Origin of the sequence: Klebsiella sp. CD33 (genome assembly GCF_051992865.1) — a bacterium.
In the GTDB taxonomy this organism is placed as follows: Bacteria; Pseudomonadota; Gammaproteobacteria; order Enterobacterales; family Enterobacteriaceae; genus Klebsiella; species Klebsiella pneumoniae.
This window is the reverse complement of record NZ_CP197023.1, coordinates 1,992,550-2,049,422: the sequence shown is the minus strand read 5'-3', so window position 1 is coordinate 2,049,422 and position 56,873 is coordinate 1,992,550. Positions and strand designations below refer to the sequence as shown.

Annotated in this window: 55 protein-coding genes and 1 pseudogene (2 of these 56 only partly in view); 15 read left to right on the top strand and 41 right to left on the bottom strand. The window is 57.1% G+C overall.

Features of this window, described 5'->3' with window-relative positions:
* The 4 genes from ACR809_RS10170 to nasR form a co-directional block, all read right to left on the bottom strand.
* Window positions 1-460, bottom strand: partial view of an ABC transporter ATP-binding protein gene (locus ACR809_RS10170; protein ID WP_004145418.1) — the 5' portion only. It extends 329 nt beyond the left edge of the window; 460 of the gene's 789 nt are visible here — the first part of the coding sequence; its start codon is at window positions 458-460; the stop codon falls past the left edge of the window.
* A 9-nt stretch (window positions 461-469) separates the two neighbouring features.
* Window positions 470-1,354 carry a nitrate ABC transporter permease gene (gene ntrB, locus ACR809_RS10165; protein WP_004148772.1) on the bottom strand — a complete coding sequence of 295 codons (885 nt, stop codon included), beginning with the start codon at window positions 1,352-1,354 and terminating at the stop codon, window positions 470-472.
* Between the two features lies 1 nt (window position 1,355).
* Window positions 1,356-2,612: a CmpA/NrtA family ABC transporter substrate-binding protein gene (locus ACR809_RS10160; protein WP_085838198.1), complete on the bottom strand. Its 1,257-nt coding sequence runs from the start codon at window positions 2,610-2,612 to the stop codon at window positions 1,356-1,358.
* A gap of 242 nt (window positions 2,613-2,854) precedes the next feature.
* Window positions 2,855-4,036, bottom strand: coding sequence for a nitrate regulatory protein NasR (gene nasR / locus ACR809_RS10155; RefSeq protein WP_004189431.1), 1,182 nt, complete (start codon window positions 4,034-4,036; stop codon window positions 2,855-2,857).
* 67 nt (window positions 4,037-4,103) lie between these two features.
* Between nasR and ACR809_RS10150 the strand changes: the two genes are divergently transcribed.
* Together ACR809_RS10150 and ACR809_RS10145 are read left to right on the top strand one after the other, a co-directional pair.
* Window positions 4,104-4,457 carry a DsrE/DsrF/TusD sulfur relay family protein gene (locus ACR809_RS10150; RefSeq protein WP_002910380.1) on the top strand — a complete coding sequence of 118 codons (354 nt, stop codon included), beginning with the start codon at window positions 4,104-4,106 and terminating at the stop codon, window positions 4,455-4,457.
* Between the two features lie 237 nt (window positions 4,458-4,694).
* Complete coding sequence (locus ACR809_RS10145; protein ID WP_002910387.1) at window positions 4,695-4,937, top strand: DUF1883 domain-containing protein; 243 nt, start codon at window positions 4,695-4,697, stop codon at window positions 4,935-4,937.
* Window positions 4,938-5,154: 217 nt separating this feature from the next.
* Here the strand turns inward: ACR809_RS10145 and ACR809_RS10140 are convergent, their stop codons facing one another.
* A complete protein-coding gene (locus ACR809_RS10140) occupies window positions 5,155-5,835 on the bottom strand; it encodes a gamma-glutamylcyclotransferase (protein WP_004152258.1) in 681 nt (226 codons plus the stop codon).
* A 136-nt stretch (window positions 5,836-5,971) separates the two neighbouring features.
* Window positions 5,972-6,202: a putative cation transport regulator ChaB gene (gene chaB, locus ACR809_RS10135; RefSeq protein ID WP_002910389.1), complete on the bottom strand. Its 231-nt coding sequence runs from the start codon at window positions 6,200-6,202 to the stop codon at window positions 5,972-5,974.
* A gap of 263 nt (window positions 6,203-6,465) precedes the next feature.
* Between chaB and chaA the strand changes: the two genes are divergently transcribed.
* Complete coding sequence (gene chaA, locus ACR809_RS10130) at window positions 6,466-7,566, top strand: sodium-potassium/proton antiporter ChaA (protein WP_002910392.1); 1,101 nt, start codon at window positions 6,466-6,468, stop codon at window positions 7,564-7,566.
* Window positions 7,567-7,652: 86 nt separating this feature from the next.
* On the opposite strand, the gene kdsA is transcribed toward chaA, so the two are convergent.
* From kdsA to hemA, 6 genes are read right to left on the bottom strand one after another with little or no spacing between them, the layout of a single operon-like run.
* A complete protein-coding gene (kdsA, locus tag ACR809_RS10125) occupies window positions 7,653-8,507 on the bottom strand; it encodes a 3-deoxy-8-phosphooctulonate synthase (RefSeq protein WP_002910393.1) in 855 nt (284 codons plus the stop codon).
* A gap of 39 nt (window positions 8,508-8,546) precedes the next feature.
* A complete protein-coding gene (gene sirB1, locus ACR809_RS10120) occupies window positions 8,547-9,359 on the bottom strand; it encodes an invasion regulator SirB1 (RefSeq protein WP_002910395.1) in 813 nt (270 codons plus the stop codon).
* Between the two features lie 3 nt (window positions 9,360-9,362).
* Window positions 9,363-9,755 (bottom strand): invasion regulator SirB2, encoded by a 393-nt coding sequence (gene sirB2 / locus ACR809_RS10115; RefSeq protein WP_004145428.1) that lies wholly within the window; start codon window positions 9,753-9,755, stop codon window positions 9,363-9,365.
* Window positions 9,755-10,603, bottom strand: a complete 849-nt coding sequence (gene prmC, locus ACR809_RS10110) for a peptide chain release factor N(5)-glutamine methyltransferase (protein WP_004180387.1) — start codon at window positions 10,601-10,603, stop codon at window positions 9,755-9,757. The genes sirB2 and prmC overlap by 1 nt, the downstream gene beginning before the upstream one ends.
* A complete protein-coding gene (gene prfA, locus ACR809_RS10105) occupies window positions 10,603-11,685 on the bottom strand; it encodes a peptide chain release factor 1 (RefSeq protein WP_002910403.1) in 1,083 nt (360 codons plus the stop codon). Before prfA ends, prmC begins: the two co-directional genes overlap by 1 nt.
* A 42-nt stretch (window positions 11,686-11,727) precedes the next feature.
* Complete coding sequence (hemA, locus tag ACR809_RS10100) at window positions 11,728-12,984, bottom strand: glutamyl-tRNA reductase (RefSeq protein ID WP_002910404.1); 1,257 nt, start codon at window positions 12,982-12,984, stop codon at window positions 11,728-11,730.
* Window positions 12,985-13,254: 270 nt separating this feature from the next.
* On the opposite strand from hemA, the gene lolB reads away from it, so the two are divergent.
* From lolB to dauA, 4 genes are all read left to right on the top strand, one after another.
* Entirely contained in the window at window positions 13,255-13,866 is a 612-nt protein-coding gene (lolB, locus tag ACR809_RS10095) for a lipoprotein insertase outer membrane protein LolB (RefSeq protein ID WP_002910405.1), read from the top strand.
* A complete protein-coding gene (ispE, locus tag ACR809_RS10090; protein WP_004898981.1) occupies window positions 13,866-14,714 on the top strand; it encodes a 4-(cytidine 5'-diphospho)-2-C-methyl-D-erythritol kinase in 849 nt (282 codons plus the stop codon). Before lolB ends, ispE begins: the two co-directional genes overlap by 1 nt.
* Window positions 14,715-14,897: 183 nt before the next feature.
* A complete protein-coding gene (gene prs, locus ACR809_RS10085) occupies window positions 14,898-15,845 on the top strand; it encodes a ribose-phosphate diphosphokinase (protein WP_002910407.1) in 948 nt (315 codons plus the stop codon).
* A 124-nt stretch (window positions 15,846-15,969) separates the two neighbouring features.
* On the top strand, window positions 15,970-17,649 hold the full coding sequence (gene dauA / locus ACR809_RS10080) for a C4-dicarboxylic acid transporter DauA (RefSeq protein ID WP_004200291.1): 1,680 nt from the start codon (window positions 15,970-15,972) through the stop codon (window positions 17,647-17,649).
* On the opposite strand, the gene ACR809_RS10075 is transcribed toward dauA, so the two are convergent.
* Together ACR809_RS10075 and ychH are read right to left on the bottom strand one after the other, a co-directional pair.
* Complete coding sequence (locus tag ACR809_RS10075) at window positions 17,650-18,696, bottom strand: MerR family transcriptional regulator (protein ID WP_002910436.1); 1,047 nt, start codon at window positions 18,694-18,696, stop codon at window positions 17,650-17,652.
* Between the two features lie 221 nt (window positions 18,697-18,917).
* On the bottom strand, window positions 18,918-19,193 hold the full coding sequence (gene ychH / locus ACR809_RS10070) for a stress-induced protein YchH (protein ID WP_002910437.1): 276 nt from the start codon (window positions 19,191-19,193) through the stop codon (window positions 18,918-18,920).
* A gap of 272 nt (window positions 19,194-19,465) precedes the next feature.
* Here ychH and pth point away from each other — a divergent pair, with 272 nt between their 5' ends.
* Both pth and ychF read left to right on the top strand, forming a co-directional pair.
* Window positions 19,466-20,050 carry an aminoacyl-tRNA hydrolase gene (pth, locus tag ACR809_RS10065; protein WP_004180389.1) on the top strand — a complete coding sequence of 195 codons (585 nt, stop codon included), beginning with the start codon at window positions 19,466-19,468 and terminating at the stop codon, window positions 20,048-20,050.
* Between the two features lie 117 nt (window positions 20,051-20,167).
* Window positions 20,168-21,259 (top strand): redox-regulated ATPase YchF, encoded by a 1,092-nt coding sequence (ychF, locus tag ACR809_RS10060; RefSeq protein ID WP_002910443.1) that lies wholly within the window; start codon window positions 20,168-20,170, stop codon window positions 21,257-21,259.
* Window positions 21,260-21,339: 80 nt separating this feature from the next.
* On the opposite strand, the gene ACR809_RS10055 is transcribed toward ychF, so the two are convergent.
* From ACR809_RS10055 to ACR809_RS09965, 19 genes and pseudogenes are all read right to left on the bottom strand, one after another.
* The gene (locus ACR809_RS10055; protein WP_004145442.1) at window positions 21,340-21,669 is read right to left on the bottom strand and encodes a DUF1869 domain-containing protein; all 330 of its coding nucleotides are present in this window, start codon (window positions 21,667-21,669) and stop codon (window positions 21,340-21,342) included.
* A gap of 83 nt (window positions 21,670-21,752) precedes the next feature.
* Window positions 21,753-22,667 carry a sugar ABC transporter substrate-binding protein gene (locus tag ACR809_RS10050; protein ID WP_002910453.1) on the bottom strand — a complete coding sequence of 305 codons (915 nt, stop codon included), beginning with the start codon at window positions 22,665-22,667 and terminating at the stop codon, window positions 21,753-21,755.
* Between the two features lie 131 nt (window positions 22,668-22,798).
* Window positions 22,799-24,214: a VasL domain-containing protein gene (locus ACR809_RS10045; RefSeq protein ID WP_032433200.1), complete on the bottom strand. Its 1,416-nt coding sequence runs from the start codon at window positions 24,212-24,214 to the stop codon at window positions 22,799-22,801.
* 19 nt (window positions 24,215-24,233) lie between these two features.
* The gene (tssE, locus tag ACR809_RS10040; protein WP_019724967.1) at window positions 24,234-24,677 is read right to left on the bottom strand and encodes a type VI secretion system baseplate subunit TssE; all 444 of its coding nucleotides are present in this window, start codon (window positions 24,675-24,677) and stop codon (window positions 24,234-24,236) included.
* 2 nt (window positions 24,678-24,679) lie between these two features.
* On the bottom strand, window positions 24,680-25,216 hold the full coding sequence (gene tssJ / locus ACR809_RS10035) for a type VI secretion system lipoprotein TssJ (RefSeq protein WP_077256651.1): 537 nt from the start codon (window positions 25,214-25,216) through the stop codon (window positions 24,680-24,682).
* Window positions 25,197-26,213, bottom strand: a complete 1,017-nt coding sequence (tssG, locus tag ACR809_RS10030) for a type VI secretion system baseplate subunit TssG (RefSeq protein WP_072157837.1) — start codon at window positions 26,211-26,213, stop codon at window positions 25,197-25,199. Before tssG ends, tssJ begins: the two co-directional genes overlap by 20 nt.
* Before the next feature lie 29 nt (window positions 26,214-26,242).
* On the bottom strand, window positions 26,243-28,006 hold the full coding sequence (gene tssF / locus ACR809_RS10025) for a type VI secretion system baseplate subunit TssF (RefSeq protein WP_048265700.1): 1,764 nt from the start codon (window positions 28,004-28,006) through the stop codon (window positions 26,243-26,245).
* A gap of 133 nt (window positions 28,007-28,139) precedes the next feature.
* Window positions 28,140-31,556, bottom strand: coding sequence for an ImcF-related family protein (locus ACR809_RS10020; protein WP_205841481.1), 3,417 nt, complete (start codon window positions 31,554-31,556; stop codon window positions 28,140-28,142).
* A gap of 14 nt (window positions 31,557-31,570) precedes the next feature.
* A complete protein-coding gene (locus ACR809_RS10015; protein WP_122051217.1) occupies window positions 31,571-32,782 on the bottom strand; it encodes a hypothetical protein in 1,212 nt (403 codons plus the stop codon).
* 4 nt (window positions 32,783-32,786) lie between these two features.
* On the bottom strand, window positions 32,787-33,044 hold the full coding sequence (locus tag ACR809_RS10010) for a PAAR domain-containing protein (RefSeq protein ID WP_004899008.1): 258 nt from the start codon (window positions 33,042-33,044) through the stop codon (window positions 32,787-32,789).
* A gap of 25 nt (window positions 33,045-33,069) precedes the next feature.
* A complete protein-coding gene (locus ACR809_RS10005; protein WP_023285292.1) occupies window positions 33,070-33,927 on the bottom strand; it encodes a hypothetical protein in 858 nt (285 codons plus the stop codon).
* Between the two features lie 42 nt (window positions 33,928-33,969).
* Window positions 33,970-34,866: a hypothetical protein gene (locus ACR809_RS10000; protein WP_157847138.1), complete on the bottom strand. Its 897-nt coding sequence runs from the start codon at window positions 34,864-34,866 to the stop codon at window positions 33,970-33,972.
* Window positions 34,867-34,880: 14 nt separating this feature from the next.
* Window positions 34,881-36,908 carry a peptidoglycan DD-metalloendopeptidase family protein gene (locus tag ACR809_RS09995; protein WP_122051216.1) on the bottom strand — a complete coding sequence of 676 codons (2,028 nt, stop codon included), beginning with the start codon at window positions 36,906-36,908 and terminating at the stop codon, window positions 34,881-34,883.
* A gap of 2 nt (window positions 36,909-36,910) precedes the next feature.
* The gene (locus ACR809_RS09990) at window positions 36,911-39,538 is read right to left on the bottom strand and encodes a type VI secretion system Vgr family protein (RefSeq protein WP_122051215.1); all 2,628 of its coding nucleotides are present in this window, start codon (window positions 39,536-39,538) and stop codon (window positions 36,911-36,913) included.
* A gap of 150 nt (window positions 39,539-39,688) precedes the next feature.
* Window positions 39,689-39,813 (bottom strand): annotated as a pseudogene (locus tag ACR809_RS09985) (hypothetical protein).
* Window positions 39,814-39,996: 183 nt separating this feature from the next.
* On the bottom strand, window positions 39,997-41,694 hold the full coding sequence (locus ACR809_RS09980) for an OmpA family protein (RefSeq protein WP_122051214.1): 1,698 nt from the start codon (window positions 41,692-41,694) through the stop codon (window positions 39,997-39,999).
* Between the two features lie 3 nt (window positions 41,695-41,697).
* Window positions 41,698-42,351, bottom strand: a complete 654-nt coding sequence (tssL, locus tag ACR809_RS09975) for a type VI secretion system protein TssL, short form (RefSeq protein WP_122051213.1) — start codon at window positions 42,349-42,351, stop codon at window positions 41,698-41,700.
* The gene (tssK, locus tag ACR809_RS09970; protein ID WP_064162191.1) at window positions 42,348-43,688 is read right to left on the bottom strand and encodes a type VI secretion system baseplate subunit TssK; all 1,341 of its coding nucleotides are present in this window, start codon (window positions 43,686-43,688) and stop codon (window positions 42,348-42,350) included. Before tssK ends, tssL begins: the two co-directional genes overlap by 4 nt.
* 237 nt (window positions 43,689-43,925) lie before the next feature.
* Entirely contained in the window at window positions 43,926-44,144 is a 219-nt protein-coding gene (locus tag ACR809_RS09965; protein ID WP_306462391.1) for a hypothetical protein, read from the bottom strand.
* A gap of 112 nt (window positions 44,145-44,256) precedes the next feature.
* Between ACR809_RS09965 and ACR809_RS09960 the strand changes: the two genes are divergently transcribed.
* Together ACR809_RS09960 and ACR809_RS09955 are read left to right on the top strand one after the other, a co-directional pair.
* Window positions 44,257-44,586 carry a gamma-glutamylcyclotransferase family protein gene (locus tag ACR809_RS09960; RefSeq protein WP_002910650.1) on the top strand — a complete coding sequence of 110 codons (330 nt, stop codon included), beginning with the start codon at window positions 44,257-44,259 and terminating at the stop codon, window positions 44,584-44,586.
* A 114-nt stretch (window positions 44,587-44,700) separates the two neighbouring features.
* Window positions 44,701-45,240: a DUF2058 domain-containing protein gene (locus ACR809_RS09955; protein ID WP_002910652.1), complete on the top strand. Its 540-nt coding sequence runs from the start codon at window positions 44,701-44,703 to the stop codon at window positions 45,238-45,240.
* A 25-nt stretch (window positions 45,241-45,265) separates the two neighbouring features.
* Here the strand turns inward: ACR809_RS09955 and ACR809_RS09950 are convergent, their stop codons facing one another.
* Window positions 45,266-45,964: an RluA family pseudouridine synthase gene (locus ACR809_RS09950; RefSeq protein WP_004197491.1), complete on the bottom strand. Its 699-nt coding sequence runs from the start codon at window positions 45,962-45,964 to the stop codon at window positions 45,266-45,268.
* Between the two features lie 190 nt (window positions 45,965-46,154).
* Between ACR809_RS09950 and ACR809_RS09945 the strand changes: the two genes are divergently transcribed.
* The gene (locus ACR809_RS09945; protein ID WP_002910657.1) at window positions 46,155-46,637 is read left to right on the top strand and encodes a cold-shock protein; all 483 of its coding nucleotides are present in this window, start codon (window positions 46,155-46,157) and stop codon (window positions 46,635-46,637) included.
* 109 nt (window positions 46,638-46,746) lie between these two features.
* On the top strand, window positions 46,747-47,646 hold the full coding sequence (locus tag ACR809_RS09940; RefSeq protein WP_004152315.1) for a LysR family transcriptional regulator: 900 nt from the start codon (window positions 46,747-46,749) through the stop codon (window positions 47,644-47,646).
* On the opposite strand, the gene ACR809_RS09935 is transcribed toward ACR809_RS09940, so the two are convergent.
* The 3 genes from ACR809_RS09935 to ACR809_RS09925 all read right to left on the bottom strand — a co-directional run bounded on the left by ACR809_RS09935 (window position 47,621) and on the right by ACR809_RS09925 (window position 50,967).
* A complete protein-coding gene (locus tag ACR809_RS09935; RefSeq protein WP_162992530.1) occupies window positions 47,621-48,430 on the bottom strand; it encodes a substrate-binding domain-containing protein in 810 nt (269 codons plus the stop codon). The genes ACR809_RS09940 and ACR809_RS09935 overlap by 26 nt on opposite strands.
* Before the next feature lie 11 nt (window positions 48,431-48,441).
* A complete protein-coding gene (locus ACR809_RS09930) occupies window positions 48,442-49,737 on the bottom strand; it encodes an MFS transporter (protein ID WP_122051648.1) in 1,296 nt (431 codons plus the stop codon).
* 303 nt (window positions 49,738-50,040) lie between these two features.
* Window positions 50,041-50,967 (bottom strand): LysR family transcriptional regulator, encoded by a 927-nt coding sequence (locus ACR809_RS09925; protein ID WP_002910715.1) that lies wholly within the window; start codon window positions 50,965-50,967, stop codon window positions 50,041-50,043.
* A gap of 98 nt (window positions 50,968-51,065) precedes the next feature.
* Between ACR809_RS09925 and ACR809_RS09920 the strand changes: the two genes are divergently transcribed.
* Window positions 51,066-51,542, top strand: coding sequence for a GNAT family N-acetyltransferase (locus ACR809_RS09920; RefSeq protein ID WP_002910717.1), 477 nt, complete (start codon window positions 51,066-51,068; stop codon window positions 51,540-51,542).
* Window positions 51,543-51,591: 49 nt separating this feature from the next.
* Here ACR809_RS09920 and pckA read toward each other — a convergent pair whose 3' ends face one another.
* Window positions 51,592-53,235 carry a phosphoenolpyruvate carboxykinase (ATP) gene (gene pckA / locus ACR809_RS09915; RefSeq protein WP_004148802.1) on the bottom strand — a complete coding sequence of 548 codons (1,644 nt, stop codon included), beginning with the start codon at window positions 53,233-53,235 and terminating at the stop codon, window positions 51,592-51,594.
* Between the two features lie 283 nt (window positions 53,236-53,518).
* Here pckA and ACR809_RS09910 point away from each other — a divergent pair, with 283 nt between their 5' ends.
* Window positions 53,519-54,412, top strand: a complete 894-nt coding sequence (locus ACR809_RS09910) for a LysR substrate-binding domain-containing protein (protein ID WP_004145473.1) — start codon at window positions 53,519-53,521, stop codon at window positions 54,410-54,412.
* A 5-nt stretch (window positions 54,413-54,417) separates the two neighbouring features.
* Here ACR809_RS09910 and ACR809_RS09905 read toward each other — a convergent pair whose 3' ends face one another.
* The 3 genes in view from ACR809_RS09905 to livM are tightly spaced (each overlapping or abutting the next) and all read right to left on the bottom strand, a layout consistent with a single transcriptional unit that may run on beyond the window.
* The gene (locus tag ACR809_RS09905; RefSeq protein ID WP_004175491.1) at window positions 54,418-55,137 is read right to left on the bottom strand and encodes an ABC transporter ATP-binding protein; all 720 of its coding nucleotides are present in this window, start codon (window positions 55,135-55,137) and stop codon (window positions 54,418-54,420) included.
* The gene (locus ACR809_RS09900; RefSeq protein WP_004148803.1) at window positions 55,134-56,009 is read right to left on the bottom strand and encodes an ABC transporter ATP-binding protein; all 876 of its coding nucleotides are present in this window, start codon (window positions 56,007-56,009) and stop codon (window positions 55,134-55,136) included. The genes ACR809_RS09905 and ACR809_RS09900 overlap by 4 nt, the downstream gene beginning before the upstream one ends.
* Window positions 56,006-56,873, bottom strand: partial view of a high-affinity branched-chain amino acid ABC transporter permease LivM gene (livM, locus tag ACR809_RS09895; RefSeq protein ID WP_004148804.1) — the 3' portion only. Its footprint extends 419 nt past the window's final position; 868 of the gene's 1,287 nt are visible here — the last part of the coding sequence; its start codon lies off the right edge, out of view; its stop codon occupies window positions 56,006-56,008. The genes ACR809_RS09900 and livM overlap by 4 nt, the downstream gene beginning before the upstream one ends.

Genomic DNA, 56,873 nt, shown 5'->3' with positions numbered 1-56,873 from the left:
CCAGCGCCCGGGCGATACCCACCCGCTGCTTCATGCCGCCGGAGATCTCCCCGGGACGTTTGTGCAGCGCATGACCCATCTGTACGCGCGCCAGGTTGTGTTCGATCCACTCCCGGCGCTCACTCTTGCTCATGGTGCGACGGAACACCTGATCCACCGCCAGCGCCACATTGTCGAAACAGCTCAGCCACGGCAGCAGCGAGTGGTTCTGGAAAACCACCGCCCGCTCCGGCCCGGGACCGGCGATTTCCCGGTTATCACACAGTAGTCCGCCCTCGGTAGGGGTGGTGATCCCGGCGATCAGGTTTAGCAGGGTCGATTTTCCGCAACCCGAGTGGCCGATCAGGCTAATGGTCTCCCCTTCGACGATATCGAAGGAGACATTCTGCAGCGCCAGGAACTCGCCGCTGGCGGTGTTGAAGCGTTGGCTGACGGCCTGCACCTGAATTAATGGTTTCATGTTGGCTCCTTATTTTTCCTGCCAGCTAAAGCGGCGAGCGAGCAGCATCAGGCCCTGCTCCAGCAGCAGGCCGACGACGCCGATAATGACGATGGCGATGATGATGTTTTCCACATTGAGGTTGTTCCACTCGTTCCAGATCCAGAAGCCGATCCCCAGCCCGCCGGTAAGCATTTCCGCCGCCACGATCACCAGCCAGGCGATGCCGATGGAGAGGCGCACGCCGGTAAGCACCGCCGGCAGCACCGCCGGAAAGAGGATTTTGCGCATCACCGTCCACTCCGAGAGCTGGAGGACGCGGGCGACGTTGAGATAGTCCTGCGGGATCCGCCGCACACCCTCCGCGGTGTTGATCACCATCGGCCAGATGGAGCAGATAAAAATGGTCCAGCTGGAAGCCGGCTCCGCCTTCTGGAACAGCAGCAGGCCAATTGGCAGCCAGGCCAGCGGGCTGACCGGGCGCAGCAGAGCAATTAGCGGATTAAACATGCGGGCGAAGAACAGCGAACGGCCGATCAAAAACCCCAGCGGAATGCCCGCCAGCGCCGCCAGGCCGAAGCCCACCGCCACGCGCTGCAGGGAGGCCAGCACGTTCCAGCCGATGCCCATGTCATTGGGCCCGTCCTGATAGAATGGATCGGCAAACAGGGTCAGCGCCGAGTCCAGCGTGCTCAGCGGCGTGGGAAAGCCTTTGCTATGCATCGCCGCCAGCTGCCAGGCCAGCAGCAGCACTCCCAGCCCCAACAGCGGGGGCAGCAGGCGCTGGGTGAGCTCACGCAGCCAGCGCGTGACGGCCGGCGTGGTGCGCCGGACCTGCACCGGCGGCAGGATAATCACTTCGCCAGGCGCGTTGTCCACGCTGACGACCGGTTGCTTACGTTGTGCCTGCTTCATCTCATGCCCCCTTACGTTGAATAGAGAAATGGCGGGCGTAGCCTTCCGGGTCGGACCCGTTCCAGACCGTCCCGTCCATTAGTGTGCTGCTGCGCATCCTGGCTGCCGGCGCGCTGATCCCTCCTACCGCCTGGGCGGCAGCCTGCCAGACATCGATGCGGTTAATGCGCGCCGCCACCGCGAGGTAATCCGGAGTCTGCTTCAGCAACCCCCAGCGGCGGAACTGGGTGAGGAACCACATCCCGTCCGACAGCCACGGGAAACTCACCTCGCCCCCGGCCCAGAAGCGCATCGGATGGGCATCCTGCCAGCGGCGGCCAAGGCCGTTGTCATACTCTCCAAGCATCCGGCCGGTGAGGTATTGCTCCTTGGTATTGAGCCAGCCGCGTCTGGCGAGCAGGCGGGCCGTCTCCCGGGTGTTCTCCGGCGAGGCGGCGATCCAGCGCTGCGCCTCCATCAGGGCCGCCACCAGCGCGCGGGCGGTGTTCGGGTTGCGTTCCACCCAGTCGCGACGGGTGCCCAGCACCTTTTCCGGATGCTCGGGCCAGATATCCTGGGAAGTGGCCGCGGTGAAGCCGATACGGTCGTTAATAGCGCGGGCGTTCCACGGCTCGCCGACGCAAAAGCCGCTCATATTGCCGATGCGCATGTTCATCACCATCTGCGGCGGCGGCACCACGACGGTGCGCACATCGTTGAAGGGATCGATGCCGGCGCTCGCCAGCCAGTAGTAAAGCCACATGGCATGGGTGCCGGTAGGAAAGGTATGGGCGAAGGTGTAACTGCCCGGCGCGCTGCGGTCGATCAGCCGCTTCAGCCCGCCGAGGTCGGTCACCCCTTTCTCCTGCAGCTCGCTGGAGAGGGTAATCGCCTGGCCATTGCGGTTGAGGGTCATCAAATTGGCCATCGCCTGCGGCTTGCTGGCGATCCCCAGTTCGAGGCCGTACAGCAGGCCATAGAGAATATGCGCCGCGTCGAGCTCGCCGGCCACCAGCTTGTCGCGCACCGCCGCCCAGCTGGCTTCCTTACTCGCCACCAGGGTGATGCCATATTTTTGGTCAAACCCCTTCGCCGCGGCGATGGCCAGCGGCGCGCAATCGGTCAGCGGAATAAATCCGACCCGCACGCGGGTTTGCTCCGGTTTGTCCGAGCCGCCGGCCCAGGCGGCCTGCATCACGCCCGGCAGCAGCATCGCGCCGCCCAGCGCGGCCCCTGCCTGCAGCAAGCGCCGCCGGGAAATTGAAAATTTGTCGCCCATATCCGCTCCACCATGCGCAAAAAAAAAGCGCCCGACAGTGCATACGCACTGCAGGACGCCTTTATCCACGGACACCCGAACCGCCATTGGTTCGTTGCCCGGACTTTTATTCACTTACTAAGTAATGCAAACGGGATGCCAGCTTTGCCAATAGCGCGCTGGCGGGCTTTTTCCCAACGCTGGCCGGTTTTTCACCTAAAAGTGCACCGCCGGCAGGCAAAGAATGCCCATCGATTGTGCATCTACTCCTTTGGTGTTAGCGGCCAAATCGCCTTCACCATCAGCAGCGCGCGGGCTATCTCAACCATGCGCTGGTTTTTGTCCATGGCCATCTTGCGCAGCGTCTGCCAGGCCTGCTCCTCCTGCATTCCCTGGTGCGTCATCAGCAGACTTTTCGCTTTTTCGATCAGCTTGCGCTCTTCGAGCGCGTCTTTCAGCGAGGCCAGCTGGCTGGAGAGCTGCTGCAACTCATAGGCCTGCTGGCGCACCAGCGGCAGTAGCTGTTTATCGAGCCGTGGCGTCACGCAATCGTCTTCCTCTCCGGCCTGCCAGCCAGGCGCGTCGTCTGCTAACAGCGCGTCGGTGGCATCCAGCAGATCGTCGATCAGTTGCTCTTCCACTTCGCGCAATTGCTCAAGCCGTTGGGTTTGCAGGCCAAACCAGCGCAGCGCCGTTTCCCCGCCGTCGGCAGCCGGCTGGCGGGTACAGGCGATCCGCCGCAGCTGTTCAATATCCAGACCGGCGTGGCACTGGGTTCTGAACAACTGGACGGTCGCCGGGCTGCCCAGCGCCTGAAAGCTGTCGAAGCAGGGCTGCTGACCGTCAATACGGTCCACCAGCTGCTGGCGCAGGCTGTCGCTGAACTCGCCGCGGGTAAAGCCCAATGCTCCCAGCGCGCGCTCCTGGCCCACCAGCTCTTTTCCCTGCATAAAGCTGTACAGGGCGACCATCCGACCAGCCACCGGCGGATCGTCAATGCTGTCATTGAGCTGCGGGGCGATGTTCAGCAGATGGCGGATGACGCGGCTGAACTGCTCCGTCGCGGCTTCAGCGGCAATTTGCCGGCGGCCGATCTGCGCGCGTAGCGCCGGGAGCTGCGCCAGCTCGTCAACCGCTCTGGCGATACGCCAGCACAGCGCGCTGCCGGCTACCGCGCGCGCCCGTTCGAGGCTGGCATAAAACAGGGCTAGCCGCTCGTCAACCAGCGCCCCTCCCGCCCGACACTCCGCTGTATACAGCAAGCCGCCCGAGCAAAGATAGATATTCGACGCCCCGCGCTCACACTGCAGCATATGCACCAGCGCGCTGAGCTGGCTGGCCAGTTCCCCCAGTTGGCTAAGCTGCTGAAGCTGTTGCTTTTGCAGGCGACGCGCCAGCTGCAGCCAGGCCGTCGCATCGTGCGCATGACCAGTCGTATTATTCATACCCCTCCTCCGGGTTAACGCTTTATACTGCCTAAAGCAATAACCGTGCCTTTAAGAAGGAGTTTGTATGCAACGTATTGTGATCATCGCCAACGGCGCCGCCTACGGCAGCGAATCCCTGTTCAACAGCCTGCGCCTGGCCATTGCCCTGCGCGAGCAGCAGTCCGACCTCGATCTCAAGCTGTTTCTGATGTCCGACGCCGTCACCGCCGGGCTGCGGGGGCAGAAGCCGGCAGAAGGGTATAATGTGCAGCAGATGCTGGAGATCCTCACCGCCCAGCAGGTTCCCGTGAAGCTGTGTAAAACCTGCGCGGACGGCCGCGGGGTCAGCGCACTGCCGCTGGTTGACGGCGTGGAGGTTGGCACTCTCGTTGAGCTGGCCCAGTGGACCCTGGCGGCAGATAAAGTGCTGACCTTCTGAATCTGGGGCGCCAAACGGCAGGAAATATCAGGTTTCGCCGCCTGCAGAGGTAAAAAAAACGTTAGCTGAATGCTTTCAGGAACAACGTCATTTTTGTTTAATCTTTATCCCTTTTTTTGATCAAAATCAGCATCCCGACCCGCGCCGTTTGGTGTGATGCACAGAGCAAAGTGTGAACAATATCACGCGAGGACTGGGTGGGCAGGATGCTGTAGCGGGACAGAAACGGGGTATAAAATGGCGATGGTTAAAGCAAGTTTGACGTTATTTGGTGGTGACACGCTGGTGGTGCGGTGCTCAGAGCGCTGCCATATTCATCTGATGAGCGCGAAGGTCCCGGGCGACAGTCATGCGGATATTCTGAGCGTGCAGGATCGGGACAGCGCCTATCTGACGGTGCCCTACAGCGGCACCTGGAACGTGCTTATCGACAGTCACAGCCAGTCGCTGGAGCACTCCATCAGCTACGTGCCGGCCTGACCGTCACTGCCAGAACACACGCCCGGTCATGCCGGGCGAGGGATTCATGACAAACCTCATGCAATCATTGTACTTGCAGATTGCACCAGAAAAATAACAAGGAAAATCAATTTATTGATTTTCGGCTGATAACCACCAGTAAGGAAAAACCACGCTTTTTCCTTACTGGTCAGCAATCGGACGCCCGGTCATGCCGGGCGTTTTCTTTTGCGCGCGCTCAGGCCAGGCCCGGCGTCGGACTCTCGCCCAACAGCGCACGGACGCTGGCCACCAGGTCATCGAGACTGGCATCGTGCATGCCCAGCTTGCGCAGCGCCTGCTCAAGCGAAAACAGATACTGGGCGTTGGTGCCGAGCGGCCCGCTGGCCCGGGCGATCAGCGGGGCGATAACCTGGGCACTGGTATCCGGTTCAAACAGTGGATGGCGCGGATCCATAATAAACACCAGGGCATTCACCGTCCGTCCGTCGTCCAGCTCCAGCTTGCACCAGGTGGGCAGATAGCAGCCGGTGATCATCTCCCGCTTCCACAGCAGGGTCAGCTCCTCCTCCAGCGTGTCGTCAGGCAGACGATAGGCGACGCCGGTGGTTCGGCCGCCCTCTTTGAGAGCCAGCATGCGTCCCGGCTGGCAGGCACTACCGCGCCCGGCGGTCAACCGCAGGCAAAACGCGCGGTGCCAGCCCGGCAGCGTGCCGGTGCAGGACTCGCGATAATTGAGCGCCGGGTTCCAGATAAGCGAACCGTAGCCAAAGATCCATACTGAGCCATCATCCGGGCGGCAGGCCAGCGTCGCCGCCAGCGAGGCTGCACGTTGTTCTGCCGACCAGAGTAGCGATTCCTCAATAGCGCCAAACGCTGTCTTACAATCCGCATTCATTAAGAAATCACGAGTTAACACTGTTTACTACCTCCGCCACTGCCCGCTTCCCTGCGTTCGTCTCATGCATCCGTCAATATTGCTGAAATATTATCCAGCTTTATCTTTCAATAAGCAATCAGCGGGGCGCTGGCAAGCGAAAATGCGGCGTCAGCGATTATTTTTTCTTATGCCACTTATCATCATCGCCTTTCTCATAGCTGTTCTTCACCGCCGCCCAGGCGACTTTGTGCGCCGTCTCTTCGCGGCTGGCATCATCGCGCCGCTCGTCTTTATCTTTATATTGATCCCAGGCGCTGTTAAACGCTTCTTTATAAATTTCCTGCGCATGGGCAGGCAGTACATGCTGAACGCTGTCGGGGAGTTCTTGTTTACTGCGATAGGGCATACTGACCTCCTGTTTGAGCATTAAGTTTAAGTCTGGTACGCAGTCGGCTGGCTATCAAGGTCAAAATGAGTAGAAAAATTATTTTAGTAATTATCTGAATAATAAGAACTAAATATAAGTAAACATAAATTATAATAAACTAATCAAGATATCCCTCGATACCCGTAAATTTAAGTAAAAAAACAGCGGTAATTTAGCAAGATCTGTTACTTTACCGCCCTACGTTTTTATAATTATAACACCTGCATAAATGGAGATGGTTCATGACCCATGCACATGAGGCGGTAAAAACCCGCCATAAGGAGTCTTCCCTCGTCTTTCCGGTGCTGGCGCTGGCGGTGCTGTTTTTCTGGGGCAGCAGCCAGTCACTGCCAGTGGTTATCGCGATCAATATCCTCGCGCTGGTCGGCATTTTGAGCAGCGCCTTCAGCGTGGTCCGCCACGCCGACGTCCTCGCCCACCGCCTGGGCGAACCCTATGGCTCCCTGATTTTAAGCCTGTCGGTGGTTATCCTTGAGGTCAGTTTGATCTCTGCCTTAATGGCCACCGGCGACGCCGCGCCGACCTTGATGCGGGATACCCTCTACTCCATTATTATGATCGTCACCGGCGGTCTGGTCGGTTTCTCTCTGCTGCTGGGCGGGCGTAAATTCGCCACCCAATATATGAATCTGTTCGGCATTAAGCAGTATCTTATCGCCCTGTTTCCGCTAGCGATTATCGTGCTGGTCTTTCCGATGGCGCTGCCGGGCGCGAACTTCAGCACCGGGCAATCGCTGCTGGTGGCGGTAATTTCGGCGGCCATGTACGGCGTTTTCCTGCTTATTCAGACCAAAACCCATCAGAGCCTGTTTGTTTATGAGCATGAAGACGACAGCGACGATGACGACCCGCACCACGGTAAACCGTCCGCCCACAGCAGCGGGTGGCATACCGCCTGGCTGCTGGTGCACCTGGTGGCAGTGATCGCGGTTACCAAAATGAACGCTAACCCGCTGGAAACGCTGTTGACCAGCATGAATGCCCCGGTGGCATTTACAGGCTTCCTGGTGGCTCTGCTGATCCTGTCGCCGGAAGGCCTTGGCGCCCTGAAAGCGGTGCTCAACAATCAGGTTCAGCGGGCGATGAATCTGTTTTTCGGCTCCGTGCTGGCCACCATCTCGCTGACGGTCCCGGTGGTCACCCTCATCGCCTTCCTGACCGGCAATGAGCTGCGCTTTGGCCTTGGCGCCCCGGAGATGGTGGTGATGGTCGCCTCGCTGGTGCTGTGCCATATCTCCTTCTCCACCGGACGCACCAATGTGCTGAACGGCGCGGCCCACATGGCGCTGTTCGCCGCCTATCTGATGACCATTTTCGCCTGACCCCGTTTTCCCACCCGGCGGAGTCCGGGCGAAAAAAAGCCTGCCGGTTTTGACGCCGGCAGGCTTTTTTACTGATGCAGTCAGGCTTACTTGCTGGTATCCAGCTCGTCGAAGCTTTTCACCAGATCGTCAATCGCTTTCATCTGTTTGAGGAACGGCTCCAGTTTATCCAGCGGCAGCGCGGACGGGCCGTCGCATTTCGCGTGGTCCGGATCCGGATGCGCTTCAATAAACAGACCGGCGATACCTACCGCCATACCGGCGCGGGCCAGCTCGCTCACCTGCGCACGACGACCGCCGGAGGCTGCGCCAAACGGGTCGCGGCACTGCAGCGCGTGGGTGACGTCGAAAATGACCGGCGAGTTGTTGGAGGCTTTCTTCATCACGCCGAAGCCGAGCATATCCACGACCAGGTTGTCGTAACCGAAGTTAGCGCCGCGGTCGCAGAGGATTACTTTGTCGTTACCCCCTTCGATAAACTTATCGACGATGTTGCCCATCTGACCCGGGCTGACGAACTGCGGCTTCTTGACGTTGATCACCGCCCCGGTCTTCGCCATCGCTTCCACCAGGTCAGTCTGGCGCGCGAGGAAAGCCGGAAGCTGGATCACGTCCACCACGTCAGCTACCGGCTGCGCCTGGCTGGCTTCATGAACGTCGGTGATGATTTTCACGCCAAAGGTCTGCTTCAGCTCCTGGAAAATCTTCATCCCTTCTTCCAGACCCGGCCCACGATAGGAGTGGATGGAGGAACGGTTGGCTTTATCAAAGGAGGCTTTGAAGACGTAGGGAATACCAAGCTTCTGCGTAACGGTGACATAATGTTCGCAGATACGCATCGCCAGGTCGCGCGACTCCAGCACGTTCATCCCGCCGAACAGCACGAACGGCAGGTCGTTCGCTACGTTGATATCACCAATGCTAACCACTTTTTGTTTCATAAGTTCGCCTTATCAGGGTGTAACCGGAATGGTTCCAGACTAATGCAATGTAATTTGTTTATGCGAAATCGTGTTGATCTGCGCGCGGATCATCTCGCTGATCGGATCCTCCGGGCACTGCTCAACGAAATAGCTCAGATCCAACAGCGCCACGTGATCGCAGTCCAGCTGGGCGTATATCAGCCCGCGGTCGCGGATCTCATACGGATCTTCCGGATTAAACTGCAGCAGCGCTTCGCTGGCGCGCAGGGCCAGCTCCATCTGCCGCTCTTCCATCAGCGCCGACTTCAGGGTGTCCAGCAGCTTGCGGATCACCTCGGCGTTATCCGCTTCGTCGAGATCTTCATTAAACAGTTCCGCCACCGGCCCGATGTTGCCCTTCAGCCATACCTCCAGGGTATGCTCGTCGAGGGTCTCGCCGTTAAACGGATTAATCAGCCACATCTCTTCGCTGGTTTCCGGGTCCGCACGCAGCAGCATCTGGGTCGGGAAGATCACCGGCACCACCGGCAGCGCCAGGCGCTGGGCGATCCACAGCAGGATCGCGCCTAACGACACCGCGCTTCCCTGGCGGTTAACCAGCACTTTATCCAGCCATAGCGCGTCGGAAAGACGATACACGCCCTGCGAGGCGCCAAAGCCCCACTCGTCGTAAAACAGCTCCAGCAATCGTTCTATCTGACGCTCCTGGTCCCACGACGGCGCAATCTCCTCCTGCGCGAGGCGCAGCAATCGCTGCAGCTCTTCCTCGACAAAACGCGACGGAAAATCGTCGCGGACCTGTTCAGAAATGAGGACCATGCCATCACACAATGGCGCTTTGTTAAATTCGAAATCCGCTAATGACCCCATGACCTACCCCAGTATCGGTATTCTTGTGATGGCGAGTTGAATGATGATAAACAACACCACCAGCGCCAGCAGGAACGCGATAAAGCGGCTCTGCTGGCTGCGCGGACGACGACGGCCCAACGCGATAAAACCTAATGCGATGTAAATGATAACGCCAAACAGCTTTTCAGTCAGCCATGCGCCGTCTTCTGTGAACGGCAGGTAGTGCGTTATCGCCATTAACCCCGCGCCGCTGAGAAACAGCAGCGTATCGCTGCAGTGCGGCGCAATTCGCACCCACCGCTGGTTCAGCAGCGGGCTCTGGTGATACATCCACCAGTAACGTAAAACGAACAATCCTACCGACACCGCCACTGTGGCAATGTGCAGGTAGAGGACAGCCGTGAATAAGTTCATCAGCCAACATTCTCCATGTCGGGTAAACGTCCGAGGGTCAGACGCTCATTGTCGCCATAGTCGCGACAGGTCGCGACGTCCAGATAGCCCGCTTCGCGGAACAGCGCGCGAACCGCCTCGCCCTGAGTCCAGCCATGCTCCAGCAGCATCCAACCGCCGGGCTGCAGATACTGCCGTCCCTCGCGGATGATATGCGCCAGATCGGCCAGCCCCTGGTCGCCTGCGACCAGCGCCGTCAACGGCTCAAAGCGCACATCGCCTTCGGCGAGATGCGGGTCGGCGGCGTCGATATAGGGGGGATTGCTGACGATCGTGGCGAAGCGCTGCCCGGCCAGCGCGCTAAACCAGTCGCTTTGACTTATCGTCACGTTAGCGATGCCCAGATGTTCGGCATTGCGCAACGCCAGCGCCACGGCGTCCGGCATCACGTCCACTGCGGTGACCTCACAGTCCGGACGTTCGCTGGCCAGCGCCAGGGCAATGGCGCCGGTCCCGGTGCCGAGGTCGAGAATACGGCACGGCGCGGTTGGCAGACGCGCCAGCGCCTGCTCTACCAGACATTCGGTATCCGGGCGGGGGATCAGCGTCGCCGGGGAGACGAACAGCGGCAGCGACCAAAACTCGCGCTGCCCGACCAGATGAGCAATAGGTTCCCCGCGCTGGCGTCGCACCAGGAGCGCCTCCAGCCTCGCCGCCTCGTCAGCAGAGAGCGTCGTTTCACCGAAGGCCAAAATCCAGGTTCGCGCCCGGCCGGTAACGTGTCCCAGCAAGATCTCGGCGTCGCGTCGCGGGCTGTCGCTCTCCGCCAGGCGGGCGATCGCCTGCTGCAGCCAGGCCTGAAAGGTCATCATTCCTGCTCGGACAGCGCCGCCAGCTGATCGGCCTGATGTTCCTGGACAATCGGCTCAATCAGCATGTCGAGTTTGCCCTCCATCGCCTCATCCAGACGGTAGAGCGTCAGGTTGATGCGATGGTCGGTCACGCGGCCCTGCGGGAAGTTATAGGTGCGATTGCGGTCGCTGCGGTCGCCGCTGCCCAGCAGGTTGCGGCGCGTGGAGGCTTCCGCCTGCTGACGTTTGGCCACTTCGGCGGCGCGGATGCGCGCCCCCAGCACCGACAGCGCCTTGGCTTTGTTTTTATGCTGAGAACGCTCGTCCTGGCACTCCACCACGATGCCGGTAGGCAGGTGGGTAATGCGGATAGCCGAGTCGGTGGTGTTAACGTGCTGACCGCCTGCCCCGGAGGAACGGAAGGTATCGATGCGCAGATCTGCCGGGTTAATGTCCGGCATTTCGGCTTCCGGCAGCTCCGGCATCACCGCCACCGTACAGGCGGAGGTGTGGATCCGCCCCTGCGATTCGGTGGCCGGCACACGCTGCACGCGATGGCCGCCGGATTCAAATTTCAGCCGACCGTAAACGCCGTCGCCGCTGATCTTGGCGATCACCTCTTTAAAGCCGCCGTGCTCACCTTCGTTGGCGCTGAGGATCTCTACCTGCCAGCGGCGCGATTCTGCGTAACGGGTGTACATGCGGAATAGATCGCCGGCAAACAGCGCTGCTTCGTCGCCGCCGGTCCCGGCGCGCACTTCCACGAAGGCGTTACGCTCGTCATCAGGATCTTTCGGCAGGAGGAGAACCTGCAGCTGTTGCTCCAGCTGGTCGCCTTTTTCTTTGGCGTCACGCAGCTCTTCCTGCGCCATTTCGCGCATTTCCGGATCGTCGAGCATCATCTGCGCGGTTTCAATATCCTCCTGCACCTGACGCCAGTCGGTATAGCAGCGCGCCACATCGCTCAGTTGAGCATACTCCCGCGACAGCGCGCGGAATTTATCCTGATCGGCAATCGTCGCGGCATCGCCGAGCAGCGCCTGCACTTCTTCATGGCGCTCGTACAACGCTTCCAGTTTGGCAACAATAGAAGACTTCATAGGCGTGAATTCACCCTGTCCTGAAAATAAGAGAAAGGTGCGCTATTCCAGCCCGAGGCTGTTGCGCAGAATATGCAGACGTTCGTCGTCCCCGTCACGGGCGGCCTGCTGAAGAGATTTGGTTGGCGCGTGGATCAGGCGGTTAGTGAGCTTGCGCGCCAGATCCTGCATAATTTCCTGGGCATCACCGCCCTGCTCCAGCGCGGCCAGCGCTTTCGCCGTCAGCTCCTCACGGACCTGCTCAGACTGAGAACGGTATTCGCGAATGGTCTCGCTGGCGCTCTGCGCGCGCAGCCAGGCCATAAATTCGCTGGTTTCCTGCTCGACGATCGATTCCGCCTGCACCGCGGCAGCCTTACGCTGCGCCAGGTTATGCTGAATGATGTTTTGCAAATCGTCGACGCTGTAGAGGTAGGCGTTAGCCAGTTTGCCGACCTCTGGTTCAACGTCGCGCGGGACGGCGATATCCACCAGCAGCATCGGCTGGTTACGCCGCGCCTTAAGCGCACGCTCCACCATGCCTTTGCCGATGATCGGCAGCGGGCTGGCGGTGGAGCTGATAATGATGTCGGCCTCTTTCAGCCGTTCGTCGATATCGCTGAGGGCTATCACCTCGGCGCCCACTTCCTCCGCCAGCGCCTGGGCGCGTTCACGGGTGCGGTTGGCGATCACCATTTTGCGCACGTGATGTTCGCGAAGATGGCGCGCTACCAGCTCAATGGTTTCCCCGGCGCCGACCAGTAACACGGTGACGCTGGAGAGCGATTCAAAGATTTGCCGCGCCAGGGTACAGGCGGCGAAAGCCACAGAGACCGCGCTGGCGCCGATATCGGTTTCGGTACGCACGCGCTTAGCCACTGAAAAGGATTTCTGGAACATCCGCTCCAGCTCGCTGACGTTAAGATGGCCGCGGCTGGAGTCGGCGAAGGCTTTTTTCACCTGGCCGAGGATCTGCGGCTCGCCCAGCACCAGCGAATCGAGGCCGCTGGCGACGCGCATCAGATGGCTGACGGCGTCATTATCCTGATGCCAGTAAAGGCTTTTTCGCAGGTCTTCTTCGTTGAGGCCGTGGTAGTTGCACAGCCAACGGATCAGCGCTTCCTGCAGGTTATCCTGCTCTTCGACGCTGAGATAGAGTTCCGTGCGGTTGCAGGTCGACAGCACCACCCCACCCTGCACCATCGGCTGAGCCAGCAAGCTCTCCAGCGCCTTATCGAGCGTTTCCGGCGAAAACGTGACGCGTTCTCGCAGGGCGACCGGAGCTGTTTTGTGATTGATGCCAAGAGCTAAAAGGGTCATTGTGAGGGAGTAGTACCAGCGTTGCTAAGGTTAGTCTGAGTGCATCATACAGGATGCGCGTAATCAATAAAAGAGAGGCTCCCCTTTTGGAGTAATAGTTAAAGCAAGACCGCCATTAAGGTTAATTTTTTGATTTCAGACAACTTGAACGTAGACGCTATCGCCCGGCGACGCTAGCATTAAGGGTTATAAATGTAACCTGCTACACAAATCGGCCCGCTGTTCCCTGCCGCCGTTTTTCCCTGTAGACATCAAGGATTTGTCATCATTATGAATCGACTGTTCCGCCTGCTGCCGCTGGCCAGCCTCGTCCTCACCGCCTGTTCTCTTCATACGCCGCAAGGGCCTGGCAAAAGCCCGGATTCGCCGCAGTGGCGTCAGCACCAGCAGGCTGTCCGCAGCCTCAATCAGTTCCAGACCCGCGGGGCGTTTGCCTATCTTTCCGATGAGCAAAAAGTCTATGCCCGCTTCTTCTGGCAGCAAACCGGCCAGGACCGCTATCGCCTGCTGCTGACCAACCCGCTGGGCAGCACCGAGCTGTCGCTGACCGCGCAGCCGGGCAGCGTGCAGCTGATCGATAACAAAGGCCAGACCTATACCGCCACTGATGCCGAAGAGATGATTGGCCGTCTGACCGGGATGCCGATCCCGTTGAACAGCCTGCGCCAGTGGATCATCGGCCTGCCGGGCGACGCCACCGACTATTCGCTGGACGATCGGTACCGTCTGCGTGAACTGAACTATACGCAAAACGGCAAAACCTGGCACGTGACCTACGGCGGCTACACCAGCGATACCCAGCCAGCCCTACCGTCCAATGTCGAGCTGAACAATGGCGCTCAGCGCATCAAGCTGAAGATGGATAACTGGATCGTGAAATGATGACCCGCTGGCCCTCTCCTGCAAAACTGAATCTGTTTTTATATATCACCGGCCAGCGGGCCGATGGTTACCATACCCTGCAAACGCTGTTTCAGTTTCTCGATTACGGCGATACGTTGACCATCGAACCGCGTACTGACGGCCAACTGCGCCTGCTGACGCCGGTGGCCGGCGTGCCAGACGAGGAGAATCTGATCGTTCGCGCCGCGCGTCTGCTGATGCATGCCGCCAGCGAAAGCGATCGCCTGCCGGCGGGCAGCGGCGCCGATATCAGTATCGATAAGCGCCTGCCGATGGGCGGCGGCCTGGGCGGTGGCTCCTCCAATGCCGCCACCGTGCTGGTGGCGCTCAACCATCTGTGGGGCTGCGGTCTCTCGGAAGATGAGCTGGCGACTCTTGGCCTTCAGCTGGGGGCCGATGTGCCGGTTTTCGTGCGCGGCCATGCCGCCTTCGCCGAGGGGGTGGGTGAAATACTGACGCCGGTAGAACCCGAGGAAAAATGGTACCTGGTGGCCCACCCGGGGGTCAGTATTCCGACGCCGATCATTTTTCGCGATCCGGAGCTACCACGAAATACCCCGCGCCGGTCAATTAATACGTTATTAAATTGTGAATTCAGCAACGATTGCGAGCTTATCGCAAGAAAACGTTTTCGCGAGGTTGATGCCGCGCTTTCCTGGCTGTTAGAATATGCGCCGTCACGCCTGACCGGCACAGGGGCCTGTGTGTTTGCTGAATTTAACACCGAATCCGCTGCCCGTCAGGTGCTGGACACTGCCCCGGCATGGCTAAATGGCTTTGTGGCGCGCGGAGTTAACCTTTCGCCGCTCAAGCAGGCCCTGCTCTGAATCCTGCGCCGTGATGGCACATTGATAATGAGTCAGCCGGGGAAATTGAGTTACGGTGACAACGTCACCCTGTTCCAGACGTTGCATCGTGCTCTTTAAATACACCGACTGGATCGAATGGCGCCATCCCGCACATTATTGGCCCATTCATCCACCACTGGACGCATGCCTGAGGTTCTTCTCGTGCCTGATATGAAGCTTTTTGCTGGTAACGCCACCCCGGAACTAGCACAACGTATTGCCAACCGCCTGTACACTTCTCTTGGCGACGCCGCTGTAGGTCGTTTTAGCGACGGCGAAGTCAGCGTACAAATCAATGAAAACGTACGCGGTGGTGATATTTTCATCATCCAGTCCACTTGTGCTCCCACCAATGACAACCTGATGGAACTGGTTGTTATGGTTGATGCTCTGCGTCGTGCTTCGGCAGGTCGTATCACCGCCGTTATCCCTTACTTCGGTTATGCTCGTCAGGACCGTCGTGTTCGTTCTGCTCGTGTGCCAATCACCGCGAAAGTGGTGGCGGATTTTCTGTCCAGCGTCGGCGTTGACCGCGTGCTGACCGTTGACCTGCACGCAGAACAGATCCAGGGCTTCTTCGATGTGCCAGTCGATAACGTGTTCGGCAGCCCAATCCTGCTGGAAGATATGCTGCAGCTGAACCTGGACAACCCGATTGTGGTTTCTCCGGACATCGGCGGCGTCGTGCGTGCCCGCGCTATCGCTAAACTGCTGAATGATACCGATATGGCTATCATCGACAAGCGCCGTCCGCGCGCCAACGTCTCCCAGGTGATGCACATCATCGGCGACGTTGCCGGTCGTGACTGCGTGATGGTCGACGATATGATCGACACCGGCGGCACCCTGTGTAAAGCGGCAGAAGCGCTGAAAGAGCGTGGCGCGAAACGCGTATTCGCTTACGCGACGCACCCAATCTTCTCCGGCAACGCTATCCAGAACATCAAAAACTCTGTCATTGATGAATTTGTCGTCTGCGATACCATTCCGCTGGCACCAGAAATTAAAGCGCTGGATAAAGTGCGTACTCTGACGCTCTCCGGTATGCTGGCTGAAGCTATTCGCCGTATCAGCAATGAAGAATCTATCTCTGCTATGTTCGAACATTAATCGAGCCCAGCACAAAAACCCGCTGCGGCGGGTTTTTTTGTCTCCGCACCTTATTTGTATGATCAATGCCTCCTTCACCTGCCATTTAGTTGACAGATGATGCGCTCATGGATGAAACATTATTGTGAACAGATTATTTTCCTCACATGTGATGCCTTTCCGCGCCCTCATCGACGCTTGTTGGAAAGAAAAGTACACCACCGCCCGCTTCACGCGTGACCTGATCGCCGGGATCACCGTCGGGATCATTGCGATTCCGCTGGCGATGGCGCTGGCGATTGGCAGCGGCGTGCCGCCGCAGTACGGCCTCTATACCTCAGCGGTGGCAGGGATTGTGATCGCCTTGACCGGCGGGTCACGCTTTAGCGTTTCCGGTCCGACCGCCGCCTTTGTGGTGATCCTCTATCCGGTTTCCCAGCAGTTTGGTCTGGCGGGACTGCTGGTGGCGACGCTGATGTCGGGGATCTTTTTAATCCTCTTCGGCCTGGCGCGCTTTGGCCGCCTGATCGAATACATCCCGCTGTCAGTCACCCTCGGCTTCACCTCGGGGATCGGTATCACCATCGGCACCATGCAGATTAAAGATTTCCTCGGCCTGCAGATGCCCCATGTGCCGGAGCATTATCTGCAGAAAGTGGCGGCGCTGGCGATGGCCCTACCGACCATTAACGTTGGCGATGCCGCCATCGGCGTCGTTACTCTTGGCATTCTGATCCTCTGGCCGCGGCTGGGTATCCGCCTGCCGGGCCACCTCCCGGCGCTGCTGGGCGGCTGCGCGGTCATGCTGGTGGTCAACTTGCTCGGCGGCGATGTCGCGACGATCGGCTCGCAGTTCCATTATCAGCTGGCGGACGGCACTCAGGGCAATGGCATTCCGCAGCTGCTGCCGCAGCTGGTATTGCCCTGGGATATGCCGGGCTCAAACTTTACCCTGAGCTGGGCCTCGCTGCAGGCTCTGCTGCCTGCCGCCTTCTCAATGGCGATGCTCGGCGCCATTGAATCTCTGCTGTGCGCGGTGGTGCTTGATGGCATGACCGGCACCAAGCACAAAGCCAATAGCGAGCTGATTGGCCAGGGGCTGGGCAACATTGTCGCGCCGTTCTTCGGCGGGATCACTGCCACCGCGGCGATTGCCCGCTCGGCGGCGAACGTCCGCGCCGGCGCCACATCGCCGGTTGCCGCCGTGATCCACGCCCTGCTGGTGATCCTGGCGCTGCTGATCCTCGCCCCACTGCTATCCTGGCTGCCACTGTCGGCGATGGCCGCCCTGCTGCTGATGGTGGCATGGAATATGAGCGAGGCGCATAAAGTCATCAATCTGCTGCGCCACGCGCCGAAGGACGACATCGTGGTGATGCTGATGTGCATGTCGCTGACGGTGCTGTTTGACATGGTGATCGCTATCAGCGTCGGGATCGTGCTGGCTTCGCTGTTGTTTATGCGCCGTATCGCACGCATGACTCATCTGGCGCCGGTCAACGTCGAGGTGCCAGACGATGTGCTGGTGCTGCGGGTAATTGGGCCGCTGTTCTTTGCCGCCGCCGAAGGCTTGTTCAACGATCTGGAGACCCGGATCGCCGGCAAGCGCATCGTGGTGCTGAAATGGGACGCGGTGCCGGTTCTCGACGCCGGTGGCCTGGATGCCTTCCAGCGCTTTGTGAACAAGCTGCCGGAAGGCTGTGAATTGCGCGTATCTAACCTCGAGTTTCAGCCGCTACGCACGCTAGCGCGCGCCGGCGTCAAGCCGCTGCCCGGACGCCTGAGCTTCTACCCCGATCGTCAGGCCGCGCTGGCTGACCTGTGATCACCCGGCGGCAGGTCCTTGCGCCTGCCGCATCAAGGATCCGGTCGCCTGCTGCAGCCAGCTCAGCACCGCCGGCGTCATCCAGGTGCCCTTCATCAAATGCGGCTCCTGCTCCATTGCCCGACGAAACTTCTGCAACGTCTGCGGCCGGGTACCGGCGTAGGACTGAAACAGTTCAAGCCACGCCCGGGCCAGCGCCTGACCCGACGCCGAGTCCGGCGCTACGCCCTCCCGGCACGCCTGATGCAGCTTCGCCACCAGCGCAGGCCACTCCTGTAGCCGGTCAAAATAGTGCTGGCGGGTGAACGCCATCTCTTCTTCGTCAAGGTACCGCGCCCAGATGGCCAGTTTGCTTTCGGCAAAGGCCTCGGTGATATAGGCGATGATTGCCGGAGTGACGCCGGTCTGTTCAACCATTTGCGGCTCGGCGGCATGCATCTCGTTCAGGCGGGTCAGAAACTCCGGACGCCCGGCCGTATCCTGCTCCAGGCGCTCCATCCAGCGCGTCGCCAGACGCATCGCCTGCGGACTGTCCGTCGGGCAGCCGCTCGCCATCAGCGTCTGCACCTCCTCCGTTAGCTCGCGCCACGCCTGCGCCCGCTGTTCATCCTGTGCCGCAAACGGCAGCGCGGCTAACTCCTGTTGACTAAACCAACGATCGTACATTTTCATTAACTCCAGCGTCTGTAGCCAGGACTCCAGATCGGGTTCATTGCCGCTCGCCAGCGCCTCGCGCAGCACCAATAGTCGGTCGCGCAGCCTGCCAACATCGCGCAGCTGGGCGTTGAGCGTATCTATCTGCTGCGTCAGCAGCTCGGGCAGCGACAGCGTTTGCCGATCGAGATAGTCCTTGATTGTGGCGAGCGTTAGCCCGGCCTGCGCCAGCGCCTTTATCATATGCAGGCGCTGAACCGCGGACAGGTTATAGAGCCGATAGCCCGCCTCGCTTCTGGCCGAAGGCGTTAACAGCCCCGTCTGTTCATAATGATGCAGCGTACGTACCGTCAGTCCGGCACGCTTCGCCAGCTCTCCCACCTGAATTAACATGACTGCTCCTCTCTGTGGCCAGGTCCGCTACTCTGCAGCCTGACGTAACGTCAGGGTCAAGCAAAAACCGCGCTTGCTATTCATTTTTGCTGGCAACCATAGCAGCACGAAGGCCAGGACGGAATGGGGGCGTAATATGGCGGGAAAAAGAGGAAGAGATAAAGTGAGACACAGAAAAGCGCATCGGCCTTTAGCGGCCGATGCGGGAAATCATGCTACGGTTAGCTGTGACGATGCTGGTTACGACGGCAGCGTTTATCGTAGTGGCGCACCCACCAGTAGCGGTCGCTGACCTGCTCGTGGCCGCCAATACGGGCACCGGCCAGCCAGAGCACTGCGCCAACGAAGATGCTTAGGATTGCGCCATGCGCAAAGAATTGTGGCAGGTTAAGCTGCGGAAGCTGGTTCAGAATGGAGTAACCTACCCCCACAACCATCACCACCAACCCTAACCCCATGAGTACGTTACCGAGTAACGAAGCGTTTTTGCGTTTCATGTGTCACCTCCGGACTTTGGGTTGCCAGGGAATGTCCCCAAATCTTATAGGTGTAGTATAGACAAGGTCTCTTCTGCGGAGTGCGTCCACGATCACATTAGTGAACAGCGAATAGACAAAAATTTACAAATAAGTCTATGAACCATATCAAATTCTAATGATTTAGTGAGTAAATCATCAATGCGGGTATTGTCTAATAGCCAGAATTTTGTCAAGCGCGCCCGCAGACAGTACACTACGCGGCAGAGAATGCCCCATGCAGGATAGAAAACGTGACCATTAAACTGATTGTCGGCCTGGCCAACCCCGGTGCGGAATATGCCGCCACCCGGCACAACGCTGGCGCCTGGTATGTGGATTTACTGGCGGATCGCCATCGTGCGCCGCTGCGCGAAGAGAGCAAATTCTTCGGCTACACCTCGCGCATCAACCTGGCGGGCGAGGACGTCCGCCTGCTGGTCCCCACTACCTTTATGAACCTCAGCGGTAAAGCCGTGGCCGCGATGGCGACCTTTTATCGCATCAACCCGGATGAAATTCTGGTCGCCCATGACGAGCTGGATTTACCGCCGGGCGTGGCGAAATTTAAGCTTGGCGGTGGCCATGGCGGCCACAATGGCCTGAAGGATATCATCAGTAAGCTCGGCAATAACCCGAACTTTCACCGTTTACGCGTCGGAATCGGCCATCCGGGCGACAAAAACAAGGTTGTCGGCTTTGTGCTTGGCAAACCACCGGCCAGCGAGCAGAAACTGATCGATGACGCTGTCGACGAAGCGGCGCGCTGTACCGAAATCTGGTTAAAGGACGGGCTGACCAAAGCGACCAACCGTTTGCACGCCTTTAAGGCGCAATAAGCCGTTGTCGTGCGGCATTTTTGCCGCGCACCGTGTATAATAGGCAAAGCTATTCAATTTTCTGCAATCTGTTCCTTGTAACAGATTGATTATCCAAAGATTAAGGTGATTTAAATCATGGGATTCAAATGCGGTATCGTCGGTTTGCCCAACGTCGGCAAATCCACCCTGTTCAATGCGCTCACCAAAGCGGGTATTGAAGCGGCCAACTTCCCCTTCTGTACCATTGAGCCGAACACCGGTGTCGTACCGATGCCCGATCCGCGTCTGGACAAGCTGGCTGAAATCGTCAAACCGCAGCGCATCCTGCCGACCACCATGGAGTTCGTGGATATCGCGGGCCTGGTGAAAGGCGCGTCCAAAGGTGAAGGTCTTGGCAACCAGTTTCTGACCAACATCCGTGAAACCGAAGCCATCGGCCATGTGGTTCGCTGCTTTGAAAACGATAATATTATTCACGTCGCGGGGAAAGTGAACCCGGCGGAAGATATCGATGTTATCAATACCGAACTGGCGCTGTCTGACCTTGATACCTGCGAACGCGCGATTCACCGCGTCTCCAAAAAAGCCAAAGGCGGCGATAAAGACGCGAAGGTTGAGCTGGCCGCGCTGGAAAAATGCCTGCCGCAGCTGGAAAACGCCGGTATGCTGCGTGCGCTGGATCTGACCAAAGAAGAGAAAGAGGCCATCCGCTATCTGAGCTTCCTGACCCTGAAGCCGACCATGTACATCGCGAACGTCAATGAAGACGGTTTCGAGAACAACCCGTACCTCGATCAGGTTCGCGCCATCGCCGAGCAGGAAGGGTCTGTGGTGGTGCCGGTGTGCGCCGCCGTTGAAGCGGACATCGCCGAGCTGGACGATGAAGAGCGTGACGAGTTCATGGCTGAGCTGGGCCTCGAAGAGCCGGGCCTGAACCGCGTGATCCGCGCCGGTTACGCTCTGCTGAACCTGCAGACCTACTTCACCGCGGGCGTGAAAGAAGTTCGCGCATGGACCATCCCGGTGGGAGCGACCGCGCCGCAGGCAGCCGGTAAGATCCACACCGACTTCGAAAAAGGCTTTATCCGCGCGCAGACCATCGCTTATGAAGACTTCATTGCCTACAAAGGCGAACAGGGCGCGAAAGAAGCCGGTAAAATGCGTGCTGAAGGTAAAGACTACATCGTGAAAGATGGCGATGTGATGAACTTCCTGTTCAACGTCTAATCCCACTGGCTGGCGTTTTCGCCGCCACCGCGCAAAAAAATCCACGCAGCGGCGTGGATTTTTTTTACCCAGGCGACACGCTACTCCACAATATGGGTATCTTCTGCCGCCTCGTAGCCATCAACGATCTGCACAATTTTCTTTAACTCAGCCTCAATAAAAGCCGGGGTAGCGCTTTCCCCTGAGGCCGGGTGATGAAGCTCCACCGAGATACCGCTGGCGGCATTGGTCAGCGACAGGCTGATCTCCTGCTGGCCCCGCGAGGACGAAGAACGCCCGATATGCTGCATGATAGCCGCCGCCGCCGCGCGCGTATCAACGTCTGCGAGATGCCCCCATCTCATTTCAACATGCCCCTGCTGCCCTGCCTTTATCACCTGCAGCGTATAGCCGCTTCTTGCCGTTGCCATGCCTTTTCCTCCGATTTAGTTGCCCGGGCGTCACATTATCAGCCCGGTTTTATCAGCCAGGTTCGCGCACCTGCGCCTTGCCGTTAATGACTCTTTTCCACATAGGTCTGCATGTTTTCTTTGGTCACTAACTCAAACGGGATCCAGACATGAGACTCGACCTTTTCTCCTTTAATCAGCTTCAGCGCTACCGCTAAGGCCGTTTTGCCCTGACCGACGGCGTCCTGGAAAACCGTCACCTGAATCTTATCGCTGGCCAGGGCTTTCAGCCCGTCCGGGGTGGCGTCGATCCCGCCGATCAGCAGCTTCTTCTGGCTTTTCTCCAGCGCCATCGCCGCGCCAATCGCCATCTCATCGTTGTTCGCCGCCACAATATCAATCGCTTCTCCGTTGCCCGTCCAGTTCTGCATCAGATCCATGCCCTCGCTGCGGGAATAGTTGGCCGGCTGTTTCTGCACCACTTTCATTGCCGGATACTTGGCCACCACCTGCTCCACATCTTTGGTGCGCTGCAGCGCGCCGGCGTCGGTGAGATTGCCGATCATGATGGCGACGTTGCCTTTGTAGTTCGCCAGCTTCGCCAGCGCCTCCATCTGCAATGTGCCAGACTCCCGCTCGTCCGAACCGACAAACACCACGCCGGGCGGTAACGTTTTATCCCCCGGCGTCCGATTCACATACACCAGCGGCATTTTGGCCTGCTGCGCCATCTTCGTCAGCTGCGGGGTGCTGGCGGAGTCCACCGGGTCGACGATGATCGCGTCCACGCCGGAGGCGATGAAGCTCTGCACCTGATCGGCCTGGCGTCCGGTGTCGCCGCGGGCGTCTTCAAACTGTACGTCGACGTGGCGGGCTTGAGCTTCTTTCTCAATGGACTGGCGGATAATAGTGAGAAAGTTTTGATCGAAGTAGGCCATTGAGACGCCGATCTTCTCTGCTAATGCCGAAGCGGAACTGGCCAGAAGGCCTACTAACAGGATGATTTTACAGTGCTTCATAGTATGCCCCCAGAGATCGAAATAAAATTTTCAATACAACTACAAACGGTATATTTAAATCATTTTCAGACTACGAAGGGCGTTCGGTTCTTGCAATATTGATGTAAAGAAAATGTTGCCATGCGCACACTTTATTTCACCGCCTCACTCACCGAGGGCTCACCGGTTGCGGGGAGCGCAGCGGTCGGCGACGCCGGCTGTTTTCGCTTCAGCAGGGCATACTCCACTATCAGCTGTTGCAGATGCAGCTCCACGAGGCTTCCCCGCGCGGCTGGCCAGGGTTGATCAACGGGAAGCGCGGCCAGCTGGCGCAGCTGCTCCTCCAGCGGAACAGCGCGGTTAAACGACTGTGTGATGACAAATACTGCGGTTTTCAGTTCGCTCACCGTCAGGTACTTCCCCTTCTGCTCGTCGAGGGCATTGAGCTGGTCGGCGAGCCGCTGCAGCTGCTGCATGCCCTCCGACCAGCCGGTAAGATTTTCCGCGGGCAATGCGCCAGCACTCAGCTGCTGCCGCCACTGCTGCGCCAGCGGTTGCGCCTGATCCGGCCAGCGGATAAGGGCCTGGTGGACCAGCTGGTCGCCGTAGCTGACCGCCCAGTCCGGCGCCAGGCGGGCAAGCTCGCCAAGCTGGCGCTGCGTCTGTGGCAGATCAACCGGCCCCGGGGGCGTTGTCGCCGGCAGGCCCGGTATCGGTCCGGCATTTTGGGTGACCGAAATGGGCGGCAAGTCGGACTGACGCAGCGCCAGCCATCCGCCGACGGCGATACCCGTTACCGCCAGCATGGTAACCATTCCGGCGATAAACGGCTTCCAGCGCGGCGCGGTTGCCGGAGTAGACGCCGCCACCGGCGCGGGCCGCTTTGCAGGTGAAGGCGGAGCCAGCGGTTCAGCCTTTGGTCTACGTTTTAGGTCTGGCACTGGCTCAACCTTCGCCGCATCCTCTTCGCTGACCAGAGTGCCGGGAAGTTCCGAGTCAGACACCGCCACCGGCGGCGCGGTGGGAAGCGCTGGCGCAGGGTCGAGGCTCTCGAAGCGAGTTGCCGTGCTGTGCAGTAGCGCCCGCAGGTCGCTCAGCTGGTTTTCAGGAGCGATCTCAAGGCGCTGGAGCACTGCGTCGAAGCTTTGCAGCGAACGTTCAGCCTGCTCAAGCGACTCAACATCCTCTGGGGTAAGATTCAGGGTACGAATCACCTGCCGCAGCCGCTTGCTCAGGGTGCGGAAGATCTCTGTCCGGGCCGGGAGCGCCTGTGGCCACAGGTTTTTCCCCTGACGAACCAGCAGCGACTCCATCAGCGTCAGCCCCTCATTGATCCCTGCCACCCCGCCCAGCCGGGCGCGGGCCAGGGTATACCAGGCGACAGTCTGCAGGTCCGCGCCGTGATGCTCCAACAGCCCGCGGGCAAGCTGCTCGGCATACGGCCAGTTAATATCCGGCCGCGCCGGGTGGCTGAGCTTGTTCATTTCCGCACGCAGAGCCATAAAATCAGCCAGCGTGCGCGGGTCGCCACCGGCTTTATAGTGACGGTCGTGGTGTGTTGTCATCATGATGTCTTTCAGCGAGAGATTAGAGGGCGGAGCGGGCGTCAAGGTACTGCTGACGTTTGAGGTGGCGGATCAACACCCTGCCCTCGGGCATAAACTCCGTGCCGTAACGCACCAGGCCAATATCCTTCAGCTCCGCATCAATGGCATAGCGCAGTTCGCCGGGCGCATGCTGATCGAGCATCACCACCGCGATCCGCTGCAGGCGCGGTTCGTATTTCAGCAACACCGACGACAACGTGCTCATCAGCTGGTGCGCCGACGCTGGCATCCCCTGGAGGATAGCGGTCATATCCGGCAGGCCGTAGTCCGGCAGATGCGCCAGCGTTCCGGCCCGACAGTTGAGGATGCGCTGCATGTTATCGAGCACCGACAGGATGACCTGATCCGTTTCGCTGACAGTATTCAGGTCAAGCCCGCCGGCGAAATTGCCGTACAGGATGTCATACAGGGAGGGACGAGGCATTTTCACTTCTCCTTAAACGGGTGCAGCGTCAGTTGATTTTGGCTGGCTTCGATAATGCGCGGCCTCGCCGGATCAAGTTCGTCCCGGGTGAGTACCAGCCGCCAGCTGTTTTGCGTCAGGTCTGGATCGATAAACATGGCCGCCACCGCCACAAACTGCGCGCTGGTTTCCATGGGCATATCAACGGTCACCGATTCGCCCGGACGCAGGCGAACATCTTTTTCCGCCACCCGGTCCGCCTGCAGCGCCTGGCCATCGCCGGCAAACAGCGACGGGTAGTCAGTATTGTCGAACGCTTGCCGGTCCTTCAGCTGATAAATACGCACCACCGTCGCCAGGGAGGCGCCTTTGGCGTTGTTATTCACGCCTTCCCGGGCGCGAAGATCCAGATGCAGGGTTTTCACCTGGGGGTAAAAAATGGACTGGGTCACGGAAACGGCGCCGTCTTTCACGGTCTGCGTCAGGCCGCAGCCGGTTAAGACGCTAACCATGAGGAATGCCAGCAACCTGGCGGAGGGTTTAACTGCGGTAATCGCCATCTTCATCGCTCTCCCTGCGGTGGATATTTTCCCGGACGCGCTGATAGCGCCCCAGATAAATCGTGACTCTGTCGTCAGCCTGCTTCTGCGCATCCAGCGGACGCAGCACAGCGGTACGGCCGAGCTGGACGGCATGCTCCTGCTGGCAGCAAAGTTGCGCATCCGGCAGTAAATGGCGGGCGACGCAAAGCTGCAGCCGCACGTCAAGATGAGATCCGAGCCAGACGTGCAGAAGCGCCATCAGGTCGCTGAACAGTTCGCCGCCGGGCAGCCAGCCGCGAACCTCATCAGGCTTTTCCGTGGCCAGCTGCAGCAATACCTGACCGTTCACATCCGTGGCGTGGGTTCCCATCACTGGCCTATGTTGCAGGCTAACCGGCTGACGGACGCTCATCGTTAACGGCTGCGACAAGGGGATCCGGCAGGGATCGTGGTGGTACACCGTCGCCCGGGTCCCCGGGGCCAGGAGCGCCACCAGCGCCTCCATGCCTTCCCCGGATCTCCCCGGCAGCATCATCACCGGCAGCAGCGCCAGAAATCGCGACAGCGGCGCTGCGGCAACGGCGGCACATCCCGGTATGCCCAGCCCCGCCAGGCCCAGCAGATACTGCGAGATGTTGTCCGTGCCGCCCGCCCGAAAGGTTGCCGGGTAGGAATATTTGCGCCAGATACGGTAATACTGGGCGATCAGCCGATGGTTAAAGATATCGAGGAAATCCTCGGTGGCCTCGACGCCTTCCCGCCGTTGCGCAATGTCATCGCTATAGTGGGTCGGCAGCGGGGATTCCACGCCGTAGAGTCCCATAAAAGTCACGCGAACCGCCGGCGGACGGGGCGGTTCAGGATCGTCCATTCCACGGATTTCGCCAGCCGGAAAGCCCATCCCCGGATGCGGGCGAAAGCGTATGGGTTCATCACCTAATAGCCAGCCGCTGCCGATGATCGGCGCCTTCGGATGGTTCTTCTCCAGCAACTGGCAGAAGCGGTAAAAATTCATGTACGGCAGCTGAGGCCGGAGCTGCGCCATCAGCCGGGCAGGCGCAGACTGTGATTCTCTTTCCACCGGATACATTTCCCTTCAGGTTGAACAATGAGCGTCAGCTGGTTGAACTGATTCATATCGGCATACAGTGCGAAAAAGCGGTTGAGCATGTCGCCAAACAGGTGGACATCGCCCGCACCGGTAAATCCGCTACCGTCGAGCGTCACTTCGATATCCAGCCCGCGCAGCAGGAAGCCCTGCTCGAAACGCTGAATTCGGTGATGGCTGACCGCCAGAATGGCGTCCAGACGGCGATTATTGAGCTCATCCTCCCGCCAGTTGTAGAGCGACAGCGTGCCGCGCAGCACCTCGGCGCTGCTCATCATGTTGAGAAAACGGGTGCCCAGATGGCTCATGACCCGCCAGTGGTAGCGGTCTTCCGCCGGGGGATAGGCCGGCAGCGTGGGCCTACAGAGATTGCGGACGGTAAGCGGCGTGGCTGATATCGACTCACAGCGATCCAGCAGCGTGCTCTGTAGCGCCCGGCGCGGCAGCTGGCCGTTAGTGCCGGTGATGCGCAAGGAGACCGTTTCCCGCGCCAGCTCCCGGTCAGCCTCCCATTGCTGTCCGCCGAGGATAAGCCAGGTATCGTGCATGCCGGTTACGCCCCGTTTTACGCGGGTGTGGTAGTAGCGCTCAGGAGCATGGCGACGCATCATCCCGCCCTGGTGACGAAAGCGGGTGAAAGGCACATAGCGCGCCTCCCCGGTGCGCCCGGAGCCGGTCACGCTGTCGACAGAATAGATTTCGGTATGCCCGTCCTGCAGGCGCTTCGGACGCAGGAGGTATTCGCTCTCCAGCCCGCTGATGGTCAACGGATCGGCCTCAAGGGTAAACAGGTTAATCACCGGCACACAGTGCAGGCGCAGGCTGCTTGCGCTGACGGGTAAATCATTTTGCCAGACCTCGCTGAACACCACCTCAAGCGTGAAATGCGATATCCCCGCCGGCAGGGTGATGTTTTCCAGGCCATTTAGCTGCACGAACATAAATTTTTCGCGAAAGGTGAAATACTCGAGCAGCAGCTGATAGCCGCTGAAAGCGCTCTCCCCCTTCGGCCATAAACGATCCTCCTCGCTGAATCCCCCCGGGGAAAAATAGCCGTCGAGGCTTACCCGCTCTGTCTGACCCGGCAGACGCAGGTACAGCGCGGCCTGGCGTCGGGTCAGCCACAGATGGAGGGCGCTGCCGGTAACGGCGTCTTCCCCCAGGTACAGCGCCAGGCGGCGGAGATCGGTCTGCGACCAGTCAGCCAGCTCGCTACAGGCGAATCGTAGTCGCAGGGCCGAACGCCCGTCCGGCTCCGCCGTCATCATCGCCTCATCTATCGCCAGCGGGTTAAGCGTCAGATCGCGGGTGGTTCGGTACCGGCACACGGTATTTTTCGGCCCCAGTGGGCGGGAGCTAATCTCAAACCCGGCGGGCACCGTTTCCGCTATCTTCATCGCCGGCAGCGTTGGGGTCAGCGCCACGATCGATAGCGATGGAATAGTGCGCAAATAGTGCGGCCACAGCATGCTGACCAGCCCCTCGGTCAGCTCCGGCAGATCATCATCAATTTTTTCGCGCAAGCGACCTACGGAAAAGGCAAAGCCTTCAAACAGGCGCTCAACGTAAGGGTCCGGCGTACCGGCTTTATCGAGATCCAGCATCGCCGCCCGATCGGGGTGAGCCTGCGCGAACGCTTTTGCCGCCTCGCGCAGGTAGCGCATTTCAGCATCAAAATATCGCAGGGTTAAATCGTCCATTATGAATATTCCCTTATTCGTCTACAGGGAGACACGCAGCATGGCTGCGCGGTCAGATTAGTTGGCCGTCGGGCGGCCATGAGCGAAGGAGGCCTGGCGTTGCAGGTTAACGCCAATCAGTGAGGGAGAAGGTTCAGTATCCCTCTTCGCCGGGTATATCGTCGGTCAGCGGAACACGTTCAGCAGACGCGCGCACGCTGAATATCGTCTCCGGTAGCGTAAAGTTTCGCAGCGCCAGCAGCGCCAGCGGTCCTTCCCCCGCCTCGGTACGCAGCGTGTAGTTCAGCAACAGACCATCCGGCGCTTTCCAGCTCAGGCTCCAGCTGCTGCTCGTTCCGGGATAAGCGCTGACCACCGCCTTATCCAGCAGACGGATCCACCCCCAGGCGCCCGGGAAATCGCCATACTGGCGTGTGCCCGCCCGGGTACTGATCCAGCTCAGACTGGCGCCCGGCGCTTCGGTGTCAGCGGGCCAGCTGAACCGCCGCCAGACCGGCATCTGGTTCATATAGACAAGTTTCTGACTGTCGATGACCAGCTCCGTCTGCATCACGCCGTCCGCCGTGCCGGGGCGAAGCGCAAAATGCAATCCCGCTTCGCCGTTGGCGAACGCGACGTCGGAGAGATGGCTCAGGGTATTCATCGCCTGCAGAAAGGCCGGGTTAAACGTCAGCCCCTGAGCATTGATACTGTCCGCCATCCAGCGGCTCCCCTCTTTATGCAGCACGCCGTTCAGCCGGGTCTGCAGAAAGCGGGCGATGCGCCCGGTCTCGCTGTTGAGGTATTTTGCCAGCAGCGGCAGAGAGACTTCACTGCTGGTATTTTTAAAGGGGTAGCGACCGCCAAAAGCGCTATTCCAGTCCTCCACCACTGCGCTGCGCCACTGGGCGTTGAGGCTTTCCGCCGCCGGGGTCAGCACCTGCTGCCAGGCCTGTTCCATCGGGCGAACAAACAGCGTCTGCCCAAATCCACTCCACTCCTGGCCCAGCCCCGCCGCCACCAGGCTGCCGTAGTCGCGCGTTTCGGTTAAATCCACGGCCTTGCCCTGGAATACCGTCTGCGCAAGCAACCGGGTCATCGCCTGCGGATCGGTGGCGTTGGTGACCTGCTGCAGGCGCAGACGCACCTGGGTGACGCGGGTCAGGAAGGTCTGCAGGCTAAGACGGCTGGTGGGTGTCCCGCCGTCGCGATTGTCCAGCAGCGCCAGTACGGGCCCGAAGGTGGCATCCAGAGGACCGCGCGCGCCGGACTGCTGATCGATGGCGGGTGGGTTGTCACGGTTGAACAGCTGCCTGGCCGATTTGACCAGCGAATCGGCGATGGCTTCCCCGGTCTGGCCGGTTCGCCCCTGCACGCTCAGGGTGTTCATCAGCGCCACCAGCGGCGACTGGCGCACATCGGCCATCAGGGTCAGCTGGTCAATGGCATCAGAGAGGGTCGCCGCGCGCTGCCAGCGCAAACTGTTGAGAAAATCCAGCCAGGCGCCGCTAAAGTCAGCGAAATAACGCTCCGCCAGCCGGGCTCGCAGAGTTTCCGGCGACGTCGACTGCGCGGCAGGCTGCTTCGTGTCGCTCAGCACCCAGTCCATTTCATCGCGGCGTTCCGCGACCACTTTCTCAATGGCCGGCTGTACGGCCTGCTCCCAGGCCTGACGGGTAAACATGCCCGGCACCACCTCATCAGTGCTGAACAGACGCGAAGCATCGGTGTCGGCAGTCATATCCGCCAGGCGCATATCGGCATACTGATTCGCCACCTGCGCGAGCATCTTCTGGTAAAGCGTGGACTCACTGTTGCGCTGGCCCATCTGTCGAATTAACCGTGTGCGCACCTGGCTGACCAGACCGTCATCGACAGGCAGACGCCACTGCGGATGCGACGCCAGACTGGCGGCATAAAATGCCAGCAGCGAAGGGCCGCTGCCCTGCCAGACGGCGTCGGCGATGCCTGAGCGCTGCGACCAGTCCTGCATTAGCGTGGTGGCGAACCACGCGGCGTCCATTTTTTCCGGGCGGGTCAACATCAGATATTGTTTCAGTTGTCCGTAAGCGGTCTTCGTCATCTTCTCACGCAGTGGGCTGTCCGGCGGCAGCTGCACGAAGGCGGTGAGCTGCTCTTCCAGATGATGCGCCGCCGCATCGCGCAGCAGCGGCTGCGCCCTCTCTCCGTAGTGCGGGAACAGCGCCGCCAGCAGGTCATCGTTCTGACTGAGGCCAGCGCGGAGGTACCACGGCGCGCCGTGCTGCGAGCGGTATTCCAGTTGAGAAAGCGTTTTCTGTAACGCGGAGAGCGCATGCAGGCGTACGGCCAGCGGCTGTTTCTCCGCTGAGGCCAGCCGCACCTGCTCCTGTGCGATCGCCACCAGCTCGCGGTTGGCGATAAAAGAGACTGTCATTGAGGCGGCCCAGAGTAACATCAGGGCGGCGGCGGCCACGCTCATCCCACGCATCCAGTTGACTCCCTGTTTGCGCGGACGTAGACCTGCGGGTAATTCCGTCATCCTGTCCGGCAGAATATCCCAGCGGTTATCCCGGCCCCAGTGATGGCTGATACTGCGGCCGGCCTCCGCCGACGGCGCGCTGAACACCACTCCGGCCAGCGGCTGCGGGCGGTAAGGATTAAGCAATACCGATAACGGCTCCGTCACCGTTTCCGGTTTACGGGTCAACTGATCGGCCAGCGCGAGTAAAAAATTGTGCTGTGGCTGACCGCAGACCTGCTGTATGCCTTGCGCGGTCAGCTGCGGTATCAGCCCGGTAAGCTGTCCGGCGAGCGTCTGCGGTGAACAATTCGCAGGCAAAAGGCACCCCACTGGCTGGGTGACGCGCCCGGCCTGTTCTCCGGCGCGCGGATGCAGGGACCAGACGTACAGCGGCAGCTTCCAGCCCAGAGCCTCATAGCGAAGCTTTAAAGCATGAGACACGCTATCCATTGCATCTGGCGTGAGACCTGAGGTTGCGCTGTTTTCCGTTGCCGGCATACCGTCCAGCCCTGAGGTCACCCAGACCATTCCGTCCACCGCACGGCGGCGCAGTTTACGCAACGCAGCCAGCCAGTCTGCATCGGCCGGAGTCGCAGGATCGCCACCCCACAGCAGCACAGTCCCCCGGTCTTCCTGCCAGAGTTCCCTAGTGAGTTTTGGGGCCAGTTGTTCCACATCACTGACTGAGCCGGTCATCAGCAGGATGCGGACTTTGCTATGCCAGAAATGACCGTAAGTATGTCGCAGAACTTGTTGTACTTCGTTTATTATCTTTTTACTTATGTCTACCTGTTTCAAATGAGCACTATTGTTTGACCGAGTATTCTGTTTATCATTTAATTTACAGAAAAAACGCAATCTTGATGCAAACGCAACAAGTGAGTACCGACTGACTAGCAGCAAAGAGAGGAAAACAGGAACTGCGAAAATAGTACAGAGCACCCGAAATTTTTCTGCTGGTTCCATCCATCCCAGGGATGGTCCCCATAGATAATATATTAGAAATAAAATAACAGTAATAATAACGACAAAAAAAACGCCAGAAAATTTAATAAGGATTTTCTTCATGTTATAATAAACCTCTAAACACTTGCAACTGAGTTAAATAAATGACAGTTCAAAACATCATTATTTTTATTTACCAATAAATACTGTCCTGGGGGGAGATGCTCATTTACATAACTCAATTGCAAAAACTCGGTAAGAGGCGGGCATTTACATAAATAGTTGTCTGAATCAACGTACATATACGACGAAAGTGCACTTTCCGACATTACATCTGTTGTTTTTAACACCAATTTTTTAAGCTCTTCTTCATTCAACCCAGAATATATAACACCAGATAGCCTTCTCCCTTCATTAACCCTTCCCCAAAGGAGCAATTTATCTATTCCTACCCAATCACATTCTGGTCGAAAAAAAGCCCCTAAAGATGAGCGACCACCAATCTCGCCATCATTTCTCAGTCTTCCCAACAAAAACATCACAGATTCAGATTTATCGTCGATTTCATCGTCAAGTAATTCTGCGCCATAAAAACTGGCGGCAATAAGAACTATATATTCATCAGAAGAGCTATCCAGCAATTTATCGATGGATTCAGATAAGTTTCTACTAAACTCAATATTCTCCCCGGGATATATATTATCAAGTCGTTCTTGCCAAATATTTTCCATCAGAGGTTTAAAATTATCATTAAGAGCGCATATCACTTTTACCCTAATATATTTAGGCAAAAGGGTTATATGCATATGGATATCATTAATCAGAAATCCCATTATTTTATTAAATAAAATAGCATTTCTATCCTGTATTTGATGAATGCTATTTAATTCATTTGTTGGGGAATTAAAACTAAGATATCTGGACATATGCGTAAACTTTGGTGCATAGCGAACAGGCAATAAATCTCCCTCTATGATATTAGTCACATCTCCATTTAAATCAGGCAATCTGATCTGTAACTCAATGATCTCAAGATAGGCCCTTCCTTTTTGAAGCAACTCCTGATAATAATCCAGGCGAGTTTTATTCCAGTAAACTGTTTCGATATTCTCATTATTCCAAATTATAACTCTGAAGAAAAATACAGCCCCGCTTAAGAGTAGCGGCACCAGCAATAACTCAGACCAGAAAACATAATTATTTTTTGATAAATACTCAGAAAAATAAACCAAGAAAACACATACATATACAGCAATAATACAAACACAAATTCCGAATTCAACCCATAGTGATAATGCTTTTTGGGATGTTTTCTCTTCCGAAGGAATATCAAAAATATTTACTGGCATAAGTTCATTCCTTTAAAACACGCGAACCGGCGGAAATAAGAATAGCGCCACATGAACAGCGGTGCCCTTCTAACGCAACAGCTAACCCGTTATCGCAATGTTTTTCATCTCCCTCACTTATACTATTTACACCGTGTGTTGGACATGAGACCAGATCAGACTTACGTGCCACAGATTTACCATCAATGATTATCTGAGATGAGCCCGTTAAGACAGATCCACCATGAGATGTTTTATCACCTACACAAATAGTTTTTTTCATATTCTAATCTATTCAGTCTGATATATTAATTGGCAATAGTAACTTCAGGAAGTCTTTTTAAAATGACAGGTTGGAATCCATCGGGATCATCAATCATAACCGGTTCACCATTTTTCATGACAGGATTTCCATTATCATCTGTTTCCTGAACCTTCTCCTGAGGTTTTCCAGTTTTTTCATCAACAACGATAACCTGATCTGGACCTGTAAACTTAAATGCCGACTCGATACTATAATCGATATAGTAATCTTTAACTTTTTCAATAGATGTTTTGAAAACATTGATACTTTCGCCCTGCAATGCAGAATCAGGGAATTCATCAAGCCGCAATATTGTATCAAATGTCTTACTGTAAAATAGTATATTATAAAAAACGCTTAATTTTTTAGAGGCTAATCTATCATCACGGGCACATCCAGTATAAAAAACCATATAATCATGAGCATCAAATAATATCCCATCTCTTCGATTGACACAAACGGATGGGTATGTACAATTACTATTTAGTAATAAAAATTGAGATATTTTACCTCCTCTTTTTATTCGAATTATGCTTTCAGGAAATAACGTTTCACCAGGAATATTAACATAAGTACCTGCGGGTATTTTTACATATTTCCCATCAAACACCCCAATCCATAAGTCCTGTTTTTTATTTACCAACCAATACTGATTGGAAAATAAAGACTTATTTCTCTTTATATCTGGGAGATTGTTTTGAGTTGTTTTAAAATCAATAAATTGATCATGATATCTTTCGTTTGCATCTCGATCTAATAGATTTCCAGGGTCACTCTTGGAAAAGAGTATCTCATCATTTCTATCGCTAGCATGGATAAATTGTGTTGATATCAAAAAATAAAATAAAACAAAATATTTCATGATTTACCATCCTATGGATAATCAAAATAATTGATAAAGATATTAATCAAAAATAGTAACTTCAGGAAGCCTTTTTAAAATGACAGGATTATAGCCATCAGGGTCATCAACCATTACTGGCTTTCCATTAATCAAGATGATTTTCCCATTGTCATCAGTTTTTGGTACCTTAGGTAAAGCTTTGCCTGTGTCAGGGTCAACAATAACGATCTGATCTTTTGCGATTATTCTAAATGCAACGTCAAGCGCATCATACCGATAGTATCCATTTATTGACACCAAAGATTCTTTTATATATTTAAGATCTTCAGGAGTTGAATAAGGTATTGAATCAAGCACAATTATCGCATCATATATTTTATCATATAGTAAAATATCATATAATATGCTATGGCGGGTTGAGTTAGGTTCAAAACTAAAACTAGTACATCCAGAGTAAAAATATGTATATAATGAAGAGTCAAAAACTATATTATTTATTACACTGAGACATTTAGATGGGTAATTATTAGTTTCACGTTGCAATAGAAATTGTGAAATTTTACCCTTTCTTTTAACTCTTAATATTCGTTGTTGATGATACCCACCATTAGGAATGTCCTTGTAATAGTTTGCTGGCACTTTGATATTTTTTCCATCAAACAAGCCAAGCCATAGATCCTGTTCTTTATTTACCAACCAATATTCATTACTTGAAAAAACTTTGCTCCTCTGAGAATCAGGTAAATTATTTTGCTTATTTTTGTAATTACGATAATCACCGCGATATTCCTCATCAACACGTTGTTGTTCCTGTCTTGAAAAAATCTCCGAGAATGTCATGGAATTTGTATCCGAGTTGACGCTGGATACTGAGTTATCTGACGCATAACAGATTTGTAAGCTTGCCGCTTCTAAAAATAAAAGCGACATGAAAGAATATTTAATAAAAATTCTCATTTCTCATTTTCTTGTTAAGGATAATTAAACCCATCGATGAAAGGAGCAGGATCAAGCCTGTTTGCTATACCAGGACCAGGTCTCTCTTTTACTCTAACTTCAAAATGGAGATGAGCACCTAAAGCTATACTGGTCATTCCATTGGCATTACCTGTGCAACCAGTTTCTCCCAATAATTCACCACAACGTACATGGTCTCCCCTCTCTAAACCAGAATGAATTGCAGACAGATGGGCGTAGAAAAAATAAACCTCACTAATTTCACTATCATTACATCTACAAAGCAACGCCTTCTCTAGTGGAAGATCGTCAACCTGAACAATAATACATAACTGTCTGCCATAATCACTACGAGGAGGATCAATTATAAAAGCGATGCGACCATCTGCTACTGAAAATATTGGTGTATTTGGCGCAGCTTCTATATCCAAGCCCTGGTGTTGATAACGACGTCCATTAGAGCGAGTTCTCCATCCCTTAAAAGTAGCACTACGGACTCGAGGAAGAGCATGAGTACGAATCCGGCAAACAGAAAGTGGATTACTCCATGTATTCCCCTCAACGTTTACAGAAGGAGATGGGGTATTTCTTGGCTGCGAATTCATAATAGTTACTGGAGGTAAATCCGTATTTATAATGTACGTAGAATTAAGTTTCTGAATAATATCTTTGGTGGAGTAATTTTTCATCTTCGGTTCAATTCGGTAATGATCAGGTACGATAATTGAATCGAAATAATTGACCATCCATGCAACAAAAGCGGTCCTCCATGTACTATCAATAGAATAATACCTAATTATCATCTCATTATCTTTTAAATTACCAATTAGTCGGTTATAGAAAGCAATATTAGTCGGGATTTTTTCGCCTTTTCCAGGAGTTTCTTTCCCATTCATAATAATGTCATATGCGCCAAATGCCCCATTCATATGAACAAGGTAAGCTATTTTAACTAATTCATCTGATTCAAGAGCACTAACTGCTGATAACTTTAAACTAAGTGAGTCAATCCCTTTTCGATCATACAATCCAATCATATCAATATTGTATTCTGCATTAACCCGTAAAGATAAAACAATATCTGTATCGATTTCCGTTATAGTTCCGTCAACTGATTCGCCAAAAAGTTTATTATCTCTATATATTAATTTTTGGTATGAGTATTTTTCTGTTATAAACTGATAAACCTTGGATTCAGGTTTAGTGCAGTAAGATAACCATGTATCAGGTTTAAACTGTCCTAACCCTACCGCTCCAGAACCAGTAGGATTGGTCGCATTTGCTTTCCATCTTGACTCTGCATAAATTAATGCAGCAAGTCCCTCTGGCTGGAATTCATATTTTTTAGCTGTTTCAATGATATAATCTCGATATTGTTCTGCCTCTGGAGGAAGGCGTAACCCTTCACTGACATTACCGATATTACTCACACTGGTGGGTGCGCCGCCTTCAGTCCTGGTGGTCTGGTTTACAGAAGGAGTCTGTCTTTCTTTGGTTTTGTTTTCTGATGGACTGGAAGCAGATGAGCCACCTTTCTGTTTCGCTTTTTCTTTTTCCTGTTGCTTACTCGATTGTTGGGTGCCCTTTTTAACACTGGTACTCCCTTTGATTATCATTTCCCTGGACGAGATCCGCAGGCTTAACGTCCCCAAAGGCAATTTTTTATGGTCGGCAATCAGAATGTATTCTTTTTTATTTAAATGTTGCAGTTCAACCTTTATACCTTTGGTACTGTCTTCAATAAGCAGACCAGCGACAACACCAGTGCTGTCTGTTACGTAATCATACGTCTTACCATCAAAAGTGAGTCTGAGTTTTGCATTGCCAAGCGGGCGCCAGACGAGATCGCAAATCCTCAAAGTCAATTGAGTATCATAAACTTTGTCTTTTGATGGTAAACTCAATACCTGACCGGGCTGGATAATATGCTGCTCTGCTTTAGTGAGAAGACCGTTAATATTGGCCAGTTCATTAACATCAATTCCGAATTTACGACTGATTTTCCACAGGCTGTCACCCTTCTGAACTGTATACTGTTCCATGGCTATTCCTTATCTTGTTCGTTTAATTCACCATCATATTGCGGACCATGTTCATCGAAATCCAGGTCATCATCAGTCTCATCCTCAATATCATGCTCATCGTTATAAGAAAAAAGGCTCGTCCATTTATCATCGCCAATTATTGCATGAAAATTTTCACTTTCAGGCGGTTCAAAACAACCTGACTCTCCATCATTAAAAGCAGAACTCCATATTTGTTCTTTTGATTTACTATCAAAAAGACTCACTTTCATAGTAGATGGCGCAGCATTACCAAGAGCATCTAAGAGCATAAAACTCATTGACTGTGGACCACTATCAGGAAGTTCTGGAATATTTGACTGCATAGAAGCTGGGCCACTGTAGAGAAGCTTACTTTGCTTCATCATAATATCACCAGGACAGCCTAACTCGATGTTTCCTCCGGACAGGCGAATGTATGCCCCGCCAGCACAGGTAAACGTTAAAGTTTTTGCCGCTGTAAAAGTCATACCCTCTGTTGTACTGGTCAGCGAAATATTTTGCTTAGCTATTACTTCAATATTTCCTGACTGAGCCTGTGATATTAGATCGCCTTTGGCCACAATAGCTTCTATGCCCTCAGTTTCGGTAAAGATTGATATTTTTTCAGAAGCGGCAAGAGTAATATTTTTCTTTGCTCCCAGTTCAACATTTTGCCCTGCAGTCATATAAATATTTTCGCTTGCAACTGCCTGAAGATGACTTCCACTGGCTAAAGCAATACCTTCTGGTGCACTCATCAGTAATACAGCCTGCTTTAGCGCAAGTAACTTCTCTTCCATCAGTGCCTGTTGTTGCTCATATTGCAAGAGCTGTGCTTTTGCTGCTGATGCTGCCTGTGAAAGAGACTCCATTTGACTAACGGCTTGCGTCAACAAGGAATGTACTGCAGCCATATCCAGCACTTTCCCTTGTGCCTCAGGCTGGCTGTCCGCAGTAATGAATATCCCTTTCCCCGCGCGGATCCCTCCCCACGAATCGGTACGCAGTTCAAACCCTTCCCCCCTAAGCTTGCGGCTGGCATCAACGTTATGTCCTAAATTCAGCTGCGTCTTGCCGCCGTACTCGGTGCTGAGCTTGATATGCTCCTCGCCGCGCTTATCCTCCATTCGCAGCTTATTATTGGCCGGAGTACGAATCACATTGCGGGTGCTGTTTTTCTCCGTCACAGGGTCGACATGCCGCGAGTCATGCAGCGCATGCGCAATATACGGCCGGTCGGGATCGCCTTCGTGGAAAGCAATCGCCACCTCCGTGCCCTGGATCAGCGGGAAGTGAAAGCCGTACACGTCGCCGCCGTAGGGTTTGGCGAGACGCACCGGCATGCTTTCCTGACCCTGCCCTTTCTCCTCTCTGTCAGCGTCAAATTTCACCCGGTACAGGCCGGACGCATCTTGCCAGGCATAGATATCATTCGCCTTCGCGCTGGTCACCCGCGCCGTCATGGTGCCAGTCACCTTCGGGCGCGGCAGCAGCGGCGGACGCCAGCACAATGTTTCGCTGTAGGGCACCGCCAGCAGGGACACCCGCAGCGCCTCCCGGCGGCTGGCGGTAAAACCGGTGCCGGTGATTAACAGCGGATCCTGTACGGGCGCAGGCAGGGTCGACGGCAGGCTGTCGGTAACGGTCAGCACCTGGGCCGGCGCCAGCCAGGCTGCAGTACTGATCGCGGTAATAAGCGTCTGGTGAGCCAGAAAACGCTCATGGTCGAGGCGGGCATAGAAGTTGGCGGTCTCCGTCTGCGGGTCGATTTTATCGCCACGCTCCCGGTGGCGAAGCTTATAGTGGTATACCTCACCGTAAGTGATGCCTTCACCATTTCCCCGGGTCATATCCGCTGTTGCCGACTGGAGAACGCTCTGCGCATCGCGGGGGTTATAATCCCGGGTAGTGACGTTCGCCTCTACGACATTGTGGGTGATGCTCAGACCCCATATCGATTCCGTACCGCTGTCGCTCATCCCGGACGGGCTGTTTACAGGAAGTGTTTTATCGAACATCAGCGCCCGCTGCGCGTCGGCGAAATGGACCACTTCGCTCTGGGCCTCTTCCTGCAGGGTGAAGAAATAAAATATCCCTACCTCTGCCAGCAGGCGCTGGATAAACGCCAGGTCGCTCTCCTGATACTGATTAATTTGCTCGCGCCGTGGATAGTGTTGCTTGAGATAAAACTCATACTCCCAGTCATGCAGGTGATGTTCCTGCAATACCTGCTCCACCACCTCCGGCACCGATTTATTCACGAAAAAACGGTGGCTGCGAAACTGTTTATCCAGTAAGGAGAGGAAGGGTTCGAGGGTTATCTGATATTTCGACTGATCTTCTGAACTGCTGATACGCCGGAAGGCAGTCACCACACCATGGACGCGTTTGCAGTCCGCCAGCTGCTGCAGTGCGCCGCCGCCCATCGTCAGCATGGCGGGTTTGTTCAGGAGCTGTGCGGCATCAATATTTTTCTCTGCGCTGGTAAACGTAATAGTGTAATAATAAAGTTCACTCAGTTTTTCTGCCCCACTGAATTCTTCCACATCCAGCGATGCGGTACATGAAGGAATATCCAGCTGGTAACGGTTAAGGGTGGTGCCGGTAATTATTGAAGAGGTATCCATTATATTCCTGTTTTACTCCACTGTAATGACTATCAAAAATCAATTCACAGGACGCCCTGTTTAATTTTGTTTAATGATAATCATCTCATTCATCATAAATATATTTATGTGCATATCGATATATCAGATACCCCACCAGGAGTTTCGTAACTAAAAGGTAACCCCAGGGATATTTATATTCACTGACTGAGAAATAAAAAAAGCAGCCAGAAACCGGAGCCTTCAACGTTTATCGCCGCCAGCATTTCTCTGCCACAGTCCTTAGCGCTATCCATAATGATCTCCTTTATCCATCCCCTTTCCTGCGCTTCATCCCCGCAGAGGCCCCGCTTTGCCGACAAGTTTGACTGGCTGCAGGCACGCTACCGCCCATCGCTGTTTCCTGTTTATCAGGGACCCATAGCGCACAAGGTCAGGCAGGCAGATTGTTGTTCAACCTCCGCGATCGGGGTCGCGGATTACTCGGTTTCGCTTTTTAATCCGTTAGTCTCTGCTCCTGAGGTATTGGCCGTGCCCGGCGTCAGACAGGCGTCCTTCTGCGGGACCAGACTGATCTCCACCCGGCGATTTTGCGCCCGTCCCTCTGGCGTCTCGTTGCTGGCGACAGGACGGCTTGCGCCGTAGCCCTGCACCGCAAAACAGCTCTCCGGCACATCGCCGGTATCGCGCATCCAGTCGCGGACCGCCTCGGCACGCTTCAGGGAGAGTTGTTGATTGGATCTATCGTTGCCGATGCTGTCGGTATGGCCTGCCACCACGATCAGCCAGCCGGGTTTGGCCTTAATGCCCAGCAGCGAGTTCACCAGCAGCTTTGTCGAACCCGGTTTCAGCGCCGATTTGCCGGTATCGAACAGCGCCATGCTATCGAGGCGGATCGTCTGCGGCCCCTGCACAACCTGCTTAATGACCGGACGCGGCGGCGGGGGCGGCGCCCAGTCATTGATAGCGGCTTCAACGAAGGGGATCAGCCGCCCCCCCTGATACAGCCCCAGCCGATAACGCAGCGGCTCCCCCCGGCGCAACCAGTCATCCAGCAGGCGGCTGTCGGCACGCAGACGCTGCTGCGCCTGCAGCTTCGGCGTCGGCGGCGTGCCGCTGAGGCGGTGATACACCGCCAGATGATCGCCGACGCTGCGCACCAGGCGCTGGTTGTTGATAAAGGAAGCCAGCATCGCCAGCGCCAGAAAGAGGAAGCCCACCCCAGCGGCAAGACCGGCATCGCGCATCCGGCGGCTGACCCCGTGGCGGTGCGGCAGTGACGACAGAAGAAGATCCGGCAGCGGGTGAGGACCTGGCGCCGCGTCGTTGCCCGGGGAGAGCGTGGTGATCCCGGCGATTTGCTGTTGCCAGAGGTTATTCGCCACCGCCGCCACCGGCGTAAGGCAGATGCCCGCGGCACACAGGTTCAGCGGAGGAAGTTCCGCCTGCCGGGCGCGGAATGGCCGGAAAAGAGCGTTTTCGGCCAAGGTCAGAATGCTCTCCAGCCACAGCGTCTGATGCAGGCGTGAGGCAGAGCTGCCCTCCCGCTGCCACCCGGCAACCGACTGGGGCGCTTGTCCCTTCTGCTGCACCTGGAGACCAGCCCTCTCCGGCGTGATGGTAAACCAGCGGCTTTCCCCTGCCTGGCCGCCTGGCGGCGTCACCCAGAACACGCTCCACACCGGCGGCAGACCGTTTAGCCAGGTTCGGCACTGAACGATACTCCGCCGCCAGTCGCGCAGCGACTGCGCCAGATGCTCCCCGGAGGGGTGGTGCTCCGGTACCACCGCCAGCAGCACGGAAACCTGCGATACCAGTGCCGGACGCGCCGCCGCCAGGTACTGCGCCAGCCCCGGCAATTGCTCCGCGCTGTCTCCCCGTAGATACCAGCCGTGACGGGTTTCGCCGTGCGCCGAACGCCCGGGAAACAGACCGTCGGTATCCCCGCAGACCAGAACCACCGCCCCCTGAAAATCCTCGGGTGGCAGGACGATTTCCGATCGCTGACGGCTGACTGCCCGGCGACGCTGACGCCAGAGCGCCGCGCCGCCCGCCAGCAGGATGCACAGACTGAAGATCACCTGGTTGCCGATGGACAGCGGCCAGAAGCCCAGCACCAGCCACAGGGCCAGGATGACGGTCAGTATCGTAAGCAGACGACGGGCGTTATCACGCATCTCTTATCCCTGCCCTGCTATCTGCGCCACCATCTGTGACAGCACGGAGGAGAAGGTCAACCACAGCGCCGCCAGCGCCACAATGCCAGCCGCCCAGCCGCACCAGTACATCCGCCGTCCGCTGCGCAGCCGGGAGGCACGAACCACCACCGGCGCCTCCTGGGTCAGGCTGAACGGCGGGACCCGCGCGCCAAGCGCTTGCGCCACGTCCTCACGCCGTTCGTCATCCTGGGCGCGGTACTGTCCGACAAACCCCAGTTGCAAAGTACGATAGAAACAAGTCAGCACTGCCGCATCCGCCGTGGGCTCTCGCAGCAGCTGGCGGATCCGTTCCCAGAGCTCTTCCCCGGCGTTGAGAGTGCTGAAAAAGCGCGCCTGCAGCGGATCCTTGCGCCACCTGCGGTAGCCATCATCCTGACTGGCGCGGTTGAGGACGCTCTCATCCAGCAGCGCGCAGTAGGCATAGAGCATCTGCTCAGCGCTGGCTTCACTGACTCCCCCCGCCGTCAGCGCCTCGCGCGCCTCGGTCACCCATCGACAGGCCTGGCGATAGAGCGCCTCGCCATCGGTCACCGGCTGGCCGCAGCGTAACTGGCTGACCATCAGCCAGCCCGGGTAAAAGGTTTTGTTGATCAGATCGCTTTCAGAGATATTCATGAGCGCAGTACCGCAAAGAGTTCAAGTTTCACGTCGCCAAGCGATTCCGGGGTATAGAAGGTGCAGTTGCCGGCCTCCAGCATCGCGCGGGCGGCATCGGTGGAGAGATCCAGAGCGAAATATTGGTTTTCCAGACGTAGCGGAATGGCCGCCGGCACATGGCTCAGCGGTTTGATCGCGATGCCGCTGAGGGCAATATTGACGACCTCGGCGACATCATCATGGCTACCCGCCTTACAGAGCTGCGGAAAACGGCTCTGTAGCTGGTGAGGGGGGAGTGAAGAGCGCACCGACAGATAAAAATCCGCCCCCTCGCGCAGCCGCGCATCGTGCAGCCTGCCCCGCCAGATCTCCCGGTCGGCGCCCTGCTCCAGAGCGATGGCGATCACCCTTGAGGGCAGGCTGACTTCGAGCAGCGTATCCAGCAGGGCAAACAGCGGCGGGAATACCTGCTCTGGCGAGGCATGTCGGTAGCGGGGGATTGCTTCCAGATGATGTTCAAGGGAGAAAGTCAGCAGACTGCCGGCCAGCCTGGCCAGTTCGCGATAGAGCAGCTCCGGATGGCGCGAAGGGTCCTGATGCAGCTCGCTGAGCACCGGTTCAGCGCTGTTCAGCGCGTTGAGCAGCCAGAACAGGGAAACATCCGCCACGGCAAAATCAGCCATCCGCGCATTGCTTTCACGACGCATGGCCATCAGGCGTCTGCGTCGGGCCTGCAGGCGATGTAACAGCTCGCCCAGCTCGCTGACCAGCGTCGGGCTTGCCGCCAGCGACAGCAGCGGCGGGATGAATTCCGGGTCAACGATCCACTGCCCCTGGGCGTCGCGCACCAGACGCGCTACCGGGCAGGTGAGGAAGGCTGCATTTTCCTCGGTGGAGAGACGCAGCGTTAGCGCGTGCCGCAGAACGGCCAGCTCGCTGCGTTCATGGCCGGCCAGCTCCTGGACGGTCACCTGCTCGGCGCGCCAGCGGCGCGGGCGGGCGCTCTCCTGGCCGTCATCAAGATTGCCGCCGCTGGCGCTGAGCAGCGGCAGAGCGAGCATAACCTCCACGCTGTCCTGCATCACGTCCGATACATCGCGGACCGGTGGCAAAATATCCGCCAGCTCGGTGTCAATCAGCGTTCCGTCGGCGAAACGCACGATCAGCCGGGTAGCGTTGAGCCGGGAAAGGGTGAGCGCGCTCGCGTCAAACTCCGCGCGCAATACCCCCCACGGGTGGGCGAGAGCCATGCGGGAGACCGTATCGGCGACGTGCGCGTCCCAGCGGGCCTGTTGCTGAAACTGCTGCGGGACCAGAAAAGCCCCGTCGCGCCATAATGGGCGGAAAATCTTCATTGCACCTCCTGTGCCTTTCGCTTTCATTGGTCTGCAGACAGGACCAAATGCCCGGACGGATATCCCTCATCCGCCGTGTGTTCGGCTGGATTTATTACCTGCCGCTTCAGGGAAAGGAAATATCTCCCCTGCCCGCGAGAGTTTCGAAGTCAGATGATATTTTTTGGTCAAGGGATGTTTATCATAAAGCGAAAGAGTCAGGGGGAGGTAACGCCTGGCCCTAAATAATATCTGAATTCAACCCAAGGTAGCTTTATTGCTCTCGGTCATCACATGTAGAAGGAATATTCCATAAGCGACCCTTTTATTATTTTCCTGTTGAATATTAATTAGCGAATTAATCCCTCCGTCAGGAATATTTATATTTACCTTAAATATAAATAATAATAAAAATATCACCGCAATCGATACACCCTCAGTAGCGCTGAGTCCAGAATCTCCCCCGGCAACTGCCAGATACCCGGAGGAGCGCCCCGCCCCACCCGGCCATTGCCAGGCGCTGCATTACCCCGTATTTTGGTTTCCCGCTCCGCTGTGGGCGGGTGTCAGGGCGAACGAGAGAGAGAAAATGAAACCACTATTTGTCTATGGGACGCTCTGTCCCGGTCGCAGCAATGCGCATATTCTGGAGGCGATCGGGGGCGAGTGGCGTCCCGGCTACGTCACCGGCACCTTTTACGCGCGCGGCTGGGGCGCAGCCGCCGATTTCCCGGGGATCGTCCTCGACGCTCACGGCCCACGGGTCAACGGCTATCTGTTCCTGTCCGATCGGCTGGCGGCGCACTGGCCCATGCTGGACGACTTTGAGGAAGGGTACGATCGGGTGCCGGTGGAAGTGACCACCGACGATGGACAGCAGATCAGCGCCTGGATTTATCAGCTTCAGCCCCGGGGGTAATCCCCCGCCGCGCCGCGCGGCATGGTACAGCAGCCCAGCGCGATCGCGAGTCTGGCGTCGTTTCTGCCAATGCAGGTATACTTGCCAGATGTTTCCTCAGTTTCAGACACGCAGATGACAAAACTCACCTTACAAGAGCAGATGCTCAAAGCCGGCCTGGTCAGCAGCAAAAAAATGGCTAAAGTCCAGAGGACGGCGAAAAAATCCCGCGTTCAGGCCCGTGAGGCCCGGGAAGCGGTGGAAGAAAATAAAAAAGCCCAGCTGGAACGTGATAAACAGCTTAGCGAGCAGCAAAAGCAGGCGGTGCTGGCGAAAGAGTATAAAGCTCAGGTCAAGCAGCTGATCGAGATGAACCGCATTACGGTCGCCCGGGGCGATATCGGCTTTAACTTTACCGATAATAATCTGATCAAAAAAATCATGGTCGACAAGCCCACCCAGACCCAGCTGATTAACGGCCGTCTGGCGATTGCCCGCCTGGCGGTGGATAACAAGCCCGAAGGTGAATATGCGATTATTCCGGCGGTAGTGGCTGAGAAAATTGCCCAGCGCGACGCCAGCAGCATCGTGTTGCACAGCGCCCTGAGTCAGGATGAGCAGGATGAAGACGATCCGTACGCCGACTTTAAGGTGCCCGACGATCTGATGTGGTAACCCCGGGCTTTCCCGCCGCGGGCGATCAAAACGGGCTCGCCTGCTGGATATGCATCGGCTCATGGCTGACGGGGTGGACAAAACGCAGTTCGCTGGCGTGCAGCATCAGCCGCGGAGCGCATTCCGTGCCGGGCAGCTCCCGGCCACCGTACAGATCGCAGCCAAGGATCGGATAGCCCAGCAGCTGGCAGTGAATACGCAGCTGATGGGTCCGTCCGGTCTCCGGGGTGAGCGTCACCCGGGTTAACGCCAGCGCCCTCTCGCCTTCTCGCGCCTGATACAGGCGGTCTATGACCCGATAGCGCGAACGCGCCGGTTTGCCGTGGCGGGCGCAGAGCGCCATGCGCGGGAAACGGGCCGGATCTTTGGCGATTGCCGCCTCCACTATCCCCTCGTCTTCCGCCAGGTGGCCGCACAGCAGCGCCGTATAGACCTTGTCCACCGTGCGCTGGCTGAACTGTTGGCACAGCAAGGCGTTAATGCCCTTGTTGCGGGCGATCACCATCAGGCCGGAGGTGCCGAAGTCCAGGCGGTGCACCAGGGTGCAGCCCGGAAAGCGCTGAACCAGCCGGTGATGCACGGAGTCGAGGTTGCGCGGATCTTTGCCCGACAGGCTCAGCAGCCCGGCGGGCTTATTGATCAGCACCAGGTGTTCGTCCTGATACAAGAGGGTGATCTGTTCGCGGCACGGCGGCGCGACAAAGGTATCGATAATGGTGGACATCAGGCGGCCCGAAGAAGGAGTGGCTGGCGATAGTACCCCATTTTGCCCACCGGCACGATGCTGGCGCACAATCCGCCCTCGCGGCGGCGTCATTTATCACCCACACTTATCGCAAAGGCATGGCCTGTACAGGCAATGTGCTTTACACTGCGCGCTGCAAAATTTGTGTTAACCAACGAGTAATACGGTAATGGCGATGAACGGAACAATCACAACGTGGTTTAAAGATAAAGGTTTTGGATTTATCAAAGATGAAAACGGCGAAAATCGTTATTTTCACGTGATTAAGGTCGCCAATCCTGATCTTATCAAGAAAGACGCGGCGGTGACTTTCGAACCTACCACCAACAATAAAGGGCTGTCGGCCTACGCGGTGAAGGTCATTCCGGAAAGCAAATATATCTATATTGCCGGCGAGCGGTTGAAGCTGACCTCCATCAAATCCTATGTGGTGTACCGGGAAGAAGAGCCGGTCGAGACCCGCGTCGATAAAGAAAACGCCGTGCTGTCGGTCGGGCTGCTGATGAACAGCATCCGGCCAAAAGCCACGGTGCAGCCGGGAGAGATGCGCTCGGTGAAAAAGCTGGCGATCACCACCTTTCAGGGGACAACCCTGATTTTTTCGGAAGACGAAATCGATATCGATGCCACGGTAAAACTGCTTAAGGTGTAAGCCCTGGCGCGCGGTTTCCCGCGCGCCCGAAGTCCTGCCCGATATGCTACCCGCCATCGCCCCTCGCCGGACGGGGCGATGGCGCCAGAGAGCCGATAAGGATGCCGCCATGCCCGTAAATTTTGACTTCAACGATCTCTACGCCTTTCGCGCCCTGATGGAATATGGCAGTTTTCGGCTGGCGGCCGAATCCATCTGCCTGTCGCAGTCGGCCCTTAGCCGACGCATCGAAAAGCTGGAGACGGCGCTGGGCAACCGGCTGTTCGATCGCACCACCCGGCGGGTGACCCTCACGCTGTATGGGCAAAATTTTGCCGAACGTTCGGAGCAGCTGCTGGCCCATGTCGAGACGGTGCTGGCGGATATCAGCCAGGTCAGCAAGGCGCGTACCGGGCTGGTGACGGTGGCGACGGTGCCTTCCGCCGCCTACTACTTTATGCCGGAAATCATCCGCAGCTTTCAGGCGCGTTATCCCCAGGTGCGCATCCGGTTGATTGACAGCAGCGTCGGGAATGTGATCGAGGCGGTCAGCAGCGGACAGGCTGACTTTGGCCTCTGCTTTGCCAAAAACCTGCCAGCCAGTATCGAATTCACCCCTCTTGCCGACGACCGCTATGTGGCCGCCTGTCGGCACGATCATCCGCTGGCGCGCAAGACGCACCTAAGCTGGCAGGCGTATTTTGAACAGGATTATATTGGCCTGGATCGGGTCTCCGGCAACCGGACGCTGCTTGACCGGGAGCTGGCGCATCTGACGCCGGCGCGGCCAAGTATCTGCGAAACCCGCCACGTCACCACGATGCTGGGGATGGTGGAAGCGGGCATCGGCATTGCCGCCGTGCCCGCGATGTCGATGCCCGCCGGGGAGCATTCCGTTCTCCGCGCTGTGCCGCTCACCGACCCGGTGGTCACGCGTACGGTAGGCCTGATCCGCCTCAGCGGCCGTATTCAGTCCTACGTGGCGGCAGAGCTGGAGAAGCTGATTATTGAACAGTATCCTTCTGGCTGACCGGCGCGGCGGCGGCTACGCTTCGCATACCGGTGGCGTGGATGGTCTCCTGCGCCGCCGGTGACGCCAGATACCTCAGCAGCGCCTTGCCTTCCTGCGGGTGGTCGGCGCTGATGGTCACCGCCCCGGCAAAGCGGGTGATGTACTGCAGGTTATCCGGCAGTTCGCCGACGAAGGTTACGCCGGGCACCGGCAGCAGTTCGCTCACCTGCTGAAAACCGATCGCATACCGTCCCTTGGCCACTTCCGAGGCCACCGGAATGCGCTCCACCATCTGCGCTTTACTCTGCATCGCGTCATCAATGCCCAGGGTGTGGAACAGCGTCGAGCTGACATAGCGTCCGCTGGCGCTGTCGGAGTACGCGACCGATGGCGCCGCCAGCAGCGTCGCACGCAGCTGGTCTGCGTTGTGGATAGCCGGCAGCGGCGCCCCCGCCTTCACCACCACGCCGATCGGCGAGTCGGCCAGCTCCCGGCGCGAATCCGGTTGCGTACGGCCCGCTTTCTCGAGGCTGGTCAGCGCGTCCCCGACCATGATCACCACGTCCGCGTGTTCGCCGCGCGCCAGACGGTTAGGGATCGCCTGCGGCGTTTTTCCCATCGACGGGCCAGGGATCACCACGAGGTGGTTGCCGGTATGTTTTTCCCACGCCGGGGCCAGCTTTTCCAGCGCCGCTTTGAAGCCGCCGGAGATCATCACGGTGACCTCAGCGGACAACGCGCTGCCGCCGGTGGCGGCCAGCAGCAGCGTGGCGAGCAGGGTTCCTGTCGTTTTACGCATCATCTTCTCCCTGATTAACGTGCCGTCTGCAGCGCAACGGCGCTACGGCGATAGAGGTAGCAAGTGGCCAGCAGGCCGCAGATGGCGGCAAAGCTCATCCAGTAGCCGGGAGACGCTTTATCACCGGTATACTCAATCAGCGCTGTGGAAATCACCGGCGTGAAGCCGCCAAACACCGCGGTCGCCAGGCTGTAGGCCAGCGAGAAACCTGCCACGCGCACTTCGGCGGGCATAATTTCGGTCAGCGCCGGGATCATCGCCCCGTTGTACATGCCGTAGATAAACGACAGCCACAGCAGCACGCTCAGCATCATCAAAAAGCTCGGGGCGTTCGCCAGCATGGTCAGCGCAGGCCAGGCGGTAGCCAGCGCCAGCAGGGTCATGGCGATCAGCACCGACCGGCGGCCAAAGCGGTCGGACAGCGCCCCGCCCACCGGCAGCCAGAAGAAGTTGGAAATCGCCACCAGCAGCGTGACCAGCAGGCTGTCAGAGGCGCTGAGCATCAGCACCTTTTTACCAAAGGTCGGGGCATAGACGGTGATCAGGTAGAACGCGGTGGTGGTCATCGCCACCATCATCATCCCGGCGATAACCACCTGCCAGTTCGCCAGCAGGGTGGCGAATACCTGGCGCATCGCCTGATGATGGCGGCGGGCAGTAAACTCCTGGGTCTCCTCCAGCTTACGGCGCAGGATAAAAATGAACGGAACAATCAGGCAGCCGAAAAGGAACGGAATACGCCAGCCCCAGTCGCTGATAGCGCTCGGCTCCAGTACCGCGTTGAGGGCAAAACCCATCGCGGCTGCCACCATGATGGCAACCTGCTGACTGCCCGACTGCCAGCTGGTGTAAAAGCCTTTGCGGCCCGAGGTGGCGATCTCGGCCAGATAGACCGACACCCCGCCCAGCTCGGCGCCGGCGGAAAAGCCCTGCAGCAGACGGCCGATCAGCACCAGCAGCGGCGCCCACAGGCCAATGGTCTGATAAGAGGGGATCAGCACGATCAGGAAGGTGCCGGTGGCCATGATCGACAGGGTGACGATCAGCCCCTTGCGCCGCCCCACCTTGTCGATATAGGCGCCAAGTACGATAGCGCCGATGGGGCGCATCAAAAAGCCGGCGCCAAAGACCGCGAAGGTCATCATCAGCGAGGCGAATTCACTGCTCGCCGGAAAAAAGGTATGGGCGATGTAGGTGGCATAAAACCCGAACAGGAAAAAGTCGAACTGTTCGAGAAAGTTACCGGACGTGACGCGCAGAATGGCGCCGATCCGGTCACGGGTACTCATCTGTGAGGTTGTTGAATGCATGCAGGTCTCCAGTTTGTTATCCACGCGTTGTCGCGCGCCTGTCGCTGAAGACTGAAACAGAACCGGGAACGAAATAAGCGTAATAAACGCATCCACTAATGCATTTTACGCATGAATAACATTTAACTAATTAACATTACTTTTACATACAATCATTTAACACACACCGTCCTAACCACGCCGCGGGTGACGGCGAAAAAGTCAGTTTTCCGTTTTGTGACCGGGGCCAGGATATGTCGCCGTGGGTTGACGGCATAAAACCTGGCCTGGGGTAACGAAATACCCTGCCGGCTGGAAAGCGCGTCAGGAAGCGGTGGACTCCCCCACCAGCGTCTGCAACAGGGAGATAAGCCAGCGGGTAGCCTCGCGTTTCCCGCTGCGTTGGTGGGCGTAAATCTTGACGTCAAACGGCGGAACCGGAAACGGCAGCGGGAAAATGGTCAGCCGGGCGGCGCGGGCCATCGTCTCCGCCGCCCGCCGGGGCAGCGCCATCAACAGGTCGCTCTGCTCAATAATAAAGGGCGCGCTCAGCATCGAGGGGGTTTTCATCGCCACCTGCCGCGAATAGCCCTGTCGCTCCAGCTCACAGTCCAGCACCCCCTGCCGCTCATTCCACGGGGTCACCACCAGATGACGGGCCGCAAGGTAGGCGTCCAGGGTCAGCGCCGTCCGGTTGGCCTGGCTGATGACCACATATTCGTCCCGCAGCCAGTTAATCTCCTCAAGATCGGGATGGGCTGGCTCGTCAGGGGTATTGAACCCGAGGGCCAGGTCGACCTCGCCCGCCAGCAGCTCGGTCAGCGCCGGGCTGTGGGGCAGATAACGGAGCTCAAACCGCAGCCCGGGCGCCTCACGCTGCAGATGATGCATCAGCGTCGGAAAGACGCAGAACGCGGTGAAATCGGTGATCGCAATCTGCATGCAGTCGGTGCTGGCGGCCGGCACAAACGCCGCCGGCGGCGTCAGCTCCTGGTTGAGAAACTTCAGCGCCGAAGCGATAGAGGGCGCCAGCTGGCTGGCATAGACGCTGGGGCACATCCGGTGGCCTTCGCGGTAGAACAGCGGATCGTTGAGGGCGCTGCGCAGCCGGGAAAGCGCATGGCTCAGCGCCGAGGTGCTCATCGCCAGCTCTTCCGCCGCCAGGCGTACCGAGCGGGAGCGATAGACCGCGTCAAAGACCGGCAACAGGTTGAGGTCAATCCGGCGCAGGACAGGATGCATAATATTCATCGTTTGCTGATTTCATTGCACTTAATTCTTTTCACAATACCGCTTATCCTCAGGGTCAGCAATTTTGCTCTCTTTTGACTATGGATACAGGACACCCCATGAGCATCACAATCCGCCAGGCCACCCCGGACGACGCCACCGCTATCTACGACATGATTTATGAACTCGCGGTCTACGAGAAAGCCCCCGAAGAGGTAGTGACGACGCCAGAGGAGATCAGAGAGACACTGTTTGCCAGCGGCAGCAAAACCGAAGCGCTGATCTGCGAGGTGGCGGGCAAAGCGGTGGGCTACGCGGTGTTCTTCACCAGCTACTCCACCTGGCTTGGACGCAATGGTATCTATATGGAGGATCTGTACGTCACCCCCGACTATCGCGGGATCGGCGCCGGAAAAGCGCTGCTGAAAACCATCGCGCAATATGCTGTACAACGTCAGTGCGGGCGTCTGGAGTGGAGCGTGCTCGACTGGAACCAGCCGGCGATTGATTTCTATCTGAGCATTGGCGCGCAGCCGCAGGATGAGTGGGTGCGTTATCGCCTCACTGGCGATGCGCTGCGGGCCTTTGCGGAGTAAAGCGGCTCGCCAGCAGGTCGGCGCCAGGCGTCGACCTGCTGGCCGCGGATCAGGCTTCGACCGCGCTCTTCTGCAGCTGCGGACCGGCCAGCGCCAGACGCGCGCCCGCTTCGGTATCGCTGTACTGCTTGAAGTTATCCATAAACAGCTGAGCCAGGCTCTCGGCCTTCTCCTGCCATTTATCCGCTGAACTCCAGCCATTACGCGGATCCAGCACCGCGCTGTCTACCCCTGGAATGCTCTGCGGGATCGCAAGACCGAACACCGGGATGGTCTCCTCGCGCAGCGGGCCGGTAGTGCCGTTGAGGATCGCGCTAATGATGCTGCGGGTATCGCGCAGCGACAGGCGTTTGCCTTCGCCGTTCCAGCCGGTGTTGACCAGCCAGGCTTCGGCACCGGATTCCGCCATCTTCGCCGCCAGGACGCTGGCGTACTGGGTCGGGTGAAGCAGCAGGAACGCCGCGCCATAGCAGGCGGAGAAGGTCGGCGTCGGCTGGGTAATGCCACGCTCGGTGCCCGCCAGCTTCGAGGTGAAACCCGACAGGAAATGGTACTGCATCTGCTCGGTGGTCAGACGGGAGACCGGCGGCAGGACGCCAAACGCATCGGCGGCAAGGAAAATCACCTTCGACGGATGGCCCGCGCGGGACACCGGCTTGACGATATTGTCGATATGCGACAGCGGATAGGAGACGCGGGTGTTTTCGGTTTTGCTGCCGTCGGCATAATCCACGCTGCCGTCAGCGCGCACCACCACGTTTTCCAGCAGCGCATTGCGGCGGATGGCGCCATAAATCTCCGGCTCCGCCTGCGGATCGAGATTGATGGTCTTAGCGTAGCAGCCGCCTTCGAAGTTAAACACGCCGTCATCGTCCCAACCGTGCTCATCATCGCCGATCAGCTGACGATGCGGATCGGTCGACAGGGTGGTTTTCCCGGTCCCGGAGAGGCCGAAGAACAGCGCCACGTCCCCTGCTTCGCCACGGTTGGCCGAGCAGTGCATCGACGCGATGCCTTTCTGCGGCAGCAGGTAGTTCATGACCGAGAACAGCCCTTTCTTCATTTCGCCGCCGTACCAGGTACCGCCGATGAGCTGAATACGCTCGCTCAGATTAAAGGCGACAAAGTTCTCGGAGTTCATCCCCTGCGCCTGCCAGTTGGCATTGGTGCAGCCCGCGCCGTTGAGCACCACGAAGTCTGGCGTAAAGCTGGCCAGCTCGTCGGCGCTTGGCACGATGAACATGTTTTTGACAAAGTGGGCCTGCCACGCCACCTCGGTGACGAAGCGTACGCCAAGACGGGTGTCCGGGCTGGCGCCGCACCAGGCGTCGATGACGTACAGTTTTTTGCCGCTCAGCTGGCCCGCGACCAGGCTTTTCAGGCTGCGCCACACGTCTGGCGATAACGGCTTATTGTCATTACGGCCGAGGCCGGAGTCTGCCCACCAGACGGTGTCGCGAGTCTGTTCGTCGCGGACGATGTATTTATCGCGCGGCGAACGGCCGGTGAAGATCCCGGTATCAACAGCCACAGCGCCAGAGTCGGTCATCACGCCGCGGGCCGCGCCGGTCAGCTCAGGAGAGGTTTCATGTGCAATAAGCAAATCGTAATCAGGGTTGTAAAAGAATTCGCCGCTTGCATTAATCCCCAGCTCCTGCAGAGCCATTTTTACTGATTCAATTTGTTGTGACATGGAACTCCTGACAAACTATTTAAGGTAAGAGGCCTGGGTTATTCATTGCTTTCGTCATCGTCGCCGGCTATTTAATAAGATAAGTCCTGGACAATGAAATAAAGCAATAAATAACCGTGAGTCGCGATTTCATATCGTGCTCATGTAGGGTCGCCGATATGCATTCATAAATCTCAACTTTCCAAAAAATGTTAACACCTGTCGATAATTATGTTAATTGCATAGTTTCTATGCGCTATGCTAAAATTGCATAGCCTTTATTGCGTTTTTGAGGACTGGATCGGTGTTGGCAAATCTGGAAGTAAAATGGCTGTATGATGTGATTGCCCTCGAGGAGTCGCGCAGCTTTACCCTGGCGGCCAAAGCCCGCAACATCTCTCAGTCCTCGTTCAGTCGACGCATCCAGTCGCTGGAGGCTTCCCTCGGATTCAGCATCTTCGATCGTAGCGCCAACCCTCTGCAGCTGACCAACCGCGGGAAAATTTTTGTCGGCTATGCGCGAAATATGCTCGATGACATGGATTTTCAGATCAGCCGTATTAAAGGCTTAAATAACACTACCCAGAAAATAAGAATCGACGCCGCCCCTTCGCTGTCGGTGTTATTACTGCCGGAGATCATCGCCGGTTACACCGACCGTAAAAATAAGACTTTTCATGTTGAATCGATTAACGTCAACGACGCCGTATTTAACCTGAAAGAGGGAAAAAGCGATTTTATCCTCTCCTTCTATAATGAAGAATTAATGAACTATCCGTTTATTAATCATAAAATTTTTGATTCTTACCTGCACCTGGTCTCCCCCTGCGACGAACATGGCCGCCCGCTGTTTCATTTACATCGCGGCGTGCTGCCGCTGATGAAATACGCCAACGACAGCTATATGGGGCGCCAGGTGAACCAGGTGATCGACCGCACGCCGGAGATCACCTTCTCTCTCACCTTTGTTTCTTCCATGAGCGAGCTGCTCAAGCGCATGATCCTCAATGGCGACGGCGTGGGCTGGCTGCCGCAGTACTCCATTCAACGCGAGCTGGACGAAGGCCGGCTGACGATCCTCGATGAGAGCCTGTCGCTGCCGATCGGCGCCTGGCTCTACCGCTCCGGCTCGCGGCTTAACCAGGCCGCCGAACGTTTCTGGCAGCACATTAAAACCCGTAACGAACTGCGGGAATAACCCCCTCAGCCGCTGATCCCCAGATATGCCTTACGCACCTCCGGGTCGTTGAGCAGCGTCTGGCCGCTACCGCTCAGGCGGATCTGGCCGTTCACCATCACGTAGGCGCGGTCCGACAGGTTAAGGGCATGGCGGGCATTCTGCTCCACCAGAAACAGCGTCATCCCCTGGGCCGTCAGCTCGCGCAGGATCTGAAAAATCTGCTTCACCACCAGCGGCGCCAGCCCCAGGCTCGGCTCATCCAGCAGCAGCAGGCGCGGTCGGCTCATCAGCGCCCGGGCGATGGCCAGCATCTGCTGCTCGCCGCCGGAGAGGGTCATCGCCCGCTGTCCCCGCCGCTCTTCCAGCCGGGGGAACAGCTGGTACATTCGCGCCTTGTCCTCGGCCTGATAGCGGTTGCCAATGGCAATGGTCCCCATTAGCAGATTCTCCTCGACGGTCATATCGGGAAAGATGCGCCGCCCTTCCGGGGCCTGGGCGATGCCGTTGCTGGCGATAAAGTGGGTCGATTTCCGGCTGATCGCCTCCCCGCGATAGAAAATCTCCCCGCCGGCAATGCGCGGCTGGCCGAAGACCGACATCAGCAGCGTTGATTTACCGGCGCCGTTGGCGCCGATCAGCGCCACCGTCTCCCCCTCGTTGACGGTGAGGGAGACCTGCTTCAGGGCCTGGATCGGCCCGTAGAAGACATCCACCTCATTAAAGGCAAGCAAAGGCTGGCTCATCGGCGCGTCTCCTCTTCCTCAGCGCCAAGATAGGCGGCAATCACACTGGCGTTGGCCTGGATCGCCTGCGGCGCGCCGCGGGCGATGACGTCCCCGTGATCGAGGACGATGATATGATCCGAAATCTCCATCACCATCCCCATATCATGCTCGATCAGTAGCACCGTAATGCCGTGCTGCTGGCGCAGAAAGCGAATAATCCGGCTCAGCGCCTGGGTTTCCACCGGGTTGAGGCCGGCGGCCGGCTCGTCCAGACAGATCATCTCCGGACGGGTGCACATGGCGCGGGCGATCTCCAGCCGCCGCTGCTGTCCGTAGGAGAGGGTCCCCGCCAGACGGTTGGCGCAGTCCACCATCTCCACCACCTCCAGCCAGTAAAAAGCGCGATCCAGCGCCTGACTCTCCGCCTGCCGATACCCACGGGTATTGAGGATCCCGGCCAGCAGATGGCGGTTGACCTGGGTATGCTGGGCCACCAGCAGGTTCTCGATCACCGACATCTCGCGGAATAAACGTATATTCTGGAAGGTGCGCGCCAGGCCAGCGCGGTTCACCAGATGGGTGCCACCGAACATCTTGTAATAGATCCGCCTCCCCAGCTGCGCCGGGTGGAGAAAATCGTCCGGGTGAAGCTTCTGCCCCAGCACCTGAATAACATCGGTGACCTTTTCCCGCGCCCGCAGCACGATACTGCCCCCCGTCGCCCGATAAAAACCGGTCAGGCAGTTAAACACCGTGGTCTTGCCCGCGCCGTTGGGGCCTATCAGGGCGGTGATCGACCCCCGCTCCACCTCCAGATTGACATCATTCAGCGCTTTGATGCCGCCGAAATGCATCATCAGATGCTCAACGCGTAAGATGCTGTCGGTCATGGCGCGACTCCTTTTCGCAACGCAACCCCGCTGCGGCTGGTGCGCACCAGACCGCGCGGCCGCCAGATCATCATCATCACCATCAGCACGCCGAACAGCAGCACCCGATATTCGTCAAAACCGCGCAGCAGCTCCGGGGTGACCGTCAGAACAAACGCCGCCAGTACCACCCCCAGGGTGGAGCCCATTCCCCCAAGCACCACAATCGCCAGGATCAGCGCCGACTCAAAAAAGGTGAACGACGTCGGGTTAACAAACCCCTGATAGCTGGCGAAGAACACCCCGGCGATGCCGGCCGTCGACGCGCCGAGCATAAACGCCGAGAGCTTCACCAGCACGTGGTTGAGCCCCATCGCCCGACAGGCGATCTCATCCTCGCGCAGCGCCTCCCAGGCGCGGCCGATGGGCATCCGCGTCAGGCGATGCTTCACCAGCAGCACCAGCATCACCACCAGACACAGCACGGCGTAGAGAAAGATGAATTTCAGGTTGGGGTTGTAGCTGACGTGGAAAAACTCATGGATGGGGATGCCGCCATCTTTCGCCCGGCGGGTAAACTCGAGGCCAAACAGCGTGGGGGATGGCACCGGTACGCCGTTAGGGCCGCCGGTGAAGCTCACCCAGTTGTTGAGCACCAGGCGGATAATTTCGCCAAAGCCGAGGGTGACGATGGCCAGATAGTCGCCATGCATACGCAGCACCGGAAAGCCCAGCAACGCCCCGGCGAGAGCCGCCATCACCGCCCCCAGCGGCAGCATCGCCCAGAAGCCAAGTCCCAGGTACTGGTAGCCCAGCGCCAGGCCGTAGGCGCCGATGGCGTAAAACGCCACATAGCCCAGATCGAGCAGGCCCGCGAGGCCCACC

Coding starts and splice junctions, on each gene's coding strand:
- ntrB (WP_004148772.1), bottom strand. CDS start 1,354: ATGAAGCAGGCACAACGTAAGCAACCGGTCGTCAGCGTGGACAACGCG.
- ACR809_RS10160 (WP_085838198.1), bottom strand. CDS start 2,612: ATGGGCGACAAATTTTCAATTTCCCGGCGGCGCTTGCTGCAGGCAGGG.
- nasR (WP_004189431.1), bottom strand. CDS start 4,036: ATGAATAATACGACTGGTCATGCGCACGATGCGACGGCCTGGCTGCAG.
- ACR809_RS10150 (WP_002910380.1), top strand. CDS start 4,104: ATGCAACGTATTGTGATCATCGCCAACGGCGCCGCCTACGGCAGCGAA.
- ACR809_RS10145 (WP_002910387.1), top strand. CDS start 4,695: ATGGCGATGGTTAAAGCAAGTTTGACGTTATTTGGTGGTGACACGCTG.
- chaB (WP_002910389.1), bottom strand. CDS start 6,202: ATGCCCTATCGCAGTAAACAAGAACTCCCCGACAGCGTTCAGCATGTA.
- chaA (WP_002910392.1), top strand. CDS start 6,466: ATGACCCATGCACATGAGGCGGTAAAAACCCGCCATAAGGAGTCTTCC.
- kdsA (WP_002910393.1), bottom strand. CDS start 8,507: ATGAAACAAAAAGTGGTTAGCATTGGTGATATCAACGTAGCGAACGAC.
- sirB1 (WP_002910395.1), bottom strand. CDS start 9,359: ATGGGGTCATTAGCGGATTTCGAATTTAACAAAGCGCCATTGTGTGAT.
- sirB2 (WP_004145428.1), bottom strand. CDS start 9,755: ATGAACTTATTCACGGCTGTCCTCTACCTGCACATTGCCACAGTGGCG.
- prmC (WP_004180387.1), bottom strand. CDS start 10,603: ATGACCTTTCAGGCCTGGCTGCAGCAGGCGATCGCCCGCCTGGCGGAG.
- prfA (WP_002910403.1), bottom strand. CDS start 11,685: ATGAAGTCTTCTATTGTTGCCAAACTGGAAGCGTTGTACGAGCGCCAT.
- hemA (WP_002910404.1), bottom strand. CDS start 12,984: ATGACCCTTTTAGCTCTTGGCATCAATCACAAAACAGCTCCGGTCGCC.
- lolB (WP_002910405.1), top strand. CDS start 13,255: ATGAATCGACTGTTCCGCCTGCTGCCGCTGGCCAGCCTCGTCCTCACC.
- ispE (WP_004898981.1), top strand. CDS start 13,866: ATGACCCGCTGGCCCTCTCCTGCAAAACTGAATCTGTTTTTATATATC.
- ACR809_RS10075 (WP_002910436.1), bottom strand. CDS start 18,696: ATGTTAATTCAGGTGGGAGAGCTGGCGAAGCGTGCCGGACTGACGGTA.
- ychH (WP_002910437.1), bottom strand. CDS start 19,193: ATGAAACGCAAAAACGCTTCGTTACTCGGTAACGTACTCATGGGGTTA.
- ychF (WP_002910443.1), top strand. CDS start 20,168: ATGGGATTCAAATGCGGTATCGTCGGTTTGCCCAACGTCGGCAAATCC.
- ACR809_RS10055 (WP_004145442.1), bottom strand. CDS start 21,669: ATGGCAACGGCAAGAAGCGGCTATACGCTGCAGGTGATAAAGGCAGGG.
- ACR809_RS10050 (WP_002910453.1), bottom strand. CDS start 22,667: ATGAAGCACTGTAAAATCATCCTGTTAGTAGGCCTTCTGGCCAGTTCC.
- ACR809_RS10045 (WP_032433200.1), bottom strand. CDS start 24,214: ATGATGACAACACACCACGACCGTCACTATAAAGCCGGTGGCGACCCG.
- tssE (WP_019724967.1), bottom strand. CDS start 24,677: ATGCCTCGTCCCTCCCTGTATGACATCCTGTACGGCAATTTCGCCGGC.
- tssJ (WP_077256651.1), bottom strand. CDS start 25,216: ATGGCGATTACCGCAGTTAAACCCTCCGCCAGGTTGCTGGCATTCCTC.
- tssG (WP_072157837.1), bottom strand. CDS start 26,213: ATGAATTTTTACCGCTTCTGCCAGTTGCTGGAGAAGAACCATCCGAAG.
- tssF (WP_048265700.1), bottom strand. CDS start 28,006: ATGGACGATTTAACCCTGCGATATTTTGATGCTGAAATGCGCTACCTG.
- ACR809_RS10020 (WP_205841481.1), bottom strand. CDS start 31,556: ATGAAGAAAATCCTTATTAAATTTTCTGGCGTTTTTTTTGTCGTTATT.
- ACR809_RS10015 (WP_122051217.1), bottom strand. CDS start 32,782: ATGCCAGTAAATATTTTTGATATTCCTTCGGAAGAGAAAACATCCCAA.
- ACR809_RS10010 (WP_004899008.1), bottom strand. CDS start 33,044: ATGAAAAAAACTATTTGTGTAGGTGATAAAACATCTCATGGTGGATCT.
- ACR809_RS10005 (WP_023285292.1), bottom strand. CDS start 33,927: ATGAAATATTTTGTTTTATTTTATTTTTTGATATCAACACAATTTATC.
- ACR809_RS10000 (WP_157847138.1), bottom strand. CDS start 34,866: ATGAGAATTTTTATTAAATATTCTTTCATGTCGCTTTTATTTTTAGAA.
- ACR809_RS09995 (WP_122051216.1), bottom strand. CDS start 36,908: ATGGAACAGTATACAGTTCAGAAGGGTGACAGCCTGTGGAAAATCAGT.
- ACR809_RS09990 (WP_122051215.1), bottom strand. CDS start 39,538: ATGGATACCTCTTCAATAATTACCGGCACCACCCTTAACCGTTACCAG.
- ACR809_RS09980 (WP_122051214.1), bottom strand. CDS start 41,694: ATGCGTGATAACGCCCGTCGTCTGCTTACGATACTGACCGTCATCCTG.
- tssL (WP_122051213.1), bottom strand. CDS start 42,351: ATGAATATCTCTGAAAGCGATCTGATCAACAAAACCTTTTACCCGGGC.
- tssK (WP_064162191.1), bottom strand. CDS start 43,688: ATGAAGATTTTCCGCCCATTATGGCGCGACGGGGCTTTTCTGGTCCCG.
- ACR809_RS09960 (WP_002910650.1), top strand. CDS start 44,257: ATGAAACCACTATTTGTCTATGGGACGCTCTGTCCCGGTCGCAGCAAT.
- ACR809_RS09955 (WP_002910652.1), top strand. CDS start 44,701: ATGACAAAACTCACCTTACAAGAGCAGATGCTCAAAGCCGGCCTGGTC.
- ACR809_RS09950 (WP_004197491.1), bottom strand. CDS start 45,964: ATGTCCACCATTATCGATACCTTTGTCGCGCCGCCGTGCCGCGAACAG.
- ACR809_RS09945 (WP_002910657.1), top strand. CDS start 46,155: ATGGCGATGAACGGAACAATCACAACGTGGTTTAAAGATAAAGGTTTT.
- ACR809_RS09940 (WP_004152315.1), top strand. CDS start 46,747: ATGCCCGTAAATTTTGACTTCAACGATCTCTACGCCTTTCGCGCCCTG.
- ACR809_RS09935 (WP_162992530.1), bottom strand. CDS start 48,430: ATGATGCGTAAAACGACAGGAACCCTGCTCGCCACGCTGCTGCTGGCC.
- ACR809_RS09930 (WP_122051648.1), bottom strand. CDS start 49,737: ATGCATTCAACAACCTCACAGATGAGTACCCGTGACCGGATCGGCGCC.
- ACR809_RS09925 (WP_002910715.1), bottom strand. CDS start 50,967: ATGAATATTATGCATCCTGTCCTGCGCCGGATTGACCTCAACCTGTTG.
- ACR809_RS09920 (WP_002910717.1), top strand. CDS start 51,066: ATGAGCATCACAATCCGCCAGGCCACCCCGGACGACGCCACCGCTATC.
- pckA (WP_004148802.1), bottom strand. CDS start 53,235: ATGTCACAACAAATTGAATCAGTAAAAATGGCTCTGCAGGAGCTGGGG.
- ACR809_RS09905 (WP_004175491.1), bottom strand. CDS start 55,137: ATGAGCCAGCCTTTGCTTGCCTTTAATGAGGTGGATGTCTTCTACGGG.
- ACR809_RS09900 (WP_004148803.1), bottom strand. CDS start 56,009: ATGACCGACAGCATCTTACGCGTTGAGCATCTGATGATGCATTTCGGC.